Raw genomic sequence first — 55,800 nt, forward strand, 5'->3', positions numbered from 1 at the left:
AGGGCCTGATGCGGGAGTGGGTGCAGGATCCGGCCAGTGACTTTCATTTCGTCGAGTGCGTCGATGCCGAAGATGGCGTCGCCAAGATCCTGCAGATCGTCCGCGACCGCATCCCGGCCCGCCATGGCCTCGATCCGATCCGCGACGTCCAGGTGCTGTGCCCGATGAACCGCGGCGGCCTCGGTGCTCGCTCGTTGAACATCGATCTGCAACAGGCGCTCAATCCGCCGGGCGAATTGCACGTCGAGCGCTTCGGCTCGACCTACGGCATCGGCGACAAGGTGATGCAGGTCGAGAACGACTACGACAAGGAGGTCTACAACGGCGACCTCGGCGTCGTCCGCGCCATCGATGCCGAGGCGTCTGAGATGGTGCTGGAGTTCGAGAGCCGGGGCCTGACCTATGGCTTCGGCGAACTGGACGAGATCGCCCTCGCCTACGCCACCACCATCCACAAGTCGCAGGGTTCGGAATATCCCGCCGTGGTCATCCCGCTGACCACGCAGCATTACCCGATGCTGCAGCGGAACCTGCTGTACACCGCCGTCACTCGCGGCAAGCGGCTGGTCGTCGTGGTCGGCCAGAAGAAGGCCCTGGCGATCGCGGTGAAGAGAAAACAGACCGGGCGAAGGTGGTCGAAGCTGCGGGAGTGGCTGGCCGGATGCGTGGGCTGATCTGCCACCCTCGTCGAAAAGCACGATCCACGGGCGCGGAGCGGAAGCCCCCTCGCCTGCCGGCTCGGCGCGCGTAGCGCCGCAGCGCCGGCGATGCGGTCCGCGTCCGGAACGACGCGCACACGCACGCCCGATCATAGCCTTGGCGCATTGCCGAACGGAGGACGGTCTTTGATGTGCCACACCACCGCTGCCACGCCGTGGTGGCACGGCGAGCGCCGTCGTCCCGGGCGGGCGGCATATGCTATCTTCGGAGGCTTGGAGGATCGGCGAGCGACGGAGACGGCAGCGTGTTGCGAAGCGGATGTCGGGATCAGGAGGGCTGGGTATGAGTGACGTGACGAAGGGATTTCGTGACCGGCGGTTTCTCTCGCTTTCCGAACGCGACAAGCAGGACATGCTCAAGCTGATGGCTCGTGTCGCCGAGCAGGCCTACCGTCGCGGCGCGCAGCAGGGTGCCGGCCTCGCACAGAGACCCTGGTTTCGCGCGGACCTCGGGCAGTGGCGCTACGAGCCGTCGCTCGATCTCTCACCGTGGCTCGACAGTCCGCGGATGACGACGAGCCTGGAGCGGCTCGATGGCGAATGCGGTGAGGAACTGCGCAGGATCGGCTTGCCGCTCGAGGACACGTCGTCTCGGGCGTCGAGCGATCGACCGTGGCCGATGGCCTGGAGACGCTCCAGGTGGGCCGGCTACACGCGAGAGCAGCGCTGTTCCATTGCCGCGTCGGAGTGAAAGGCGGCCTGGTAGAGGTGGCCAAGACGAGCGGAGCGAAAGGCCAACACTGTCAGGAAACATAGCCGTGTTCCGACGGGCTGGACGTGATCTCCAGTCGTTCGCCTCCTGCATTGGAGCAGAGTCTGGCCGAGGCGCGTGCGCTCGGGTTTGCCCTATCCGCGGAGATGCAAACAGGGGCGCTCATGCGCATGCTGGCCGCGAGCAAGCCAAGTGGCCGCATTCTGGAGATCGGCACCGAGACCGGTGTTGGCACCGCTCGGTTGCTCGACGGTATGGATGCGACGAGCCGGATCATCAGTGTGGATATCGATCCGCAGCTCCAGGGGGTTGCTCGCGAGTTCTTGGGCGCTGATCCGCGTTTAGAACTCATTTGCGCCGCCGCCGCGATCTTTGTCACCCGTCAGAAAGTATGGGCACCTGTGGAGCCGTCGTGGCGGCCTCTAGGTCGTCGACTATATGCTTCGGCAACCCACCTGGCCGAAAGATCATGCTCCTCGGGTGATCCGGCCGGCTTTCGCCATTCGCGAAACGCTCCGATCTTATCGGGGTCGGTCTCGCGTGGGTGAGCGGCGTTCTCGTGCTGACACGCCGGTGATCGCCTTCGAATCGCACCTCAAGCTGGCTTTCGGGGCGCGCCTGCCGGAGCCGCCAAAGTCATTACCGGTAATGACTTTGCTTTATTCATTAGGTGGCCCGCCTCAAGGATCGTAAGGAGCGTCTCTGCCTCCTGTGGGACGTCGATATGCCAGCAAGTGCCAAGCGGCTTCTCGTTAGCAGCCCTAAAGGAGGGGTTGGAAAAACGACGCTTGTCCGTAACCTCGCCGTAGCAGCGGCACATAGGGGCGTGCGAGTTATGATGGCGGACCTCGACAAACAACGCTCGCTCAGCGAGTGGTGGTCACGCCGCCCCGATCAGCTTATTCAGATCAGCTGCCTCGCAGCTGATATAGCCGATGCTGAGAGCGTAATCGACGCAGCCGACGGTCATGACGTCCTGATGATCGATACACCTACCGCAGTAGAGGAACATCCCTCCGCCGTTAAACTTTTGCTCCTCGCAGCGGACTTCGTGCTGATTCCGACGGGTGTAAGCCGGGACGACACAAACTCGGTATCTCGGTGGATGGAGCTTGTAAACGGATTGCAGCGACCATCTGGATTCGTTCTGACGCGCGTCAACCGACGCGCTCGAAGCCTCCTTGAAGCCAAGCGCAGGCTCGCTGCGGCATCCGGGCGAACGTTGCCAATTGAAGTTCCGTTGTTTGAAGACTTCAATCTCTCTGCAGATACCGGAACAGGCATCATGGAGATACGTGGCGCCAGCGGTGCTGACGACATTGATGCGCTATGGTTGTACATTGCAAGGGAGATGGGACTCTGACATGGCCGTAGAAATCCTATCCAAGAATGCCGTTCGGCAGCGCCAGGCCGCCGGCGATGAACGAGTCAGCGCTGTTACTGTCGCAGACGTGGATCTTCGCATCAAAGAGGATTTCATTCGTGAAATCTCCAATCTGTGGCGCGATGTGCAGCGGCGTGTATTGATGATCGGCCGCTATCTCAATCGCGCCAAGACAATGCTTCCGCACGGCGAATTCCAGCAGATGATCAAAGCGGAATTGCCGTTTTCCGAGCAGGTCGCATATCAGATGCGCCAAGTCGCTGCCGCTGTCGATGCCGGGCGATTTTTGGAAGAAGAACTGCCGCAAAATTATTCGGTCGCTTACCAAGTCGTAACTCTATCGGAACGAGAGGTCCAGATCGCTCGTCAGAGACGGCTGTTCCGCCCAAATGTTCGCCGCTCAGAACTGCTGGCCTTTAAACGTGAGCTTAGACCTATTCAGCCGGCGAGCTCCTCTCGAGATCGAGAAGACCTTGTGGCCGAACGCAATCGTTTATTGCAGCGATTGGCCGAGCTGGACACTTTGCTCGGCCCTCTCATTGAGCACGACAATGATGTCCTTATCGAGTCAGCCCTGCCCGCTCTTGTTGGCGATGCGGCGCCGACCGAGGAAGTCGGCTGACATCGCGGATCACTTCTGGTTTCTCGATAAAGCCCTGAGCGAGCTGTTGCCGCTCCCCCGACTTGAACGAGGCCTGCAGCTGGACGTGCGCTCGTTCCCTGCCCTGTGACTGCGCCAGGTTGTTCCAGTCCGTGCCCTTATCGCCTTTAAGCACCGGAAAGATCGCCTGCCCCCCGATCGCGGCTGCGGCCTCCTCCGCCTTCTCGCGGCCGACGTTGCGCCTTGGCCGCCCGCCCCGTCGCACCCCATCATGGGAGGGCCGATCGGCCGATCCCCAGGACCGTCGCGCGTGCTGACCGAGCCGACCGCCCACGACGAGCCGGGTTCAGCCGGGCTGCCGATGGCTCCACGACGCATCGGGCGCCGCGAACCGCCGGCGGGAGCGTCACAGCACGCCGTTCAGCGCGTTGTCCTCGAACAGGTCGCCCTCTTCGATGTAGGCGGCGAGGGTGGCGTAGCTGGCGTGGCGGCCGAGCTGCTTGAGCTGGGCGGGGTGGACGCGGCGGTCCTTGGCGGTGTTCATGGCCCCGCGCTTGAGGCTGTGGCCGCCGAGGATGCGGTGATCGAAGCCGGCGGCGGCGCCGCGCGCCTTGACGATGCGGGCGACGGTGCCGGGATCGATGGCGGCCTCGCCGACCACGAAGGTCGGCGTCCCGCCGGCGGGAGCGGTGGGCGGCCGCGGCGTCGTCCAGATGCGCCGGAACAGCGGCCCGTCGCTGATCTGCGCCGCCGCGCACCAGCGCCGGAGCGCCCGCACCGGACAGAGCGCGCTGGTGCCGTAGGGGATGCCGACGACGACGCCCCGGGCGCGCCGGTCGCCCTTGGAGACCGGCAGGGTGATGCGCAGTCCGTGCTCGCTCTCTTCGAGGTCGGCGATGGTGATCCGCGCCAGCTCGGCGCGGCGCAACGCGCCGGCGAAGCCGAGGAGCAGCAGGGCGCGGTCGCGCAGGCCGGGCAGGTCGTCCTTGATCGGGGCGAGGATCTCGCGCAGCAGGCCGATCTTCGCCGCCAGCTTCGGCCGCGGCCCGTCGCCGTCGCGGCGGGCGGTGCGCTCGAGGCCGGCGATGGTTTCGCCGACGATGGCGGTGGTGGTCGGCGACGGCAGGCCGGCGAGATAGTGCAGGTAGCCGATCGCCGCCAGCCGCAGCCGCAGGGTGTTGGCGGCGAGCGGCTTCGCCGGCGGCAGCGGGTAGCGTTCGGCGGCGAGGAACGCCGCGACCGCGGCCGGGCCGGCGGGCAGGGGCGTGAGCCCGTGGCCCTCGCACCACGTGCACCAGGCGCGCACCCCGGCGCGGTAGGCGCGGCGGGTGTTCTCGGCCTTGGCGCGGCGGGCGAGGGCCTCGGCGGTACGCTGGGCGGTGGCCAGGGTGCCGTCGGCGACCGGCAGCGCCTGGTCGAACAGGTCGTCGAACCAGGCGCGCACCGCCGCCGGGCGCTCGCCGAGCGGCGCGGCGGCACCGCCGTCCGCGATGGTCCCGCCGCCGGTGACGGGAGCGTCGATGACCGGGACAGGATCGCCGACCGCGGCCGCCGCTGCCGACGACGACGACGAAACAGAGTCGGAAATCGGGTTCGATGTCGACTGAGCGCGGCCATCCCCGAGGCGTCGCCGCAACCGGGTCAGGACGGTCGCAGGGTCGACGGCGCCCTCGCACACGCCCGACAAGGCCGGTAAGCAAGCGATTGGCATTGTCCGACCGGAATGTCGCGCGTCAACTCTGAGCGCCGTTCGCACCGCACGTCATGCGGCGTTAACAGGGCCGTCCTACGGCGTTCACACCACGAGCGCATCCTCGGCAGAATGGCGCGGACGCGATCCGCTCCGCGCCGCGGAGAAGGAACCGGACGATGGCTCGTGTTCACTTGCCGCTCCTCAGCGGCCGCGATGTTCCCCTCGCCAGACTCGCGTGCACGAATGGTACGCGCGTCGTCGACGTGATCCACCCCGCCAATGCCACCGCGCCGCGGCCCGCAGCTCACCCTGAGCGAGCCGAGCTGGGCTCGGTGATGCCGACCCGCGAGCACCTGTTGAAAGCCGTCGGCTTGCACGACTTCGCCGATGCCAAGGACTGGGCCGACGCGCTGAACGAACTCGCCGAACTCTCCGATGCGGAGATCAGCAATCTTGCCGACCTGGTCCGTAACCATCCGCCGGGGCTTTCAATTACCCACAAGTTGTGAATCGGCTCCGCCGTGGGACCCCTAGGACATGCTGCCTCAACGGATTGATAAATCACATAAACGTCGATCTCCGCTGGGGTCCCCATCGGCGCCGATCGGGACCCCCACGTCGCGCCGAGTGCCCGTTTTAGATCAAAGGAGTAGGCTGCATTTTCGCGGGGTCCTAACGTAGTGCCTATTCACAGTGGTGGTCGCGGTTATGGCGCAAGAACGGCAGAGGCGGTAAGGGCGCGTCCGCTGGCTGACGAGGATCTCGGGTTCTCGCTTGCCCGTCCTAAATCGATCGTTTTCGGACACCATCCGCAGCCCTGTGCAGAAATTAGGCTTGCGGGTTTCTGAACAGGGTGTATATTACGGACATCGATTCCGTACGGAAATCGTCGATGCCGCGCACCTTCGCCTACCTCCGCGTGTCGACCACCGGCCAGACGACCGAGAACCAGCTGCAGGAGATCATCGCCGCCGGCTTCCAGGTCGAGCCGCGGCGCGTGGTCGCCGAGACCGTCTCCGGCGGAGTGGCCGCAACACAACGTCGCGGCTTCGCCCGGCTGCTCGATCGACTGGAGGCGCGCGACGTGCTGGTGGTCACCAAGCTCGACCGGCTCGGCCGCAACGCCATCGACGTCGGCGCCACGGTGAAGAAGCTGGCGGAGATGGGCGTGCGGGTGCACTGCCTGGCGCTCGGCGGCGTCGACCTCACCAGCTCAGCCGGCAAGCTGACGATGGGCGTGATCAACGCCGTCGCCGAGTTCGAGCGGGACCTCCTGGTCGAGCGCACCCAGGCCGGCCTCGGCCGGGCCCGGGCCGAAGGCAGGAAGCTCGGCCGGCCGGCCACGCTGACTGCCGCGCAGCGCGAGACTGTCGCGCTGCGCTTGCGGGAGGGAGCGAGCGTGTCGGCGCTGGCGCGCGAGTTCGCCACCAGCCGGCAGACGATCATGCGGGCACGAGACACCGGGCCCGGCTGGGCGGCGGAGTAGGGGATGCCGATCCGCCGCGAGCTGCGCCGTCTCTATCCCCGGCACTGGCCCGAGCTCAGCCGGCGCGTCCGCTTCGAGCGGGCCGGCGGGCGGTGTCAGGGCTGCGGCCGGCCGCACGCCACCATCGTCCGCTGTCTGCCGGACGGCCGCTGGTTCGATCCGGCCGAGGGTACGTGGCGCGACGGCAAGGGTCGGCTCGCCCGCTGGCCGGACCTCGAGCAGATGACGCGGCAGCGGACGACGCGGGTCGTTCTCGCCGCCGCGCATCTCGATCACGACCCGCGCAACAATCGGCTGCGCAACCTGCGCAGCTTCTGCCAGCGCTGCCACATGCTGCACGACCGGCCGCATCACCTGGCGCAGCGGCGGATCACCTATCTTCTGCGCCGCGCCCTGGGCGACCTGTTCCTGGGACCTTATCGCGCCGGCTGAAAGCCGGCCTACCGTGAATCCGTGCCCCGATAACTCACTCGCGCCTTGGTGCGTAGGTTGCGGAAAGGCCAATGAGTGCAAGCCGTGACACCTACCCCGATGGCGTAAACTACTAACGCTCCCGATTGTCAGGCGATCGGCGCGTCGGGGTTATTCTCAAGCCTGCTGGATTGACCGCACCCCCCATAGGTGTACAAACGAGCTAGCATTGCGTTCGGGGGGCGTCCCATGTCGAGCGGAAAGGAAGGTGCGATCGCGATTCAGTGGGAGATCGCGGCGAAGCTGAATTTCGCCTGTCACCAATGCGCCTTTTCCGTGCTGCGCGATCTGCGCATCGAAAATCGAGACGAGGCAGACCGGCTAGACGACGTGGTGGTGACCCTCGTTTCGAACCCGGGGTTTATCAAGCCGAAGAGTTGGCGGCTCGATCGCATCGCGGCGGGAGGGACGGTCGCCGTCAAACATCGCGATGTCGAACTCGACGGCGGCTTCCTGCTCGGTCTTACCGAAGCGGTGATGGGCCACGTTTCGATCCGCGTCGAGAAGGACGGTGAGATCATTGCCGAGGACTCGCGACGGGTCGAACTCCTCGCCTACAACGAATGGGGCGGCGCGGGCTACATGCCGGAGCTGCTCGCCGCCTTTTCTATGCCCAACGACCCGGCCGTCGACCGCCTCCTGCACGGGGCTTCGTCGCTGCTGCGTCGGGCGGGCAGACCGGACGCGCTCGACGGCTATCGATCGGGGAGCCGACAACGTGTGTGGGAGATGGTGTCGGCGATCTACTCCGCCGTCGCCAATCTCGGGATCACGTATGCCGTTCCGCCGGCGAGCTTCGAGCGGGATGGGCAGAAGATCCGCATTCCGTGCCTCGTCGAGGAGGGCAAGGTCGCCACTTGCCTCGACACGGCATTGCTCTTCGCCTCGGCCTTCGAGCAGGCAGGGCTCAACCCCGTCGTAGCCCTCCCACGCGGTCATGCCGTCGTGGGCGTGTGGCTGCAGCCGGAAGAGCTCTCGACGATCGTGATCGAAGATGCCGAGACACTGCGCAAACGGTGCCGCCTGAAGGAACTGGTGCTGATCGAAACCACCTTTGCCACCGCGCATCCGGCACCTCCGTTCTCTCGGGCGGTGAACGCGGCAATGGACACGATCACCGACGAACACGACGCCACGTTCGGCGTCGCGGTGGATATCCGCCGGGCGCGGGCCCTGCGTATATCGCCGCTCGCGCTGAAGGGGAGAGACAAGCCGGGGCAGGAGCTTCCGGTCGAGGCCTCGGCCGTCGAGCTTCCGATGGAGGCGGCGCCGGCGCTGCCGGATTTCGATCAAGAGGCAGAACCAGAAGCGGGCCCGCCCGAGACGCCCGCCGGTCGGCTCGAGCGTTGGCAACGCAAGCTGCTCGACCTCTCGGCCCGCAACCAATTGCTGAACCACAGGTCCGACAAGACGAGCCTACGAATCCTCTGCCCCGATCCGGGTCTGCTCGAGGACAAACTAGCCGCAGGTGCCCGAATATCGATCGAGTCGACGTCCCGACTTTCCGGCTCAACCCGTGACGCCGAGACCCACAAGCAACGCACTGGCGAGGTGATCATCGAGGAATATGCCCGCGAAGCACTCCGTAAGGGCCAGGTGCTAGTCGACCTGTCGCCGGACGAGTTGTCGAAGCGTGCCGTGGAGATCTACCGGAAAGCGCAGACAGCCTTGCAGGAGGGAGGCACCAACACGCTTTTTCTCGCGCTCGGCTTTCTATGCTGGAAACGGGACCTAAAGGACGAGCGCCGATTCCGTGCGCCCCTGATTCTCCTACCCGTCACCTTGCAGCGCCAGTCCGTGCGCAGCGGGGTCCAGATACTGGCTCACGACGATGAGCCGCGCTTCAATCCAACGTTGCTGGAGATGCTGCGGAAGGATTTCGAGATCGACATCAGGGGGCTGAACGGCGCCCTGCCGCAGGACGAGAGCGGTGTGGACGTGCGCGGTATTTGGGAAAAGGTGGGCCGCGCGGTGAAGGACGCCCCCGGTTTCGAGATGGTCGAGGACGTCGTGCTCGGGCATTTCTCGTTCGCTAAGTTTCTAATGTGGAAGGATCTGGTCGACCGCACCGATGTGCTTCGGGACAACAAGGTCGTTCGCCACCTGCTAGAGACCCCGCGGCACCGCTACAAGACCGACGTCGAATTCATTGACAAGGATACTCTGGATCGCGACTTCAAGCCGTCCGACCTGCTCGCGCCCCTGCCGACCGATGCCTCGCAATTGGCGGCGATCGCGACCGCGGACAAAGGAAAGGATTTTATCCTCATCGGTCCGCCGGGAACGGGCAAGAGCCAGACGATCGCAAACATGATCTGCCACCTGATGGGCAAGGGTAAGACGGTTCTCTTCGTTTCCGAGAAGACGGCTGCGCTGGAGGTGGTTTATCGCCGGCTGAGCGAGATCGGGCTCGGCCGGTATTGCCTGCAGTTACACTCCAACAAAGCAAAAAAGAGTGATGTATTGAGTCAGCTTCGAGAATCGTGGGCGGCTGGCAGAGCAAGAGTGGCTCCCGATTGGGAACAAGAGGCTGAGCGACTGCGCGTCTTACGCGACAAGCTCAATCGGTTCGTCGATCACCTTCATCGCCGGCAGCGCAACGGGCTCACGGCGCACTACGCCATAGGCGTCAAAGTCCGTGACCAAGGATCCCTGTCGAGGGTCGAACTGTCCTGGCCCGATGCCGAGCAGCACGACGAGCGGCAACTGACGGGCCTGCGCGAAGCGGTCGAATTGCTGGCCGTACAGGCCAAGGCCGTAGGAACCTTCGGCGCCAACCCCCTACAAATGGTTTCGGCCCCCGACTGGAGTTCCCGGTGGGAGACGGCTCTGATCGACGCCGCGCTCGCTCTCGCCGATGCCGCCAGAGCCGTCGAGCAGGCCGTCGACGTGGCTTGCAAGGCGACCGGTGTCGGCTTAGCTGACCAGACTCTGACGCGGCTCGACGCCTTCGCGGATTTCGGCCGAATGCTCGTCGATTCCTACGGCCAGCAGACGGCTTTCGCCCTGGAGCCCGACGGTCGTGAGCGGCTGGCGGCCCTGGAGGCGGTGGTCGGGCATCTGAAGGTCTATGCGGAATCGCAGGCCCGACTGAGCTGCAGCTACGATCCGATGGCTTGGCGTTCTCTCGACGGCGGAGACGTCGGGCGACGTTGGGCCCAGGCGCAAGCGGCTTGGTGGCCGAAGAGCTTCTTCGCCAAGCGGGCCGTGCTGAAAACGATGCGAGCCGGTGGTGCCCAGGGTAAACCCGACCCGGCAACCGACGGCCCCGTGCTGGCGCGGTTGCGTGAGGAGGGGGAAGCGATCGACCGGCTCGATGCGCTGCTCTCCTCGTTTCATGCCTGGAGGAAGCAGTCGACGAACCCAGAGGCGGTGCAGGCGTTGCGCGATCTGGGGGATCGTGCGCGTACGGCGGTCGTTCGCCTGGTGGATGATCCTCCGGCAATCGCCGAGGCGCGAGCGAAGGTCAGGAACCTCCTCCACGACGGCAACGATCTTCTGGCTCCCGACGGCCCGGTCGGGCGGGCGATTGCCGACTATTTTCAGAAGTGGAATCGGTTTCGGGCCGCCACCTCGGCGTTCGAAGCCCTCGCAGCCTGCGATGTCGGCAAAGAGCTCGCCGAGGGAGATCACGCCCTAGAGCTCGTTCGGAGATCGGCCGACGCCATCGTCGCCCGACGGACCGAGCTGAACAGGTGGTGTGCTTGGCGCAGGCGGCGGTCGGAAGCCATGGACCTGAACTTGGCGCCGTTGGTGTCGGCGATCGAGCGCGGGCTGGTGCGTCCCGAGGAAATCCCGGCGACGTTCGAGGCCGCTTACTGCGCTTGGTGGTCAGCCCGCGTAATAGACAACGACGACGTCTTGAGGACGTTCTCCAGCGCCGAGCAGGCGGAAGCAATCCAAAATTTCCGCCAAGTCGATTCGGCGTTTCAGAAGATCACGGCCGACTACGTCGCCGCTCGGTTGAGTGGTGATGTACCGCCACTGAACGAAGGTGGGGATGGCCCGCACTGGGGTATTCTCCGGCACGAAATAGAAAAGAAGAAAAGACATATGCCAGTGCGCCTGCTGATGCAGGAGGCAGCTAAAAGTGTGATGACGCTGGCACCTTGCGTAATGATGTCGCCGCTGTCGGTAGCGCAGTACCTACCGGCGGATCAGCCGTTGTTCGATGTGGTCATATTCGACGAAGCTTCACAGATCGCCGTATGGGATGCGGTAGGCTCGATCGCGCGCGGTCGGCAGGTCATCGTCGCGGGTGATCCCAAGCAGATGCCGCCAACCAACTTCTTCAACCGATCCGACGACGATCCGGGCGGCGAAGTGGATTACGAAGGCGATCTGGACAGTATCCTGGATGAATTGCGCAGCGCTGGTATTCCCGAGCACACCTTAAATCTGCATTACCGGTCGCGGCGAGAGAGCTTGATCGCCTTTTCCAATAGCCGCTACTACGAAAACAGGCTGATCACGTTCCCCGCACCCGTCCATCCGGATCGTGGTGTTCGGCTCGTGCGGCCAGGGGGGTTCTACGCCCGCGGCAAGGCGCGGCGCAACGAAGGCGAGGCGCGCGCGGTCGTCGCTGAAGTTGTCCGCCGCCTTACATCTGATGACGAAGGCGAGCGCACGCGATCGATCGGCGTGGTCACGTTCAACGTCGAGCAGCAATCCTTGATCGAGGATCTGCTGGATAAGGAACGTGCAAACAACCCGAGGATCGAGTGGGCCTTCGCCGAGACTCGGCAGGAGCCGGTCTTCGTGAAGAACCTGGAGACGGTCCAAGGCGACGAACGCGACGTGATTTTGTTCAGCGTGACTTATGGCCCCGATCAATCCGGCCATGTGACGATGAATTTCGGGCCGCTCAACCGCGACGGCGGTGAACGCCGCCTCAACGTGGCCATGACACGGGCGAGGGAGGAGATGATCGTCTTCTCCACGCTGCACCCCGACAGTATCGATCTCTCTCGTACCAATTCGGAGGCGGTCAAAGATCTCAAGCATTTCCTCGAGTACGCCGAGCGAGGGCCAGCGGCGATCGCTGAAAGGGTCCACGGCCCTCGGGAAGATTGCGAATCCCCCTTCGAGGCGGCGGTCGCACGCGCCCTGTGCGACAGGGGCTGGAACGTACACCCGCAGGTCGGTGTGTCGGCGTATCGGATCGACCTCGGCGTCGTCCACCCGGATGCCCCTGGCGTCTATCTCGCAGGGGTAGAATGCGATGGCGCCATGTACCACAGTGCCGCCGTCGCACGCGAACGCGACCGAATTCGGCAGCTCGTGCTGGAAGGACTGGGCTGGACGCTGTTCCGAGTGTGGTCGACCGATTGGTGGATCGACAGTGCCGGCGCCGTAGACACGCTCGACCGGCAACTGCGCGACCATCTGGAAAGCGAGCGCCGCCGCCGGCAGGAGGTCGAGGTAGCGACTGCTGCCTCTCCGACCGTTCCGCACGCAACGGAAGCCGAGCTGGTGAACGAGGATGCGCTCGGAGGAGACGGATCGACGACGGCAGCCACGGCTGCGAACAAAGACTTTCCGACTCCGACCCCGCTCGAGCTGCCGGACGGAGCTCTCGTCGCCTCCGGGCCCGGCGCTGCCGCACGGCGTGCGCCCCCCGAACGTCCTCTCCCGCCCGGCAACGACTTGTTCGCGTTCAACAAGAGCGGGGAACCCGAAGATCAACATCGATACGCCAAGGCGCGTCTCGACAAACGAACATTCCGTCCTGAGGCGGCACGCTTTTATGCGGAGGACTACGAATCCCGCCTGAGCGCCATGATCGATCACGTTATCGACACCGAAGGCCCCGTGCACGAAGACATCCTGGTCCACCGCATCGCGCGTCATCACGGGCTTCAGCGGGCCGGTCGCCAAATCCGGGAGGTCGTGTCGCGGGTGGCCAAGAAGCGACGCGGCCATACCCGCGAGGACGTGGGGCTGTTCTTCTGGCGCAAGCGCACCGTCAAAGACCGACTGGCACCGGCCCGGTATGCGGACCGGGACGACGAGACGCGTGATGTCAATCATATCTGCGCCGAGGAACTGCGAGCGATCGCCTCAGCGCTCGAACTCGGCACCGACGTCACCGCCCTGGCGCGGGCGCTCGGCATCGGCCGGCTCGGTCAGCAGGCCCGCCAGCGGCTGGAGACGGCTCTCCGCGAGTGAAGCCTAAATGCCTAGGTGTAGCAGCTCACAGTTCGGGAAATTGGACCGTGCGTGCGGAAACCGATGGCCCTCTCCCCGGTCGCGTATCCGGGCGTTATGGAAATTACGGCGGGAGGCAGGATCAAGGCCAGCTCTCGCATGTTGGCCGTCAGCCGCTGCACGTCGCCGCTTACATCGAGGGCCTGCAGCAGTCGATGGCGAAGCCGACGGTCAAGCAGCACCTGGCCGCCATCCGCATGCTGTTCGACTCGCTGGTCACCGGCCAGGTCGTGGCCGTCATGGCTCTTGCTCCCAAAATGGGATCGGCTATCATTGACGTTCCGGCTGTTTTCGGGTATCTTGATGCGCGTGATCACGGGAAGGCGCCTCCAGGCTCATTGGGAGCAGCGAGGCCGTGCTGATTCCGAGGGTCCGCTCAGGGCCTGGTATGCGGAAGCCAAGAAGGCTGGGTGGCGAACGTCGGCCGACATCAAGGCCAAGTTCGCATCCGCCAGCTTCATCGCGGACAATCGGGTGGTGTTCAACATCGGCGGCAACAAGTACCGGCTCGTGGTTCACGTGAACTACGAGATCGGCGTGGTGCTGGTGAAATTCGTCGGGACGCACGCGGAGTATGACGCGATCGACCCGGTAACGATCGGTGGAGGAGGTGCGCCGCGATGACGAGACCGATCCGCACCGAAGCGGATTACGAAGCCGGACTGGCACGCATCGCGGAGCTCATGGATGCGCGCGCCGGCACGCCGGAAGGCGACGAACTCGACGTCCTCTCCGCCCTGGTCGAGCGGTTTGAGGAAGAGCACTTCCCGGTCGGAGTGACGACGCCGCTGGCGGCGATCCGTTTTCGGATGGAACAGGAATACCTGAGCCCACGTGACCTGGAGCCCTACATCGGTTCGCGCGCCCGCGTCTCGGAGGTGCTGTCTGGAGGGCGCCCGCTTTCGATCGACATGATCCGCGCGCTCAATCAGCATCTGGCGATTCCGGCGGAGTCACTGATCTGTGCGGAGCCGTCTCCGTCCGATCGCCCGGCGGATCCGCCGGCAAAGCCCGTTCTGAAGCGGTTGTGCGCCTGGGGGGTCATGCGTCGGGGTGAGACATACGAGGCCTTCATCACGCGCGCGTTTCAAGGCCAGGCGATTCCGGCGCTGTTACGCCGAACCCGGACGAAGCGCACCAACGCGAAGACCGATCCGCACGCGCTGACCGCCTGGTGCGCAGGCGTTCAAGTACGCGCTCGCGAGATGCGCCTCTCCGCCCGATTCAGCGCGGAGGCGATTTCCCTCGATGTGGCTCGTCATCTGGCGATGCTAAGCGCGCGTTCGGATGGGGTTGTCGCCGCCCGCGGCGAACTGGAAAATCTTGGCGTGAGGCTGGTCGTCCTGCCGCACCTACCGGGAACCTACCTCGATGGTGCAGCAATGACGTGTCGAGACGGAGCGCCGGTGATCGCCATGACACTCCGGCACGACAGGGTCGACAATTTCTGGTTCGTCCTGCTGCACGAGCTGGCGCACGTCGCGAAGCACGTCTCGCGCGAGACCCCGTTGATCTATGATGATCTTGAGCTGCGGAGCAGTGAGTCGATCGAATTGGAGGCGGACAGTTTCGCGTCGAGCGCGACGATACCGGGCGAGTTGTGGGATCGCGCTGGTCTGACTGCCTTTGCCAGCAGTGCGGAGGTGCGAGAGTTGGCGCGACGGGCAGGTGTGCATCCCGCCGTGGTTGCGGGTCGCTGGCAAAATACGTTCAAGAACTACCGCAAGTTCTCGACTCTGCTCGGACGCGCAACGGTGCGGCCGCAGTTCGAGGCCGAATGGCATCACCGGGAAACCTGAACGTCCGCGCTCGATTTGATCTCAGCACTACGTTGTTGCACGGACCTGGGAGTGCACGCGCTGAGGCCACGCCCGATCGTTGCTTACGCGATGCGGACGGACTTCGGGCGTCCGCACTCGAGCATGCGGTTCAGGACATTGACGGCGATGGCCACCTCGGTTGCCTGCCGCGACACGGTGCGGAACCGTAGGGCGTCGCCGATCACCCGTTTGTAACGGCTGATCGCCGCCTCCACCAACGCGCGACGATTGTATCCGGCGGCCTTCTGCCAGCCCATGCGCCCGCGCTCGGCGATCATCCGGAGATGCCGGTCGCGTTGCGTCGGCGCGGTCTCGGCCGTCGCGCTCGGCACCGCGGTCGAACGCGGTGGTGCGACGACCGCAGCCCCGGGATGGCGCCCGGCGACGACACCGTAGACGTCGTCGCGATCGTACGCCCCATCGCCGGTGAACGAAGCGACCGGGTCCGCCACCTGGTCGAGCAGCGGGCCGACCCGCGAGCCGTCGTCGACGTCGTTGGTCGTCACCTCCGCCGCGACGATCTGGCCGGTGTCGACATCCACGCCGATGTGCAGCTTCCGCCAGGACCGGCGCTTCTTCGTGCCGTGCTTCTCGATCAGCCACTCGCCGGCCCCGCACAGCTTCAGACCCGTGCTGTCCACCAGCAAATGCAGCGGCCCGGTTGCCGACCGCGGCCGCGGCGGCACCGCCAGTGCCCCGGCCCGCCGGCTCATGGTCGAATGGTCCGGAACGGCGAGATCGAGACCGAGCAAACGAAGGATCGAGCCGATCAGCCCTTCGGTCTGACGCAACGCCAGCCGGAACACGGCACGCAGCGTCAGCCCCGTCGTGATCGCCAGCGGCGAGTAGTGCGGCTGCCCGCCGGGCGTGACGCGCGGCGCGGCGCGCCATGCCGCGATCGCCGCATCGGTGAACCAGACCGTGAGGCTCCCGCGCCGGCGCAGGGCGGCATCGTATTCCGCCCCATTCGTCACTCGGCGCCGCTGCTTCGCAATGTGGTGACGGCGATCGGCATTGGCTTTGAACGGCACGGCCACGCGTCCATCGGTCAGAAAAGGGACCGTTCCCCTACGCCAGCCAGCCCCCGACGGCAACCCGCCGATCCGTGCAACAACGTATTGCCGCGGTGTAACCGCGTATAGCGGAGGGCAATCACGTGGCGATCGCAAAGAGGCCGAAGCGCAGCCCAAGCGCTGCCGACCCCGGCACGGCGGCCAACAGCTGGCCGGTCGTCCTCGGCAAGTGGCGTGGTATCCGCAGCTCGCGAGCCGCTTGCCCCGGTGGGCAAACAGGCCCCTCCCGCACACGCCGCTCCTTCGCTGGTGGGGGCGGCTCGCGGCGTGCGCCGGTCGGCAGCTTGGAGACGAACCGCGCGATCGCGTTCTTCTTCTCCATGCCGATCACCGAGTCGTAGTCGCCGCACATGCCGAAACGCCAGGGTCAAGTGCAGGCGGGTTCCCTGTTACCTTGGTATTGGGCGCGCAAAGATGGTATAAGTGTGTCGAATACGCGTGGGATGGGGGTTCAAAAAATGAGCGCGGACAAACTCAAGGCGCAGCTGACTGGCGCCCTGCTCGACATTTCTGAGAAATGTGCCGCTGCTGCCCTCGTGGCGGCGGGGGTTGTTGTCGTTGCGGGACAGAACGCTTCAGCGGCCATCGTAGCCGACGTACCCGAGGGCGCCGCTATGGTACAGTCGGCCGCGATCGAGGCTTCGCCGCAGCCCTCCGAAGGCGCGATCAACCTCTGGAGCGTCACCACCGATCCCACCAGCGGTGAGCAGATCACCCAGCACTACTCGCATGCCTCCCACAGCTCGCATAGCTCGCACACCTCGCACTACTCTTCCCGCTAGCAATGTCGCCGTTTCCCGAATCGGCCGGCGTGATCGTGGATCAGCGCGGGACCACCGTGCTGATCACGATCGATCCGACCCTCTATAGCGAGGACGTCGCTCTGCGGGCGGCTTATTGGCTGGCCGACCGCTGCCACGTCCATATCGGCAAGACAAACGGCGGCACGATCACCGCCGAAATCCGCACCAAGGACGGCTGCGATGGCCCAGAACTCACCGCAGCGTGCGGTGAGTTCTGCAATAGCCTGGTCGACTTCACCCTTCGGGCACGGGTCGCCCACGAGACGCAGGACATCCAGCGCGCGCTGGTGCAGCGCGCGTTCAATGAGCTGCTGCCCCAGCCGATGCGCCGAGCCTGAGGAGTAGAGGCATGGGCAGCACGTCGTTCCGTGGACCGGAGGCATTCGCGGAAGCGATGCCCTACCGGCTGATGCCGTTTCATTTTACACGGTTCGGCAGCGGAAAGGTATTGCTGACGACGCCTTGCGGCGAGTTTAGCGTCCTTAACCGTTCCGCCTTTGACGACTTCGTCGCCAGGCGACTCGCCCCAGAGTCTCCGCAATACGCGGAGCTGAAGTCTAAGTACTTCCTGACCCACGGCCCGGATCCTGCCACCCTGCGCGTCGCCGCGTCCCAGTGGCGCACGAAGAAGAGCTTTTTAGAAGGTGGTCCCAAGCTCCACATTTTCGTGCCGACGCTGCGCTGCAACCAAAGTTGCGGGTACTGCCAAGTCTCCCGTGCAAACGCCGACGCGTTCGGGGTCGACATGACGCGCGAGACCGCGACGCAGGCGATCGAGCTGATGCTCTCCGCCCCCGCGCCCGCGATCACCATGGAGTTTCAGGGCGGCGAGCCGCTGCTCGCGTTCGATCTCGTCCGCTTCATGGTTGAAACCTCCACGCGACGCGCTGCGTGCGCTCGTAAGGACCTGCGGTTCGTGATCTGCACCAACCTAACGCTGCTGAGCGAAGAGCATCTCGCGTTTCTTAGGGACTACGACGTTGCCGTTTCAACTTCGCTCGACGGGCCCGGCGACCTGCACGACCGGAACCGGCCGATGACGGGTGCTGCGGCCCATGCGGTGGTGGTCCGCAACATGCAGCGTTGCCAGGACGTGCTCGGGCGGGGCAGCGTGTCCGCCCTGATGACGACCACCGTGCACAGCCTCGGGAGAGCGCACGAGATCATCGACGAGTACGCCGCCCGCGGGCAGCGCTCGATCTTCATCCGTGAGCTCAACCCGTACGGCTACGCTGCCAAGTCGGCCCGGTCGATCGGCTATACCGTCGATGAGTTCGCCTCTTTCTACGCGGAGGCGCTCGAGTACCTGTTCGCCCTCAACCGGCAAGGCCTGACGATTGCCGAGGGCTACGCCACCATGCTCCTGCGCAAGATCCTGACGCCCTTCGGGGTCGGATTCGTCGACCTGCAGTCGCCAACAGGCGAGGGCTTCGGCGTCGTCGTCTACAACTATGACGGCGGTGTCTATGCCTCGGACGAGGCGCGCATGCTCGCTGCGATGGGCGACCAGAGCTTTCGGCTCGGCAGCGTCGACGACAGCTACCTTAATCTCTTCTTCGGCGAGACGATGCAGTGCATCGCCGCTGCGGGGTGCGCCGAAGCGCTGCCGGGCTGCTCTGAGTGCGTGTACTTGCCCTACTGCGGCGCCGACCCCATACGGCACTACCGGACACAAGGCGACCTCATCGGCAATCGCCCGACGAGTTCCTTCTGCAAGAAGCAGCAGGCGATCTTCAAAATCTTGTTCGGTCTGCTGATCGATGGCCCAGCGGAGACGCGCAACACGCTCCTGAGTTGGGTTCACCCCGGTCGATGCGCACTGCCGAGGCCCGCATGGCTGTCGTGATGGCCGTAAGCGGTCGGTTCGCGTTCGCACACCCGGCCATCGTCGGGCGCGTGTCGGAGAGCGTCGAGGTGCTCTCGCCTGCCGACACGGTGCTCGTCTGTCGCAGCGGCCGAATTCCCAAGGCTGACCTCGAGCCTTTCGCAGCGGCCCTGGTAGAGGGCGGCCGCGAGGTGTGCCTGGCTACGCCGCGAATGGGCGTTTACGAGCGTCTCGACCATCTCGAGGACGGCGACCTAGTGCTCATCGACGGACGAAGTGGGCGGATCCGCACGCTGTTTCGCAAGGCGTCGACGCACAACGCCCTGTTCGTCACCGAGCGGTGCAACAGCTCGTGCCTCATGTGCTCACAGCCGCCCAAGGACCGTGACGACCATCAGCTCGCGGTGTGTCTGCGTATGATCGAGCTACTGCAGGCCGATCCGCCAGAACGCCTGGGCATTACCGGCGGCGAACCGACCCTCCTTCGCGCAGGCTTTCTCGAGCTTCTGGCCGCGCTCAAAGAGCGGTTGCCCGCAACTTCCATCACCTGCCTCAGCAACGGGCGCACGTTTTCCGATGTCAGCTTTGCCGAGGCTGTCGGGCGGATCGGCCTGCCGCGGCTGCGATTCAGCATTCCCCTGCACGGCAGCATTTCCGACCGGCACGACTACATCGCCCAAGCCGCCGGCTCATTCCTCGAGACCGTGGCCGGCATGTACAACTTAGCGAGCAATGGCGTCGAGACCGAGATCCGCGTCGTGCTGCATGCCCTCAGTGTACCTCACCTCATCGATCTCGCTGAATACATCAGCCGAAAGCTGCCCTTTGCGCATCAGGTGGCGTTCATGGGGCTAGAGCAGATGGGCTACGTTAAGAAGAACCGGGACCTTCTGCGGATTGACCCGGCCGACTATGCGAAGCAGCTCACTGGCGCGGTCGAGCACCTCTATCGGCGCGGTATGAATGTCTCGATCTACAACCTGGCACTCTGTCAAATCCCGCGTAGCCTGTGGGGCCTTGCGCGGCAAAGCATCTCGGATCACAAGCGCGTCATGTACGAAGAGTGTGGTCGATGCGATGCGGCAGCGCACTGCGCGGGTTTTTTCACTTCGAGCAAGGAGCAGCACCGCGCGCCAATCCAGCCTTTGGCTCTGCAGTGACGTAATGCCGATCGCCAGGGCGTCGGACCGATCATGACGCGTGCGCAAAGGTGCGGGTCCGTTAAGATAACCTACTGATATCGCCAAAGAGTCAGCTTTTCAGCTCAATGCTCGGTCCTGAGTGGCTTGTGGCGCTCGGTGAAGCAGGCTCGATCCGTAGCGGGTGAGATCGAACGTCAGGGCTCTGTTGCAAAGCTCGCGGCTATCTGGCGGGATGTGGTCGTAACCAGGGGATGCTGGGCCGTGTCGGACTTCAAGGGGCGCCACTTCGAGGGCGAGATCGTGCTGTGGGCGGTACGGTGGTACTGCCGCTACGGAGTGAGCTACCGTGATCTCGAGCAGATGATGGGCGAGCATCGACTTCTATCTGTCGCCGACGCGGAACACGAAGGCGGCGAAGCGCTTTCTCGGCAAGGCGCTTAAGGGCCTGAAAGACTGGGAGAAGCCGCGGGTGGTCAACACGGACAAGGCGCCGACCTACGTGGCGGCACTCGCCGAACTGAAGGCCGAAGGCAAGTGCCCGAAGGACACGCGGCACCGGCAGGTGAAGTACCTCAACAACGTCATCGAAGCCGATCACGGCAAGCTGAAGCAGCTGATCCGCCCGGTGCGCGGCTTCAAGACGCTGAAGACCGCCTACGCGACGATCAAGGGCTTCGAGGTGATGCGGGCTCTACGCAAGGGCCAGGCGGCGATCTTCAACATCACGCGCGACATCCGCGGCGAGGCGCGTCTGGTGGAGCGCGCCTTCGGTCTCGGCGTCTGCGCGTTGGCAGAGGCCATGCAGGTCGTCAGCGAACGGCTCGAGCTCCAGGCAGCCTGAGCACGGAACGGTCATCCGCCGGGATCGTCACGCGTCCGGAGCCAAAGTTTGCAACAGAGCCTTTACGTGCACGGCGCGGCGGAGTTCGGCATCGATCAGGCCGAGCGCTATCACGAGGGCATGGCATCGGTTTTCGATCTGCTGGCTAAAAACCCGCACCTGGCCCGCGAGCGCACGGAATTCGACCCGCCGGTGCGGCTGCACCCTTACCAGGCACACATGATCGCCTACATCATCCGAGATGACGGAATCCTGATTATCCGTGTTCTCCACGGGCGGCAGGCGTGGGAACGGTATCTGCCATGAAAATCGGAGCAGAACCTCGACCTTCAGCACCAGGCGCTGGAGGCTGCCGGGTGCGAGGTCATTCACGAGGACCGGGGCCTTTCCGGAGCAGCGAAGCAAGACTCGGAGATTGCTTATGGTTGGCGGAAACGAAGCAACAGCACAGGCTGGGGTCGAATCTTTTAAACAGAAGGAAAGAATTGAAATTATTCTGAGAGAGTACGAATCGCTTAGGCTGGAAATATTAGAGCGTACTGGCCATATGTACCAGCTATTAGTAGCCTGCGCTGCTGTATTTTTGTGGGTTCTAACGAACTCCTTTAGTTTGTCTACCCTGTTGGTAATACTCTCTGTCATTATGCTCGGCGGGGCTTTTTCGTGGCTGATTGATCGCGACATAAGGAAGGCGGCGGAGCGGCTTCGTCAAATCGAACACGACATCAATCGCAGAGTGGGCGAGGATCTGCTTGTTTGGGAATCACGCTGGGGCGGCGCGATTAGCGGCTTTTTCGGCCCCGCGCGCCCATTATCAAAGGCAGAGGCCCACGCTTGGTTGCTCAAGGGAGCGGATCCTCCTTGGGTTGGCCAACTCCTGATGTTCATTTGGCGGGTCATCCGACCCGCTATTCAGCCGCTGTGGCAGGGCTTGAAGCTTGTCGTCACCAGCATCTCGAACATGTGCGGCAATTGGCGGCAGAAGATTAAGGGGCTGTCCGGAAAAATCTTGAATCGCTGAAATACAGCCTCTTCATCATCCCCACATCAGGAGGAGGAGATTGGCGGAGCGTCCGAGAGATCGAGCCGGGTCTTGATCCGGTCAAGATCAACCTCGACAGCGGCAAGCGCTCTTTCCTGCCGGAAAATATCGCCACGCAGCGCATGCACATCTTGGCGTAAGCTGGTAATGGAAAGCTTGACATCCCCAAGCGTCTCCTCGTTCGCGTCAACACGACCGCGAATGTAGCGCAAGTGCTCAAGAACAATTTCTTTCGGATCATCTGCCATTGTACATGAATTATACTATGCCTTGCCTCAAATCCACAAAAAACACATAACGTTTCTGTAAAATATGAAAATCGATTACGCCCGCGTCTCCACGGATGAGCAGAACCTCGCCCTTCAGCAGCAGGCGCTGGAGGCTGCCGGGTGCGAGGTCGTCTATGCCGACAAGGTATCGGGGGCCGTGACGGAGCGTCCCCAGCTCGCGGCGGCGCTTGCCCGCCTCGGTCCCGGCGACGTGCTGGTGGTGTGGAAGCTGGACCGTCTGGGCCACTCCCTCGTCCACCTGATCGGCATGATTGACGGGATCGGCAAGGCCGGGGCGGGGTTTCAGTCGCTTTCGGAATCCATCGACGCGACAACCGCCGGGGGCCGGTTGATCTTCCACGTCATGGGCGCCCTGGCGGAGTTCGAGCGCTCCCTGATCGGCGAACGGACCTCGGCGGGCATGAAGGCCGCGAAGCGCCGGGGGAAGCACGTCGGACGGCCCGCGAAGCTCACGGCGCACCAGCTCGCCCACGCGCGGACGCTCATCGAGGAAGAAACGGAAACTCGCGCCGGGATTGCCGCGCTGTTCGGCGTGGACGTAGCGACACTGCGGCGGGCGCTGCGGTTAGGCGGTCCGCGAAATCAATCGTGAGGGTTGATGATTCGCCACCACCCCAACTATATCTGGAAAGCTCTACCTCGTGATGTTTCCATATGGTGTGTAGCATCAGTATATAGTTTACATATCAACAGAACACCATATTGGTTGACAAACTGTCCATATCTTGTAAAATTTCGCACCGCTGTATCCGGCCGTGGGGTGGTAGTTGCGCCGGTCCGGCTTCCATGTTATAGCTCCGAACGTGCAAAAGGCGGGACCGCGCCAACGGCCCCGCCTTTCTGAAACGGTTTCGGTCCTCTGCGGCGGGCCATGATCGAATCAGGCCATGGCGCGGCGCTTCGGTCCCCCTTCTCCCGAACGCTACTCCCTGACGCACAAACTTTCAACCCGTCGCAGGGAGTAGTTTGAATTGGCATCAGTACGTGATTTGTCACCGGAAACCGTGGCCATCATCAAGGCCCGCCTTAGAAGAGGTGATCTTCAACATCGAATCGGAGCCGACTACGATATCAACTCTGGTCGGATCTCCGAAATCAACACCGGCAAGCGGTTTGCCGATATCGAACCGGCGGAGACGATCGGTCATGAGTAAAGACGATCTCCTCAAGCCGGGCAAACGGTGCCCCCAGTCAGGCCAGTACGAAATTACCGGTCCACGCGGCGGGGGAACTGGCGAAGAGCGAACCGTTGTAGAGCGTGAGCCAATGCCGCCGACTCCGGACCGGGGTCAACAGTATCGGCTGGTTGATCCAACCAAGCATCGAAAAAAGTAGAGTCCCAAGGCCCTTCAGGAAGACCGGCCATTCTCACGAGTGGCCGGTCTCATGCGCCTCCCGCCGTGCTATCCTGCCCGCTCTATGGCGTGACCCCTCACGGCTCTTCGAAGCCAAAACCTTCCTGAGAGCGGCGTATCCGTTAAGCCCTCGCTTTCTTTGAAATGGGGTGCAGGCAATTGCCTGCACCCCTGCCACGTGACGAACGCGGAGGGTGTGGGGTGGTGCGCAATCGAGGGTGACCGGGTTGCGAGTGAGCGGGGCTAACAGCCCTGCGAAGCGAGCGACCCTGTTGCCCGGCAGATGGCTCTGTTGCAAACTTTGGCTCCGGACGCGTGACGATCCCGGCTGCAGGCTGTGAAGATAATCGGCGGCGCGCTGTGCATGGGCGGCGGCGCTGAAGATGGCGCGCTTGTCGGCCTTCAGGACGGAAAGCCAGTGCGCCAGATAGGCGGCGTGTTCTTCCCTCGGCTCCGGCGACAGGCCCAAATCGGCGCAGATGAAAGCGGCGCCCATCTCGGCGACAAGTTCCTCCATGGCGTAACCGGAATCCCCAAAACGCTTGCGGCCAAAGTCGCGGTCGAGACGTGCGGTCGTCTTCGTCCAGTGGGTCGTTTCATGCGCCAAGGTCGCGTAATAGGCCTCCGGCTCCTTGAAGGCCCCGAAGGGCGGCATTTGAATCCTGTCCTCGGACGGGCTGAAAAATGCACGGTTGCCGCCGTTGCTGACCTTCGCGCCGGTGCTGGCGAAAAAGGCCTCGGCCGCCTCGATGCGCTCCACCTTCTCGGTGACAGGCTCGGCCAAGGCGGAAAAATGCGCGGGCAGCTTCTCCACCTGCTCGACGTTGAAAACGGTGTAGCCCTTCATGAAGGGAATATCTCGCTCCTGCTCCTCGCCGGTCTTGGGGTCGGCTTCGGTGCGGGTGATGGTGTTGGCATAGACAACGAGATTCCCCGTCTCGCCCTTGCGGACGTTGCCGCCCAATTCCAAAGCCTGGTTGAAGGTCATCCATATCGGCGCGGAATAACCACGCTTGGCGGCCGCTCCCCACAACATCAAAACATTGATGCCGCGATAGGTGTAGCAACGCGCAATGATGCGCGGCTCGACGCGCACTTATCGGCCATATCCGACGCACGTTATCTGAGACTGTAGAGTGCAACGGACGCACGCTCTTTGAGACTCAACGCACGCTCCGTGAGACGGACGCGCAATCATCCGGTTCTCACGCACGCTCGCTGAGACTGACTATGTCGGTAGCCCAGCGGCGCGCATTTCCCTGATGAGCTGCTCTCGTCTTCGACCGGGATTGATCTCGCCTTGGGGCAACTGACGGGGTTGAATGTGTGATGTCGGTGGCAACCCTCCGGAGGCCGCCATGCAACCGTCGTTGTTGTCAAGTTGGAGCATACCCCAACAAGACAAGCAGACGAGACACTTTCTGCGTCTCATTAGGGTTGATCAGCAGGATTCCGGTACGCTAGGGTGAGTCGGTCTGGACTCCAACGAGACACCCGCCTCCGCTCATGGTTGTTTACGGCTACGCACGCGTCTCCAGCATCGACCAGGACCTGAGCATTCAGCAGGCTGCCCTGCGGGCCGCCGGTTGCGACGTCGTTCGTGCCGAGAAGGTGACCGGCACCCGGCGTGACAGCCGCAGGGAGCTGCAGATGCTGCTCGACTTCCTGCGCACAGGCGACACCCTGATGGTCACGCGCATCGATCGCTTGGCGCGCTCGCTGAAGGACCTGCAGGACATCGTCCATGAGCTGAAGGCGAAGGGCGTGGCGCTGAAGGCGACCGAGCAGCCGATCGACACCGGCTCGGCCGCCGGCAAGGCGTTCCTCGACATGCTGGGCGTGTTCGCCGAGTTCGAGACCAACCTGCGCCGCGAGCGGCAGATGGAGGGGATCAAGGCCGCCAAGGAGCGTGGCGTCTACCGGGGCCGCAAGCCGTCGATCGACCCGGCCGAGGTGCGCCGGTTGCGCGTCGAGGAAAAGCTCGGGCCGGCGGCGATCGCGCAGCGGCTCGGCATCGGCCGCGCCTCGGTTTATCGCGTTCTCCACGCCGGGCAGCCGGCCCTAATCGGCACCGAGCCCGCCGGCGCCGAGTGATGGCGAGGGAGTAGACCCGTGCCGATCCGCCGCGAACTCCGCTCCCTCTACCCCGATTACTGGTCCGAGCTCAGCCGGCGCGTCCGCTTCGAGCGCGCCCGCGGGATGTGCCAGAAGTGCGGGCGGCCGCATGGCACCATCGTTCGCTGCCTGCCGGACGGCCGCTGGTTCGATCCCACCGAGGCCATCTGGCGCGACGGCCGTGGTCGGCCCGCCCGCTGGCCCGACCTGGAGCAGATGACGCGGCAGCGGACGACGAAGGTGATCCTCGCCGCCGCGCATCTCGACCACGACCCGCGCAACAACAGGCTGCGCAACCTGCGCAGCCTTTGCCAGCGCTGCCACATGCTCCACGATCGGCCGCACCATTTGGCGCAGCGCCGGGTCACCTACCTCCTGCGCCGCGCCCTCGGCGACCTGTTCCTGGGACCTTATGATTATCGGGCAGGCTGAACCCCGCCTCCCCAACTCGCCCAGCTTCCAGAGCGCGCCGCCGAGCGCTCTTGATATTCCTTCGAGGGGATGTTATTTATTCCTTGAAAAGAATAATCATGTGGGATGTGGAGGCGACGGGCGCCTTTGAGGAATGGTGGCGCGCGTTGACCGAGCAGGAGCAGGACGACGTGACCGCCATGGTCGAGCTGCTGCAGGAGCGAGGGCCGAAGCTTCCTTTTCCGTATTCGTCGGGAATCGAGGGCTCGAAATTTTCCCACATGCGCGAGCTGCGCGTGCAGTCGCACGGCGACCCAATCCGCGTCTTCTACGCCTTCGATCCGCGCCGCGTCGCCGTTCTGCTGATCGGCGGCATCAAGACCGGGAAGGAGAAGCGCTTCTACAAGGAGTACGTCCCGAAGGCGGACAAGCTCTACGAGCAACACATGAAGAGTTTGGAGGGCTGACCGTGGCCAGGAATTTTTCAGAGCTGACGAAGGACCTCACGCCCGAGCGCCGGGAGCGCATCGAGGCGGCCAAGGCCGCGCTACGTCAGGAAATGGACCTGGCCGAGCTGCGTCAAGCGCTCTCGCTCACCCAGTCCACCCTCGCCGAGGCCCTTGGGGTCAAGCAGGGCGAAGTTTCCAAGATCGAGAACCGCGCCGACATTTTCGTCAGCACCTTGCGCCGGTTCATTCAGGCGATGGGCGGCGATCTCGAAATCCGAGCCGTGTTTCCCGACCGCGCCGTCACGATCAAGAACTTTTCCTCGCTATCGCAGGACCCGATGGCAGGACATCAACTGCCTGCCTCGTAGCTGTAGCGGCGCGCAAACGAAATGTGGCGGACGCGAGATTCAGGACCATTTCCGACGCACATTGTTTGAGACGGACGCAGGCCTCGGGCGCACGCTCGTTGCGACGCAGCGCACATTGCTTGAGACGAACGCGAGATCTTGCGAGCCGGACGCACGCTGACCGAAACGGATCGCATCCTGCCAATCGGCATTGCCGAGTGTGAGAAAAACGGCCGGTTTCCTGGCGGTCTCCCGGACGGCACGGCAACCGGGTCACTGCCGCCAGAAAACTCATTGCTGAAATCTGCACAAGAATACTGTCTGCGCACCAGCTTTCCTTGCGTTCCATTTCTGCTGGTTGCTGCAGGATCGCCGCTTTGGCACGTGCCACCGAGGATGATTTCGGTGCTCACGATCTTACGTCGGTCTCAGCTAATTTGCGTTCAGTCTCAGCCAATTTGCGTTCCGGACACGCCCAGTCTCAAAGAGCGTGCACCGAAACCGCCCTGAATCTCGCGTCCGCCACATTTCGTTTGCGCGCCGCTACAATTACTTGCCCGACGCGGCTGGTCGGGCGCTGCGGCGGGCCTCCCGGCGGCGTCCAGTTGTGCCGCCGGCGGGGGCTCGGGTACCGAGCCGCAGCCTCCGATCATCCACCCGTCGCAGCCATGACCAGCAGCCACAGCGTCTCGCGCGATCGCTGCCGATCAGCCGATCGGCAGCCAGCCGGATGCACCCGCGGCGGTCGATGCGGCCGTGGCGATGGCGACCGGAAGCGAGACGGTTGGAAGCGTGGCAACGAAGCCTTCGCCTTCCAGCATTGTGTCCGGCATGATCGGCCCCACGTCGGCGGCAGTGCTGGATGAGTGAACGATGGCGGTGGCGATGGCCGAGCCGAAATTGTTGGCGGCGCTGATGTCGTGGGCGGCGGTGAAGAAAATCATCCCGATCAATGCGACTGCCGTAAGCACTTTTGGATTATCCATGCCTCTGTCCTATGTCCTATGTCCTATGTCCTATGTCCTAACTGAGCCAGGAATATGGTCCATCGAGCGCTGCCCGCAAGGGTTTGCGCGTCGCTACACTAGCGCGCCGCTACGGCCGCTTCTCAGGCGAGCCCACGCCCGACCAACTCGCCCGCCATTTCCACCTCGACGACGCCGACCGCGCCTTCGTCGCCGAGCACCGCGGCGACCACAACCGCCTCGGTGTTGCGGTTCAACTCGGCTCGGTCAGGCTGCTCTGTACCTTCCTCGACGATCCCACCGAGGCGCCGGCGGCCGCTGTGCGCTACGCCGCCGATCAGCTCGCCATCGAGGGCTGCGCGGAAGCCATGGCCGCTTATGCCGCCAGCGAGGGCCGCTGGCGGCACGGCCCGCGTATCCGCGAGCGGTACGGCTACCGCCAGTTCACCGATACCGGCATCGCCTTCCGGCTCAACCGGTTCCTCTACGCGCTCTGCTGGACCGGCGCCGATGTCGCCCGTATCTTCCGGGTCCATCGCGCAACCATCAGCCGCATCGCCGCCGAAGCGAGGGCCACGCTCCTGGCCCAAAGTCTGTCCCCTACGCGATGGAGTGACCGCACGGCTGTCGATCCAACTTGCTTCACCGAGCGCCACAAGCCGCCGCTCAGGACGAGCATCGAGCTGAAAAGCTGACTCTTTCGCGATATCAGCAGGTTACCGCAATAGGCCAGATCTAACCCATTGAAATCAACCGCTTTACAGAACGGCACTTTCGGCGCGTAGGTTACGGAAAGGCCGCCTTGTGTCGGTTTTCTGTTCCGTTGCTACTCAGAGCCCGGCTACCAGTCGTCACGGCCGGAGAACGGGTTCTTCTGACGCCCGTCGGCGCCCGCGGAACTGGCGTTACGAAAAGCCCGACACCGGCCGGCGCAGCCTGACGCTCACTGCGCCGCGAGGTGTTCGTCGATTTCGTGCAGACGATCCTCGAAATAGCGCCGATAATGCTCCTGCCCGGCCTGCATGAAACCTTCGAACGCGGCGTTGAATGCTTGTCGAGCCTCGCCAACTTTCGCTCGATCACGGGTCCGGTCGCCGAGCGTCCACAGCGCGTTGCCGAGGTTGTTCTGGGTCATCGCCCAGTCGAGCGGCACCCGCTCGCGGGTCCACTCCTGCAGCGCCGCGCGATAGGCGTCGACCGCGTCCTGCAACGGGGCATTTTGCCCCGACTGATCGCCGTGCGTTCGCAGCGCGTCGGCGAGGATGACGAGTGTCGATCCGCGGGCGTCGGCATCCCAGCCGGCCCGGTCGCGGCTCTCGTTCAGCAGACGGCGCACGCCGGCGATAAAAGGGGGCAGCCGGTCGGCGACATAGGTCCCTCCGCAACCACCACTGGCACCCGTAACCGGGCGTTATGGAAAGACCGTTTTACACTCCGATCCGCTCGACCTCATCGAGGCTCATCTCCTCGTGCCGGCGGTCGTAGAGCTGAGTGGTGCGGGTGCTGGCGTGGTTCGCCATCGCTGCGGCCTTCTCCAGCGTGCCGCCGTTCTTCAGGTAAGCGGTGATGCCGGTCGCGCGGAAGCTGTGGTTGCCGATCTTCGTCTTGATCCCGGCCGCGGCCGCGCGCCGGCGGATCATCGCATAGGCGTTCGCCTGGGGCAGGGCGGTACGGGTGAGCTGCCCGGTGCCGCGCCCGATGGTGCGGAACAGAGGCCCCTTGCCGTCGTCCATGATGCCGGTCTGCTCCAGATAGGCGGTGAGGTAGGCTTCGAGGTTGTGATGGCACGGCATGGCGTGCGCCTTGCCGCCTTTCTCGCGCAGCCGCACCCAAAGCCGCCGGTTCTGGGTGTAGACATCCTCGACCTTCATGGCGAGCGCCGCGCCGATCCGCGCGAAGCTGTAGACCATGAGGCCAATCAGCGCCCGGTCGCGAAGCCCCGCCGGCGTTGTCGCGTCGATGCTGTCGAGCAGCCCGCGCGCCTCGGCCGGTTCGAGTACCGGCGTCTTCCCGGATTTCACGACGTGCGAGGAGCCGCGCACCGAAGCGGCGGGATTGACCGGCACCACCTGGCCCGTCACCAGCCAGTCGAACAGATGCCGGATCGCGGCGAGCTGCTGCTTGACCGTCGGCGCGGCCAGCTCCCGCGCCTGGCTCTCGATCCAGGTGGCAACGTGCAGTGGCTGCACGGCCCTGAGCGACGGCACCCCCGCATCCGCGCACCAGGCGAGGAAGTCAGCGACGGCCCGGCTGTAGGCTCGCCGTGTGTGGGTTGCGGATCGCGGCCGCGAAAAATTCGAGGAAGCGCATACCGGCGTGCTCGCCAGCGGCGGCCACCAGGGCAGGGAGGCTGCTCGGCGCGCTGATCGGGACGAGCAGCCAGTTCACAGCCGCACGCCCTTTGCCGCAGCCGCAGCCGCCAGATCAGGACATTTCGACATATGTTCAGCGGGATTCCAGGGATTAAAATATTTGCACTTCATCCCAACGGGAAACTCCGTCACCCATTTACCCGGCTCACCACGCATCATAAGCCCACAGGTCGGACAGACGATAGTTGGCGGAAGGGAATTGCTTGCTGTCATGGCACACCTCTAACATCTGATAAGCGACATTATCATATATAGATCGCCGCACAAGCCGGGGGACTTGTTGCCGCTTGGGAGAGGCGGCCCTAACGTTAATCGCTCTCTTCGGCTTCTTCTTTCTTGTCGTCGCGAGCGCCGCTCGCGACGACGTGTGCGGCGCGGGCCGCCTCGGCCATTGCTTCCACCTGAGCGGCAAGCTCGGGTGGAAGCCATACGTCGACTCGCCGCCAAGCCGTAGGCACTGCCTGCGCTGCAGCGCGGAAGCGCTGCACGATCCCGTGCACGCGTTGCCGTGTCATGCCGAAGTGCCGCGCAGCGGCGCTGGGCGTCATCCCGTCTACCAGGACGGCTCGCGCTACGTCGATCGTATCGATCGCAAGGCGCCCGAGTCGCGGACGCAAGAGCTCGAATTCGCTGTGTGTCAGTTTGGGCATCTTGGGATGTGCGGCCGGTCGTCGGTCAATGGCTGTCGCCCAAGGTAAGCTCGGAGTCGCGGCGTACATAGCGCGGTCCTCCTGCGGCGTCGGCAACGGGGGGCGGTGCTGCCGCCCCCCTGGGCGAGGCGTTATCCGCGCAGTTTCCGCATTTCTTGAGCGAGCACCCACAGGGCGCGATTGATCTTGATACTCTGATCAATGCCGGTGATCGCACGGGTCGTGGTGGCGCGGCCGTTGCGATTGCGACCCGGCACGCGGCCCTTGGTCATGTTCTCTTGCACCCGGTTGAATGCGCTCCAGAGGTCGCTTCCGTGATCCTCAGAGCGGCGCGGAGTGAGGAGCTGCTCGGGCTCGATGGGCGCGGGGTGTTCGTCGTCGTAGCGCAGCGCCAGCGCTGCCCGTGCGAAGGCGGTGTCCTCGCCGCTGCGGAGCGTAAGCGCCTGCATCGCGTCGCGCTGGTCGATCGCCTCTCCGAACCCGTCGAGAACGGTATAGGCACCCTCGATCACTTGGCCCACGACGTCGCCCTTGTGAGGTACGCGAAAGTCCGCGAACGTGTCGCCACAGACCAAGCCGTTCTGACAGACGAAACGGAACATGCCGGCGAGCATCTGGTAGCTGCTGGTCCCGTCGTGGCTGTTGAGAAGGATGATTTCGTTGGCTTCCGCGCCGAGGATCTGGTCGGCGTGCCGCAGCCGGATCATGTGCTTGGTGTGCTCGCGCTTGTTGTCGTTCCGCACGCGGGTCTGACAGACCATGAAGGGCTGAAATCCCTCTTTGCGCAGGCCGCATAGAACCTCGATGGTGGGGATGTAAGTGTAACGGGCGGAGCGGCTGTCATGCGCTTCGCTCGCGAAAACCGACGGCGCAACACGCGCGATTTGGTCATCGGTGAGCGGCGCCGACGAACGGAGTGCGGGAGACCTCGACGCGAAACGGCTCGAAAGCTGCATGATGATAACTCCTGCATGAGTTCCCGGAGCCTTGCGGTTGCCGCCGCTTGGAACCGGATCGGTTCTACCGAACCGATGGTTGGATATTAGCTGGCGAAGCCCGGGATGTCAATAGATGTAAAGGAAATGTTTACAACAATTTACGCATGGCGACGCGTCATTGGCGCTGTTGCTCCGTTTTGCGTTAGACTGTCGCGACAGAAGGTCCGGCTACTGCATTAGCCGGCACCGCGGCCCGAGGGGTTGCCGCCCCTTGGGCCGTCTTATTTCGTCCTTTTCCTCATGCCCTTTGTTCGACCCGCCGGAGGCGGGGTCGGAAAGTCGGGACGCCCTTCGTCCCGACGCTTTCAGCGGATCGCCGCCCGCAGAAGCCGTCAAAGGCGCGCGGAGCGCGGCACTGGAGCCACGCACAGCGTAGCGAGCATGGCGAAGCGCCACCCTTTGACGGTTTCGAGGACGGTGATAGTCGCAAATGCCAAATGACTTCGCGCGGAGCGCGTCAATGTTTTGTTTGTGTGGTGTTTCTCATAGGTAATAATGGTGATGGAGGTTTCTTGGTCAGGCTGAACATCCGGGAAAACCCGGCCGACCGGTGCCGGGCGCCTCGCGTTCTTTCAATGCGCGCCAGAGGCCCAGCAGTGTGCCCACGAGCGGATCGCTGCCGTCGTCGTTGCGGGCCAGCTCGGCCGCGATAGCCTCGACGCTGCTGCCGTCGCACCGCACCTGGATTGCCGCGTCGAGCGCGGAGGGAAGAGGCGGCTGGTCACCCCATGTGCCGGCTTCGGGCTGCGGCGGCGCGGCGGTCTGGTCCCAGCACTCGGCGGGCAGGACGGCGTAGGCGTTCGTGTCCTGGCGCAGCGTATAGCGCCCGTTCTCGATCTCCCCGGTGCAGTGTGGGGTCGTTTGCGGGAGAGGGCGAAATCCTACCCTAAGTGTTGCCGCTCGCAAACATCGGCGGCCGTGCTCGCAAACATCGGCGATTCCCGCTCACGCTCGCTGCCAATGACGACGCGCCGATGCTCACATTATCTGCCAGCGTGCTCGCCATCGTCGGCGCGTACTCGCCAACGGAGCGTTCTGCTCACGCTCGTTGCCAATGAGAAAATGCCTTGCGCTTGTAGGTGGATAGCCGTCGGCGCGTCGACGGCACGCCCACGGACCAGCATGTCACACCAGCACCCCGACGGCGCGGAGTTGGTCGGTGAATTCCCGGGTGCGGGCGGCGGCGCGCGTTCCGGCGAGGAAGTCGCATATCTCGGCAGGCCTGGCGTGCAGCTGATTAGCGAGCCTGGCGGCGGTGAGCACCGGCGCATCCTTCTCGAAAGTCGTCGGTCGCTGAGCGTTTCGGAACATGGCATTCAAGAACGGTTTTGAGAACGCTTCGGCGGCTGCGAGAGGCAGATGGCCACGTCACTGCTCGGCGTTCTCAGATACCTTGGTTTGCGAGAACAACCGGCTGGTCACCTCCCACCCCGGCGCGATCGCTCCGCGGAGCCCGCGCGCGACATTTTCTGACGCTCATCGCCAGGGGACGAAACCGCTGTCGCGGTAAGGGAGCGTTTGCGGGTGACGGGGGGATGACGTCGGGGTAGCGGGAGTTCGGGGCGTGTCCTGAGGATTGAGGCTCAGACCTCACTCAGGACAGGAGCTCCCGATGACTGACGAGCCTATCAGCCCACTGCGCCGGCGGATGATCGAGGACATGAAGATCCGCGGCTTCTCGGAGAAGACGCGGTCCGACTATGTCCGCCACGTCAAGTCCTTCGCCCTTTTCCTCGGCCGTTCGCCGCACCGGGCGGAGCCGGAGGACCTGCGTCGGTATCATCTGCACCTGGCGGCGAGCGGCGTCGGTTCGCCCAGCATCAACTCGGCGGTTTCGGCGCTGCGGTTCTTCTTCAAGGTGACGCTCGGCCGCCCGGAGGTGACCGAGCCCATGCCGTTCATCCGTGAACCACAGCGGCTGCCGGTGGTGCTGAGCGGGTCCGAGGTGGCGCGGCTGCTGCGGGCGACGGCAGGGGCGAAGGCGCGCGCCGCGCTGAGTGTCGCCTACGGTGCCGGGCTGCGCGCGTCCGAGGTGACGGCGCTGAAGATCGGCGATATCGACAGCGCCCGGATGACGATCCGCGTCGAGCAGGGCAAGGGGAGAAAGGACCGGTTCGCCCTGCTGTCGCCCGTTCTGCTCACCATCCTGCGCGCCTGGTGGCAGGAGGCGCGCCCGCGCGGCTGGCTGTTTCCCGGCCGCGATCCCGGCCAGCCGCTGACCACCCGGCAGCTCAATCGCGCCTGCCACCAGGCGGCGGAAGCGGCCGGCTTGGCCAAGCGGGTCTCGATGCACACGCTCCGCCACAGCTTCGCCACGCATCTGCTCGAGCAGAAGACCGACGTTCGCGTCATCCAGGTGCTGCTCGGCCACAAGAAACTGGAGACGACGGCGCGCTACACGCAGGTGGCGCTGAAGACCATCGGCGAGGTCAGGAGCCCGCTCGAATACCTGGTCCGCGATCTCGCGGAGGAGCGGTCGCCGCTGCCGGGCTGAGCGGCGGTCGTGGCCCGTGCTGCGCTCGAGGTCGCGGACATCTTCCGCGACCACGGGGCGGCGTGGCGCAAAGCGAACGCCGGCCACGTCAGCCTCGGCCAGCTGAAGGTGATGACGGCGATCGAGCAGTGCCGCACCGCGGCGCTCGGCGGTCACGTCGCCGCCTGCGAACGCTGCGGGCACGTGCAGATCGCCTACAACTCCTGCCGCAACCGCCACTGCCCGAAGTGCCAGGCATCGGCGGCCGAGGCGTGGCTCGAGGCGCGGCGGTGCGACCTGCTGCCGGTGCCCTACTTCCACGTCGTCTTCACCCTGCCGGCGGCGATCGCCGACATCGCCTGGCAGAACAAGGCCGTCGTCTACGACCTGTTGTTCCGGACGGCGGCGGAGACGCTCGTCACCATCGCCGCCGACCCGAAGCATCTCGGCGCCCGGATCGGCCTGACCGCGGTGCTGCACACCTGGGGCTCGGCGCTGACCCACCATCCGCACGTCCACGTCATCGTCCCGGGCGGCGGCCTGGCGCCGGACGGCGACCGATGGATCGGCTGCCGGCCGGGGTTCTTCCTGCCGGTGCGGGTGCTGTCGACACTGTTCCGGCGGCTGATGCTGGCGGCGCTGGCCGAGGCGCACCGCGCCGGCCGCCTCGCCTTCTTCGGCCGCCTCACGGCGCTCGCCGACGCCAGCGCCTTCGCGGCCGTCCTCGCCCCGCTGAAGAAGACGAAGTGGTTCGTCTATGCGAAGCGGCCGTTCGCCGGGCCGGACGCGGTGCTCACCTATCTGTCCCGCTACACCCACCGCGTCGCCATCTCGAACCGACGGCTGGTCGCCTGCGACGACGAAGCCGTCCGCTTCCGCTGGAAGGATTACCGCGCCGACGGGCTCGCCCGCTGGAAGACGATGACGCTGCCGGTGCCCGAGTTCATCCGCCGCTTCCTCCTCCACGTCCTGCCGACCGGCTTCCACCGCATCCGCCACTACGGCTTCCTCGCCAACGCCCAGCGTAGCACCGCCGTCGCCCACGCCCGGGCGCTGCTGGCGGCGAAGCCGAAAGCGCCGGATGATCGGACGGAGCCCGCCGACGGCACCGGCGATGCCGCGGCCGCCGACGCCGCAGCGCCGAACGCGTACCGCTGTCCCTGCTGCGGCGGCGCGATGATCGTCGTCGAGACCTTCCGGCGCGGCGGAGCGCCCGCATCCCGGCCAGCAGCCGCGGCGCCGGTCATCGGGATCGACAGCTCATGAGACCGCCGCAACGGCCACCCGCGCGCAGCGAAGACCGAACCCGCCGGCCATCCGTGCCCGGCGACGCGGCGACACGCCCGAACCAGCCGCCGCCGCCGCGAAAAACACCCGATCAGCCGCCCGCCCATCGCCGCAGCCCGCCCAGACCCGTGGCAGCTGTGCCCGGCCGGGCCGCGCACAGCTGCCGGCGGCCGCGCCACCGCCTTCCACGCAGCCACCCCGCGACGGCCAATTCCCCATAGATCCGGCCCCACCGACCAGCACCGGTGCGGCCCCCGCGGTTTCCTCCCCTGAGGCCTATCGGACGCCTGCCGCTCGCCCGTCCCACCATCGGTGTACGGCAGGCATCCGATAACCCTTAACATTTGCGGACTTGCCGGGCACGTCCTTGGAAGGCTGCTTTACCTCGGATAGCGTCGCCACATCGGCGCTTCTCGAAGGTTGTCGTCTGGACCTTTCTACCCCACATAGCCGGTGGCATGCGCCTCCCCAATATGGGAAAAGTCGGTCTAACGTTCTGATGACAGACATTTTTGAAAATGCGGTTCACTCGCTTCAGCTTGGGATCGAAGATTTCAAGTCGAACGACACTCGGCGTCCTATTAGCGCTGCGCGGAACTATTATGCGGGACTTTTGTTGCTTGCTAAGCAATGTCTAATAGAGTCCGCTCCACATGCCGATCCAATGGACGTGATTGGCGCAAAATACAAACCGGTTCCAGACGGCCAGGGCAGCGTGGCGCACAAAGCGGATGGATACAAAACCGTTGATCTTTTTCAATTGAAGAGCCGTTTTAAGGATTTCGATCTTGCATGGCCGAAAGTAAATATTGATCGGCTCCAGGCTTTGCGCAATGATCTGGAACACTTCCATCCGAAGGAACCTCTGCAGTCGGTCAAGGAAGCGATTGCCCAGTCCTTTCCGATGGTAGAGGCTTTGTTTAAACTCCTGCGTCGCAATCCAGCTACAGAACTCGGAGATGCGTGGCAGTCTATGCTAGAGGAGCACGCGTTCTTCGAGGCACAGAAGGAAGCTTGCGATGCCTCTTTCGAAAAGGTCGATTGGCTTGCAGAAATTACGGCCTATGAGGATTTCGCGTGCCCGTCCTGCCATTCTAGCTTGATTGAACAAGTCGATCCGTCGAACACGGTGCCTCAGGACATAAAGGGCAAATGCCGCGCTTGCGGTATTGAGATCGATGCTGAGCAGGTTATCCAGATTGCGTTAGTCGCTGAATACGGATCTGATGGTTATATTGCTGCGAAGGACGGTGGTGACGAAGTCATCTGTGATTGTCCAGAATGCGGTCTGCACACCTATATAATGACTTACGACGTCAACGGGTGCTTCTGGTGTGAATATGTGTTGGAGGGAAATTGCGCACGTTGTCACATCGCTCTAACGCCTAGCTCCGTAGCCTACGACAACAACGGACTTTGTAGCTACTGCGACGATCTCTTCAAAAAGGATGATTGAGAAAGGCGCGGCTGCGTGCCAATCGCGGGGGTCCGATTTGCGTGGGCAAAGGCCGCACCTTTCTGTCTCAAATAATAATCGCGGTCCAAAGCGCCGATCCCGGATTACAGCCCATCATCAAAGTCGTCCAGGCAAATAACATCGGGTCACCCTCCTTCAAGCGGGCGCGTGAGGCGATGCCCATCAGTGGAAGTCAAGAAGTCCGCCACCGGAGGCGCTAGAAACGATATGAGCTTTCTTGAACCCCTTCGCGGCTTCCGACTGTGCGTGGCTGAATACAGCTGCTTCAGGTCAGGACGCTCTTTCGCGAATGTTCCTTGCGGTCAGTCTGCCTCCGAGAGCGGGCGCGCCGCATCACGGCAGGCATGACTGTTCATGGGATGACGCGCGTGTTGGTGTGAGTCCGCTTTCCTGTCCACCTCAGGCCGAAGGCCGCCCATGAAAGGAGCGGTCTTCTCATTGGCAACGAGCGTGAGCAGAACGCTCCGTTGGCGAGTACGCGCCGACGATGGCGAGCAGGCTGGCAGATAATGTGAGCATCATCGCGCCGTCATTGGCAGCGAGCGTGAGCCAGAAATCGGCGATGTTTGCGAGCACGACCGCCGATGATGGCGAGCGGCTACACCTAAGGAAGGCCAACGGTACTCGACGGCAACGTTGAACTGCTCCCGCCGCGCGCCGCGACATCGGCGAGGAGATCGCTGGAGCTTGCCACTGTCGCCTGTTTGCTGTGCTCAAGAGTCCTAAAGAATAACGGAGTCGGCGACAGCTGGGAATATAGTCATACTCCTGCTCTTATACAGTAGCATTTCGCCCTCTCCCGCAAACGACCCCAACAACGTGACGGTGTTTGTCAAAGTAGTTGTCGGGGTGTGAGTTGGAGACGCCACTCGCATGACGTGTTAGCCTTGAACCCACTTCGCTTGGTGCGCACTTGCATTAACCATACAAATTTTGCTAGAATTGCATTGGCGGTCGGGACGACGCTTAGAGCGTCAAGGAAGTCGCCGCGCAAAAGAGAAGCAGCCCGTCTCGTGAACCAACTTGCCGAGTGAAGAAGTTCAGATAAGGGACAGTTCCAATGGAAAGCCAGATCTCCCAATCGATCGCGCCCCAGAATAAGACGATAGTAACACAAACGCAAGTCTACGAGCCCCCCAGGGCAACTTTTGTCCCCGTCAAGCTGGCCGATAGATCAGTGGCAAAGTGTCAAGCTCCGGGCCCAGCGGGCTTATTGTGCGCTAAAAAAATGTCAATGTAAGGGGAGAGTTTGAGTTACCGCCTGGAAAAAATCATGAAACGCAGTGATAACTGTGTGATGCAAAATATCGGCGGCGAACACGTATTGGTGCCACTCGGTGCGCAAGTGGTGGGTACAAACGGCTTGGTAATCCTAAACAAGTCGGCGCGCTGCATATGGGAAGTCCTCGCCGAGGATCGCTCAGTGGATGAACTGGCGACTGCCGTGGCGGAACAGTTCGACGCTGACCCCGAACGTGTTCTCGCGGATGTGCATGTCTTCCTGAACGGGATCGCACAGATGGCGCTGATCGAAGAATGATCACTCTCCCCTCAGAGTATGGTCCTCTGGTGCGCGAATTGCACCGGCGCGGCGCCGCCAGCCGCCAACCCGTTAATGGCACGTTCGAACTTACCGAGCGCTGCAACCTAACCTGCCGCATGTGCTATGTCAGCCACTCGGCCGGCGATCGCGAGCTTCGCTCAAAGGAACTGTCGGCCTCGCAGTGGCTGACACTGACGCGCGAGGCCGTTGAAAATGGCATGGTGTTCTTGCTCCTCACCGGCGGCGAAATTTTTCTGCGTCCCGACTTTTTCGAGCTTTACACGCCCCTCACGCGGATGGGCCTCATACTCACACTCTATACCAACGGCACGATGATCACGGAGGCGATCGCGGAGCGTCTGGCGGAAGCTCCGCCCAGTCGAACCGAAATCACGCTCTACGGCGCCACCGCTTCGACCTACGAAGCGGTCACGGGCGTTCCTGGCAGTTACGCCCGCTGCTGCGCCGGGATCGAAGCACTCGTGCGGCATCGCGTCCCGCTCGGACTCAAGACAACCGCCACGCGGCAGAATGCGGACGAGTTGGAAGCAATGCGACAGATGGCGCGCAACTGGGGCGTGTCGTTTTCGGCCGGTTGGCTCCTTTCGAAGCGGCGCGATGGCGCTCGGTCCGATGTGGACAACTGCCGCCTGTCCGCCTCCGAATGTGTCGCTCTCGAAGCGACCGACCGCGCCTCCGCCGACGAATGGACCGAAGCCGCGTTGCGCGATTCGTCCCTCGCCCTCACCAATGATGACAATTTTTGCTGCTTAGCTGGTCAAGTCGCGTTCGTCGTCAATCCGGCTGGAGAAATGAACGTCTGCCTGGACCTCCCGCTGCCCGCCGTGCGCCCGCTTGAGGTCGGCTTTCAGGCGGCGTGGGAACGGGTGCAGCGATTTATCGGTGACGCGCCACCGCTCGCCGCCGCATGTCTCGCCTGCGATGCGCGTTCCTATTGCCCACGCTGCCCGGCATGGTCGTTGCTGGAGACCAACACCTTGAGCGAACCCGTGCCCTATCTGTGCGAAATCGCCCGGGCGCGTAAGGAGCGTTACCTCCTGCCCATATAATCGATGATTGTGCTTCTGCGTTACGTTGTTGCACGGATCGGCGGGTTGCCGTCGGGGGCTGGCTGGCGTAGGGGAACGGTCCCTTTTCTGACCGATGGACGCGTGGCCGTGCCGTTCAAAGCCAATGCCGATCGCCGTCACCACATTGCGAAGCAGCGGCGCCGAGTGACGAATGGGGCGGAATACGATGCCGCCCTGCGCCGGCGCGGGAGCCTCACGGTCTGGTTCACCGATGCGGCGATCGCGGCATGGCGCGCCGCGCCGCGCGTCACGCCCGGCGGGCAGCCGCACTACTCGCCGCTGGCGATCACGACGGGGCTGACGCTGCGTGCCGTGTTCCGGCTGGCGTTGCGTCAGACCGAAGGGCTGATCGGCTCGATCCTTCGTTTGCTCGGTCTCGATCTCGCCGTTCCGGACCATTCGACCATGAGCCGGCGGGCCGGGGCACTGGCGGTGCCGCCGCGGCCGCGGTCGGCAACCGGGCCGCTGCATTTGCTGGTGGACAGCACGGGTCTGAAGCTGTGCGGGGCCGGCGAGTGGCTGATCGAGAAGCACGGCACGAAGAAGCGCCGGTCCTGGCGGAAGCTGCACATCGGCGTGGATGTCGACACCGGCCAGATCGTCGCGGCGGAGGTGACGACCAACGACGTCGACGACGGCTCGCGGGTCGGCCCGCTGCTCGACCAGGTGGCGGACCCGGTCGCTTCGTTCACCGGCGATGGGGCGTACGATCGCGACGACGTCTACGGTGTCGTCGCCGGGCGCCATCCCGGGGCTGCGGTCGTCGCACCACCGCGTTCGACCGCGGTGCCGAGCGCGACGGCCGAGACCGCGCCGACGCAACGCGACCGGCATCTCCGGATGATCGCCGAGCGCGGGCGCATGGGCTGGCAGAAGGCCGCCGGATACAATCGTCGCGCGTTGGTGGAGGCGGCGATCAGCCGTTACAAACGGGTGATCGGCGACGCCCTACGGTTCCGCACCGTGTCGCGGCAGGCAACCGAGGTGGCCATCGCCGTCAATGTCCTGAACCGCATGCTCGAGTGCGGACGCCCGAAGTCCGTCCGCATCGCGTAAGCAACGATCGGGCGTGGCCTCAGCGCGTGCACTCCCAGGTCCGTGCAACAACGTACCGCGGCAATCAGATCGGCGACGTCTTGCCGGACCAGGCACAGCCTGGGGATTCGGTGGCGCTGCGCGCCCGGTCAGTTTCCGAAAAATCTCATGGGCTCCGCCCCTCGCGCGCACCAGGGTCCGCGGCCTGCGGCCGCCGGCGCCGGCGGTCTCCCCAGGCTTCGTCGCTGCGCTCCTGCAGCCCGCGGCCGTCAACGGCCGCGCCCTCCGGGTGGGCGATTCCCCACCCCCCGCGCCGCCCTGGCACTTGCTACCCCCGGTCTCGCCGACGGGCAGGGGTGCAGCTGCTGCTGCACCCTGCCAGCAAGTGAAGGAAAGTAAAGGCCATGACACCGACGCCGAAGACCATCTGGGCCGCGACCGTGCTACCGAAGGCCGATCAGCCGAAATGCGCAGTGCCGCGCTACTGCCGCGAGACGGGCGCCGTCTACTGCTGCGATCGCGGCCTCACCCGGTGTTTTTTCACCCGGCGGCCGGACGACGTCGCCGAGAACGCGCTGGGCCGGGTCATCGACTTCGCCACCCTGCCGCGGCCCGGCCGGATACATCAGTAAATTTGTATCGTACGGTACAAAATTGGGGGTGCCCGATGACCGACCCGACCCGCAGTACCTACGACGGCCTCCGAGAAGCGTACGATTTCTTCAACCGCCGCCTCTTCGGCGGCAGGCTGCCGCAGTGCCTGATCACCATGCAGCGGCACAGGACGGCGTATGGCTACTTCGCCGGCGGCCGCTTCGGCACCGTGGACGGCAACGAGACCACCGACGAGATCGCGCTGAACCCGTCGCACTTCCGCAGCCGGACGACCGAGGAGAGCCTCTCGACGCTGGTGCACGAGATGACCCACCTCGAGCAGCATCACTTCGGCGCTCCGAGCCGCCAGGGCTACCACAACAAGGAATGGGCCGGGCTGATGCGGGCGGTCGGCCTGATCCCGTCGGCGACGGCCGCCGAGGGCGGCAAGGAGACCGGCCAGAAGGTCAGCCACTACATCGCCCGCGGCGGCCCCTTCGACCTGGCGTGTCGCGAGCTGCTGCAGCAAGGCTACTCGGTGCGGTATGTCGAGCTGTGGCGCGACCCGGAGGCGGCGAAGCGAAAGGCCGCCAGCAAGACGAAATACACCTGTCCGGCGTGCGGGCTGAACGCATGGGGCAAGCCGGAAATCAGCCTTACGTGCGGCGAGTGCGACGAGCGGATGCAGGCCGATCCCGCCGAGCCTTGACGTTTGGGCCGCGGCTGCTGATGACGCGTCACAGACCGAGTTCGAGATCGTCGTCGACGCCGCGGTCTCGTGTGGTTTTTGCCTTCTGGACGGCGCCACGTCCTTCATCCTGGTTACGCGCGAGAAGGGCACGTTCTGCCCGCGCAATGCCTTCGCGCTCCATCATCTCGCTGCCAGCCTCTAGGGCCCAGCGCTCCGCAAGCATCTCGGCCCGCGCCTGGGCGCGGTAATAGCTGGCATTATATCGGTCCTCCTCTCGCTGCTCGTTCTCCCAAGCCTGGATCCCGGCTGCATGGTCGATCCGCTTCTTCCTGCCGACATGCTCGGCGATAACGGCCACGGCGCGCGCTACACGCTGCTTTAGCCCGTCTGCGTTCATCGGATTACTCCATCGAGACGCGCTCTGATCACCGGCCCGTGGGCGGGCTGCCGTCCGTTTGCGCGGGACGGCGGGCCTCGGTGCGGCGGCTCATCCCGGAGATGCTGGCTTGGCTGGCGTTGGCGGCCGCAGACATGGCCCGGAACGTCTCGCCGCCGGCGGCCTTGAGTGCGCTGGTGGCGGGCGCGTCGAGGTGCCCGGCGGCGCTCCGTGCTGCCGCGGCGCCCATCGCCGGCGCCGCCAGGTAGGTGCCCAGGGAGGCGATCGCGCCGGATGTCAGGGCGTGTGCCAGGCCCATGGACCCGAGCGTCGCCCCAGCCAGGACGAGCGCGCCCCCGAGGAACGGGGTCGCCGTCGTCAGACCGGCCCCTCCATGAATCGTTATCGAGCCAAACACCATGTTCGCGATCGAGACGATCATCGCCAGCACCATGAGCTGCACGGCGCTGTGAACGGCGTAGCGCACGACGCCCGAGGCGAAGCCGGCGGCAGGTACAAAGATGGCTGCCGGCAGGATCACCAGCGATGCGAGGATGCAGAGCTTGAACAGCGCGAAGGTGAGCAGGACGCTCCCGGCGATGAAGAGAAAAGTCAGAAGCACCGTCCATGACGCCACGACCAGCGGGAGGTAGCTGCCGATGTGCGCCAGGCACCCTCCGAGCGGCACCGTTCCGCACGACTGATCGGCGAGTTCATTCAGGTCTATCGCGCGGGCGTAGCCGATCGCAAAGATCGTGTCCGGCGAGTTCAGGAAGACGTCCGGGCTCAATGAGCTGCCTCCGGCGAGCAGGCCGAACTGCACGGCACCAGAGAGGACGTCCTCACCGATCACCTGTGCCGTCTGGACGACGACGAGATAGAAGCCGCCGGTGATGACCAGCCTGGTGGCGAGGGCCGGCGGTCCACCGCTGCCGAAAGCGATGGTAAGGCCGAGCCAGGCGACCCCGAGAACCATAAAACCCCAGGCCATGAACTCGGCGTAGGGCATGATATTGGCTGTGCCGCCCGCGAGGGCCGTGGCGAAGGCGTGGCCGAGCGGTGCGAGAGCGTCCATGTCAGCGACCTCACTTTTCTGGCGACTGCGTGATGAAGGCCGGGTGCTTGACCGCTTCTCGCCCTGCCTTGATGTCGGCCTTTCGCTGCGCCTGGTAGCGTGCGTCGTCGTCGATCTTCGCCCGCTCCAACGCGTCGTCGGCTTGCATCTTCATGACAAAATAGCCAGCCGCACCCGCCAGGGTGAGCATGAGCGCGACAGCGATCGCGATGAACTTTCCAGTAAACATGTCAGCGTCCCCACGTGACTGGTGATTGCTTCATGACGACCGGATTGGCCGCGGCGGCCCGTCCGGCGGCGATGTCCGCGGCTCGATCGGCCTGGTACTGTTCGTCGTCGGCCTGAGCGGCCGAGTCCTTGACGATCTGCTCAGCCTGCTGCTGCGCCAGAATGGCGTTGGTTTGCTGCAGCTGGGCCGCAGCCGCGGCCGTGACGTGGCTCTGCGCTTGAATCGCCGCCATGCGGCCGACGGCCTCGGCGGAGTTGTCCTGTGCCGAGCGGAGCATCGCGTCGTTCTCGACTTTGCGCGCCGCCTCGATGCCGAGGAGTCGCTGGTCCTCATCGATCTGTTTGGACATCTGCGTCCGCAGCATCGAGGCCGTCCGTCCGGCGTCTCCGGGCAGGTGACCGCCGTTGCGCGACAGCCCGCGCAGCATGCTGGCGCGCTGCATCATTGTCCCGTCCGACCCGGCGATCGCCGCCGCCTGCAGCGCCATGCCTTCGGCCCGGTAGTAGTATCCCTGCACCCGAGCGATCGCCGCCATCGGGATGCCGACGGTGTTCTCGACGGCGTTGACGTAGGTGTTGACCAGCTCGGCGTAGGTGGCGATCTGCTGGGCGTAATCCGCGGCCCGATCGGCGACCGCCTGGAGATCGGCGCCGAGCGACGAAGCGGTGTTCGCCTCCGTGACCGGGTCGGTGACCACCACCTGGGCGTGCGCGACCGGCGTGCCGACCAGCAACATCGCCCCGGCCGTCGCTGCTGCTGTTCTGTTCATTCCGCTGCCTCCTGCCAGATCCGTGGCCCGGCGATGCCGCGATGCCGGAGCCAGCGCTCGGCGAACTCCTCGCGCGGCCCGGCCGCCAGGATCTTGTCGATCAGCTTCGACTCCGCGCCGCTGCCGCCACAGACGATCGCCCGCTCGTAGTCACTGAGCGCGAGCTCGAAGACGCGCCAGTGTTCGCCGACCTTGATCGCGTACTCCCGCTTCGGCCGCAGGCCGGCGATAATGCCGATCTGTGTCGGCGTCAGACCGCTGCGCTCCAGCGCCGCCGCCGTTCTCGGCTCGATTGCCCCGGCCGTCGCGGTGAACAACTTAGTCTTGATCGATGAGTCGATTATGTGGCCGATCGACGAGTGCTCGATGTCGATCATGCTGTGCGTCGCGAGCACGACCTGCATGTTCTCCCGTCGGGCACGGCGGATCAGCTCGTCGACCTGATCGGCGATCAGCGAATGGCTGATGAACGTCTTGCATTCGTCGATCACCACCAGTGTCGGCCGGGCGTCCTCGTAGCTGCGGGCGATCTCGTGAAAGACGCACGCCAGCACCGGCGCGAGCGCCGTCGGGTTCTGCAGCAGCCTGTCGGTCTCGAAGCACCTGACGTCGGCGGTGCCGCCGACCCGATACTCGGCGTTGTCCAGCAGGTCGCCACACGCGCCGCCGACGCAGAAGACGGCGAGCGCGTCCTTGATGTCATCGTCCTGGGTCGCGTGCCGCAACGACGTGAGCGTGCGCATCTCAGCGGGTTGGCTGGCCAGGGCGCGCAGCGCGATCGTCAGCTCCCGCTTCTGCGCCGCCGACGTTTCCAGCCCCTGCTGCTGCAAGCAGCCGAGAACGAACTCGAACGCCCATGACAGCTCACCCGGCTGGTCGATGAACGCCAGCGGCTGCAGCGAGACCGCGTCGTCGCCGGCAGCGAGCGCATGGAACTCGCCGCCGAGCGCCAACGTCACCAGCTTCGCGACGGAGCCTCGGTCGATATAGAACACCCGTGATCCGGGATACTTCCGATGCGCGGCGACCATGCTCTTCAGCAGTGTCGATTTGCCGCCGCCGCTCTCGCCGAGGACGACCGCGTGCCCGAGGTCCGAGCCGTCCTGGTGCAGGCACAGGCGGAACGCCTTGCCGCCGTCCGACATGCACTGCAACAGCGGCGGGCCGTCCAGATGCTCGTCACGGGCCGGGCCGCACCACGTGGCCGACGACGGCACGATTTCCGCGAAGGAAATCGACGGTCCGAGGAAGCGGTCGAGGCCACCCCGCGGATGTCCCGGCAGCGAGCCGATCCAGGTGCTCATGGCATCGTCCTCGGCGACCGAGGTGACGAAGCCGGCGAAGATCTGCTGGATGATCCGGCACCGCTCCTTGACCGTCTCGGCGTCCGGATGGGTCACGGTGACGGTGTGCGTCCAGCGGCCGAAGGTGCAGTCGCCCTGCGCCAGCAGCGCCAGCGCGGCCGCCGATCCTTCCATGTTGGCGATGGCGGCGAGGTTGTCCTTCGTGCCGTCGTCGTGAAAACGAAAGACGTTGGCGAACACCTTGATGAGGAAGCCCTTGCGGGCCGCCGCCCAGGAGTCGCGCCGCGCCTCGAGTTCCTGTTCGGCGTCCTCGCGCGACAGCGGCAGCCAGCGGGCGACGTGATTGTAGGGAAAGCCGACGCCGCCGAGCGCCAACAGCATGCCCGGCGTGAAGCTCGACGGCTGGTCCTTGACCCGGACCGTGCGCAGGTGGTGGCCGCCCAGCTTCGGATAGACCCCCGGCACGAAGGCATCGTCCGTCAGGAACTCGGCGAGGAAGATCGGCAGATCCGGCATCGCCAGCGGCCGGTGATCGGTCGACACCCGGCTGTGCAGGTAGGTGATCAGCCGGGCGCCGGTCAGCGGCTCGCACACCGGCATGACGTCCGAAAGGTGCAGCCGGAACGCTTCGACGCCGGCGCGGAACCGCTCGACTTCCGACCGGTATCGTTTGTCGTCGATCGCCGCCGCGGGGCCGGCCTGCTCGAACGAGGCCGCCAGCCGGCCGATGGCATCGGGCAGCGGCGCATAGAGCAGGGTGACGACGTAGGTGCTGGCGAGTTGAACACCCGGGGTGGTGAACAGGCGGCGCCGCTGTTCGTCGATCGCCGCAGAAACCGGATCGGGAAAGGAAAGTGGCGATTCGTAGGCGAGCGTCTCGTCGCAGACATCTTCGAACCAAAGCGCCCAGCGCGATCCGAATCGCCGAAGCGCTGAATTCAGCGCCGATCTTGAAGCTACGTTTTGTGTTGGGCTGCTGCTTGCCCGATCCCTGGGGACGTACCGTAGGCAGGTCATCAGTTCGCCTGCTTTGGTGACGATCGTCCCGGGGTCGATCATCAAGCCCCACGTCAGTGCGTCTGAGAGTGGCCGATGCGTCATCAGTCAGTCCCCCGTGTAGCGGACCAGTGGCCAGTGATGATGTGTCGCATGCGCCCACCAGTGCGGATCCCGGGCGTATTGCCACCGGGCGACCGCCAGCAGCAGGCCGACGGTGATCATCGTCGTCGGCACGGCGACGATGATCCCGACGGTCTTGCTGACAAGCATGAAGACGAAGAAGCCGGCGACCGCCACGACCGCCGCTTGCTTGCGGGGAATCCCGAACATCAGCGGCTCTTCCTTGAGGAAAGCGAGTGTCGGGAGCTGCCAGTCGTCCGGAGAGTCGCCGGTCACGACACGATGCCAGCGAGGATGTGCAGCCAGTCCATCGCCGAGATGGCTGCGGGCACGCCGAGCGAGCCGCCGGCGCCGCCGCCGGGAAGCACCAGGCCGACGAGCTGGGCGGACGACGCGATCAGCGTGCCGCCACCCGCCCCCTTGAGGCAGGGGCCGACAATCCCGTGATTGCCGGTCGCCATCCCACCCCCGGCGCCACACGCCGCGAGCGCAGCGATGGCACCGCCGCACATGGTCGCGTTGTCGACGACGGAGTTGAGCATTTGCGCGATGGCGTTGCCGCCGGCGGCAAACGCATCGGCGCCGACGAGCACGACGGCGAGGCCGGTCAGAGCGGCAGGGGCGTTTCGGCTTACGGACGCAAGGAAGCGACCGTCTCTGGTGGCAGTTGTCGGATGACCGCCAGCAACGCCAGCGCGCAGGGGTACGGCGGACTCTTTCCCGTCGCCCATCGGCTGATTGTCGTCAGTGTCACCGCATTGCCGCTGAGACGGAGAACCAGCTCGCGAAACTCGACCTGGCTCAGACCTGCTTTTTTCAGCGCGTCGCGAAACGTCGTACCGGTTTCTGTGCCCATGGCAATCCCGGAAAATCGAGCTAACGCACTCAGATACAACATTCATTTGCGTCTCGTCCTTCTATTTCGACGCACGGATCGTGCATCCGCCTCGACCGAGGCTGGAGTAATATCGTCTTTATGTAAATAAATAATGACGTAAATATGATTTATATTGACGCATACGATATTCGAGCGGCACCATGGCGAGGCAATATGGAGGGCCGTCCGTGCCACAAATTCCCATCCCCGACCCGCCGGTAAGGACGACGATCGACGACCCGCTGCCGCAGCCACTCATCGTGGAGATTCGCCTCTACACCAGCCCCGTCGCCAAAGCGGTGCTGGTCGCCGGGCTTGCCTTCCTCGGCTACTGGTGGGTCAAGCTCACCTGGCTGATGAAGATCCAGCCGCAGCTGAGCGCGTGGTGGGATTCGGTCCGATGACGGCGCTGCGCGTCGGCTGGGATCTCCTGGCGAAAAAACTCAAGAGCCTGGATCGCGGTGCGCCGACCGAGTGGCTCGACGGCCAGATGGTCGTGAGCGACCGCTGGCAGGCGGCTGCCAGAGACGGCGACCGTCGCTACGACGCGGCGATGCGGCTCGCCGCCTACTGGCGGATGACGACGGTCGCCGCCGCTGCCATCGGTGTCGGCCTGGCCGGCGGCTGGTGGTGGGAGGCGCAGAAGCCGCAGGTCGAGACCGTCTTCGTGCCGTTCGACCGCATCGGCGATCCGGGCGAGGTGTTCGTCGCCCGGGCGGGCGAGCCGCCCGACCTGATGCGGATTTCGGCGGCGGACTCGATCGTCAAGGCGATGTTCGCTCTGTCGTCCGACGACAACGTCAACGCCGACAACCAGGCGACGCAGGAGCGGGTGATCCGCGGCGATGCGCGCAAGCGGTTCGACGCCTGGCGAGAAGACAGCAAAGAGGCCGCCAGCGAGCGGCAGGTACTGATCGTCAGCACCAAGCTGAAGAGCCGCGACGTCGTCAATGTCATTTGGGACGAGCTCGATTGGAAGGACGGCCGACAGGTCGCGAGCCGGCGCGTCAATGGTGACTTCACTTTGGCGTTCACGGCCCCGCGCACGACCGGCGATGTCGTGCGCAACAAGTCCGGGCTGTTCCTGACGCACATGATTTTTGCCGAGGAGCGCTGATCATGCGTCGCCTGCTGCTGACACCGCTCGTCCTCGCCGCCGTCGGTTGCGCGGCGGTCGACGAGAATACCGGCGATCCCACGGTCATGCCGCCCGACCTGGTCGCGGCGATCACACCGCCGGTACCCGAGCCGCAACCTCCGTCGCCGCCGCCGGTGGTGCAGCGGCCGGGCCGGACTGGCGTCGCCAAGACGATGAATGCGACCACGGTCTACGCGTTCGAGCCGGACCGGGTCTACCCGGTCACCGTCTCGCCGGGCCGGATCACCGTGCTGCAGCTCGGGGACGGCGAAGAAATCTCGCGGCAGCCGGTGATCGGCGATCCGGACCCGTCGCGATGGATGGTCGACCTCACCCGCGGTGCCAACGACTCCGTGGTCGTCCGCAGCGGCAAGCCCGGCATCGCGACCAACATGCTGATCACGACGACGGCCGGCGACTATCAGGTCGACATCACCAGCCGGGCGAATGGCGGCATGGATCGGGTGCGCTGGACCTATCCCACCGCCGCCCTGCCTGCGGCCAAGGGACGACCGCAGCCGGAGTTCGATCCGAATACGTTTTCGCGCAACTTCGAGATCGACGTGCCGTCCGGCGCCGCGCCGAGGTGGAAGCCCGAGTACGTGATCGAGGCGGCCGGCAAGACCTACATTGCCTTCCCGCCGCGGCTCGGCCCGATGGCCGCGAGTCCCGCGCTGTTCGCCGTCGGCGACGCCGGCAAGACGGCAATCCCGTTCCGTATCCGCAACCGCTTCTACGAAGTCGATACGCCGCTCACCACCGCCGAGCTGCAGTTGGACGGCGCCACCGTCCGCATCCGGAGGACGTCGTGATGGCGTTCGGGGACGAGCATCCGGAGCAGCCGATCGGCCGCAACAATAAGCGGATCACGACGGTGTTGCTCGCGGCGATGGTCGCCGTCGGCGGCGGTCTCGGCGCCAAGGCGTTCGTCGAGCGGTACGTTGACCAGCCGGCGCCGGAGCAAACGCCGAAGATCAATCTCTACACGCCGCCGGACACCGCGCGCCGGACATTCAAGACCGGCTACGCCGCCGCGCCCCAGCCCGAGCCGGTCAAACCGGAGCCGGCACCGGCGCCGATCCAGCCGCTGACGCTGGTCCAGGCGATCGCGCCCAAGCCCGCGGCGCCGGCGGCCACCGCTGCCGCCGCGCCACCGAAACCGCTGCTGCCCGGCTTCGTGGGTCAGATGGCGCCGGAGGTGCCCAATCGCACATCGCCGGCGGCCGCTCCCATACCGAGCGGAGGACAGAGCGTCGATTATCGCCCGGGGACCAGCGATGGCCGCGATCGGCTCGATGAGGACGCGGTGCAGGGATTGTCGGCGACCAAGAACCGATGGCTGGTCGGTGCCGGGACGCAGGGCCAGGACTTCGTGACGGCGCCGTTCAGCCCGCCGATCAGCAGCACCATGATCCAGGCCGGCACGATCATTCCGGCGATCACGCAGACGGCGATCAACTCCGACCTGCCGGGCGACGTCGTGGCGATGATCCAGGTGCCGGTGTGCGACACCCCGACCGGCGAGCGGATGCTGATTCCACCCTCGACCAGGCTCTACGGTCGCTACGCCGACCAGCTCGCCTTCGCCCAGGGCCGGGCGCAGGTCGCCTGGATCCGCATCCTGTTCCCGGACGGCAGCTCGCAGAACATCGGCGCGATGCCGGGCACCGACGCGAGCGGCGCTTCCGGCATCGAGGGCGAGGTCGATACCCATCCGTGGGGGATGGCCGGGGCGATCGGCGGGGCCGCCTTGTTTTCGATCGTCGGCCAGACCGGCCAGCTGGTGTCGGCGACCGAAGGCGGCGGTGGCACGACCAACGTCGGCATCCTCGGCGCCGGCGCCTCGGGGCGGGCGACACCACCAAGAGCATCGGCTCGGAAATGATCCGCAAGCAGCTCGACCGGCCGCGCACGCTGACGGTCGAGCCCGGCAGCACGATCAACCTCATGCTCAACAAGGACCTGGCGTTGCCCGCCTATCACGGCTGGAAGTGCCGGGCATGAGGTGGCTCGGATCGGCGGTGCTCGGTGCCGGGGTCGCCCTCTTCTCCTGCGCTGCCCTCACCGCCGCGGTGTCGGAGACAGTCGGCTGGAACCTCAAGTTCAACTCCTCGCCGTCCTTGCCCCGCGGCTGGTATGTCCGGTCGAACCAGCCGATCGCGCGCGGCGGCCTCGTCTGGTTTCGGCTGCCGCCGGTTATGGCGGACTACGTCGCGTCCGTGCCCGGCATGGCGGCATGGTACGCCGACCCGGAAAACGGCCTGCTCAAGCCGGTCGCGGCGGTCGCCGGCGACACCATCTGTCGCGACGGCCTCGCCTTCAGCATCAACGGTCACGTCGTCGGCACGGCCCTGCCATTCGGTCCGAGCGGCCGGCCACTGCCAGTGTGGTCCGGTTGCCGGCGACTGGCTGTCGGCGAAATCGCCGTGTTCTCGGATCGCATCCCCGATTCCGACGACAGCCGGTACTACGGCGCGATCGCCGCCACTGCGGCCGTTGCCTATCGACCGTGGCTGGTGGAGGCGAGCCGATGACGGAAGGTCCCAGCTTCGCCGTGCGGCTGCATTCCGCCCTGATCGGCTGCTTCCTGCTGGCGGCGACACCGGCCGTCGCCGCCGCGCTCAGCGCCGACGACACCGAGGCGCTCGGGCGGATCGTCTACGCCGAGGCCGGCACGCAGCCGATCGCCGGCAAGGCGGCGGTCCTCGCGGTGGTTCTCAACCGCGCGGGGTCGGGCGGCAGCGTCCAGGCGGTGATCGACGCGCCGGGCCAGTTCGAGCCGGTGCTCCGCGCACCCGGCCGGACATGGCGCGCTCTTCCGCTGCTGTCGGCCGCTCAACGGGCCGAGTTCCGGGCGATCCTCGACCTGGCGCTCGGCGGCTGGCTGCCGGATCCGACCGGCGGCGCCCGCTCGTTCCAGAACCCCGAGATCGTCGCCCGGCGCGCCGCCGCCGGCACGGTGCGGCCATCTCTGGTCGACTTCGGCGGCCAGCCGAGGACGGCAACGATCGGCCGGCATGCGTTCTACGGCGGGAGCGTCCCGGTAGCCGTCACTCGCGCCAAGGATGCAGGCGAGACGATCTTTGGCGGCGGCATCGAAAGCGACCCGGGCGAGACGGTGTTTCTCGTTGCGGCGCCGCGAAGAGCCTGCCTTTCGGACTTTGGCGTGGTCACAACGGCCCGGTCCACCCCTATTGCGACCCTGTCCATGGCTGACCAGGGGGAAAAATGCCAATGAAAACAAGGATACAGACTGCGCACTTAGTACCCGTCTCCGGGCGGGTGGTCAGGAAGCGGAGAGCGCCGGCAAGACCGACTAAGGCGGAGTTAGGCAGAGTTGGGCCGTCTTCTGCCGTCTTCGGCTGACTTAGGCGGACTTAGGCAGAGCCGATGGAAAAGACGAAATGGGGCTCGGCGAAGGTCGCCTTTCTCGCTGCGACGGGGGGTGAGAACAACGCTATTCGCCAAATGATTGCAGCAGGCCACTCCCTGAGTGCGGTCTACGACCGCTTCAAAGTCGAACTCGCGGGGTGCGGATACGACGCCTTTCGAAGGCACGCCCATGCCCTCCTCGGCGTCGCCAAGGGGCCAAAACGGACTACCAGAACAGAGGACGCATCGCATGTCAGAGCAGCAGCAGAACCACGAGTTCACCGAGCCGCTCACGTCGGAAGCTCCGGCCGGGCTCGCGCCTACCGGGAAGACTACGACCCCTCGTGCACGAAGCCGGACGTCCTCGCCCGCCCTGCGCCGCAAGCCGGCGGACGGTTAGCTTCGTGCTGCAGGGCAAGGGCGGCTGCGGCAAGACGCTGGTCGCCTCGCTGATCGCGCAGTCGCTGAAGGAGCGGGGCGAGCCGGTGGTGTGCATCGACACCGACCCGGTGAACAAGTCGTTCACGGCCATCGCGGCGCTCGGGGCACAGCCGGTGCGGCTGGTGAACGGCAACAAGGTCGATATCGGCGAGATGAACGCGTGGTCGGAACGGGCGGTCGCCGAGGATGCGTCGTTCGTCGTCGACAACGGCGCATCGTCGTACCTGCCGATGCTCGAATACCTGCTCGAAGCCGAAATCTTCGAGTGCCTCGCCGAAAGCGGCAAGCGGGTGATCGTCCACATGCCGGTGATCGGCGGGCGCAGCCTGGCGCACACCGTCGACGCCCTGGAACTCGCCTCGAAATCGTTGCCGCCGTGTGTCGACATCGTCCCCTGGTTCAATCCGTACTTCGGGCCGCTGGTGGCGGACGACGGCGCCGAGCTGGACGAGACGGAACTCTACGCCGGCATGGCCGATCGTCTCTCCGGGCCGGTGAAGCTGCCGACGCTGCATCCCGACTACGCCGGGGCGTACTTCGACAAGATGCTCGACGCCAACCGGACCTTCGCCGACGAGCGCGCCGACACCGGCGGCGGGATGATCTCGCGGATGTGGCTGGAGCGGACCTGGAAGCGGATCGACGAGCAGATCGTCCAGGTGCTGTAGCCATGGACCGGCAGACGGTGAGAGCGGCGCTCGGCGCCCGGCCGGGAGGAGGACGCGGTGTTCGCCGTCTGCGCCGTACTGGAGACGATCGTCAAAGCCGAGTTCGCCAAGCTGGAGGCCGCGCGGGCTCGCGACGCGGCGACGATGCACGAGGTGCGCAAGATCCTCGCTCGGCTGCGGCCGGTGGGCAGCACTACGCCGTCCTGGATCGAGCCTGCCTTCTGGGTGGTCTCGACCGCGCTGGTGATCGCCCTCGCGGCGCTGGCGTTCCTGCTGAAGCTCGTCTGACGATGGCGATCTTCAGCCTGCGCATCACCCCCTGTCCGCAAGGCCGGCAGTCCGCTCGGCAACGCCACCGGGCGGGCGGCGCACCATGGCGGGCACAGCCTGGCGCACGCCGCCGCGGCGGCGCCCAGGGTCTCCCACGGCGCCACCGGCAAGGCCGCCTACCTGTCGGGCAGCCGCATGGTCGTCGGTGAGCTGGTCACGGATTACCGCGGCAAGCACGGCGTCGAGCACGCGCAGCTGATCCTGCCGGGCGGCGGCACCTGCGATCGCGAAACCCTGTGGAACGCCGTCGACGCGCACAGGACGCAGACGCCGACGGCGACCATCGCCCGTGACATCATCGTCGCCTTGCCGCACGAGCTGACGTTGGCGCAGCGTCGCGAGGCGGCTGTTGCGCTCGCCACCTGGATCGCCGAGCGCTACCGGGTCGCCGTCGACCTGGGAATGCATCAGCCGGAGATGCACAACGGCTCCGACAGCCGGAATTACCATGCGCACCTGCTGGCCTCCGAGCGCCAGGTCTCGCCGACCGGCGAACTCGGCAAGGTCCAGCGCGAGTTCAATCAGCTGGTGCAGCGATTGGGCGACAAGAGCCGCGGTCGCGACGGCGGCAAGGCGACGGCCGCAGCGGAAATCCGCGCCGCCTGGGAGCGCATCGCCAACGAGGCGTTGCAGCGGGCGGGCCACGACGCGCGCGTGGACGCCCGCACCCTCGCGGACCAGGGCATCGAGCGCGTGGCGGGCCAGCACCTCGGCCCGGCCGAGACGCGCAGACTGCGCGCCGGCAAGCAGCGTAGCCGCGCCGAGACGCGCACCCCGCGCGCCGGTCAGCAGCGCAGCCCGGCCGAGACCCGGACAGCGCGCGGTTGGTGCCGATGTCCGCGCCGAGCTCGCCCGCAAGGCGCGCGAGCTGGCCCTCGCCGAGATGACTGCGCTGCAGGAAATCGCCGCGATCCAGGAGGCGCGCAAGACTACGCCGGCGCCGGCGCAGGTGTTCGCCGATGTCGGCTCGATCACCGCCTGGCAGCACGATGCGCTCGGCATGCTGGCCCGCTACTGGCAAGCTGAAGACCGGGCGATGCAGCTGCGGCGAAAGATGCGGGCGGCGGCGCGCCGGCACGCTGAGCTGCGAACAGCGACGGCCGAAGAGCAGCGGGCGCTGCGATCGGCCGGACGTCGGCTATCGCGCTCTCGAGCGCTGCTGCAGGGGTGTCCGAGACCCTGCTGGCGATGCCGCCGACGCTCGCCGTCGAGATCGAGCCGAGCGATCGGCCACTCACCAAACAGCGCCTGAAAACGATCAAAGCGGCAGTGCGAGACCGCGAGCGCGAACACGAAATCGGGGTCGACCGATGGTGATCGGCAAGACGATCGCGAGCTTCGGTGTCATGGCCGCCGTCGGCGGTTTCGTCGCCAGCAACCTCACCGCATGGCGGCTCGGACACCAGGCGGCACTCGGGCCACCCCTGGCGCACTATCACGACTGGCCTCTCTACGCCCCCTGGGACATCCTCGCCTGGGCGCCGTGGCAGGGGACGGTGCCGGCAATTCACGCCGGGCTGATCGTCGCCGCCGGAATCACCGCGCTGCCGCTGCTGCCGCTCGCGAAACGGTTCACCCGGCCATCGTTCGGGCAGAAGGAGTGGGGATCCCGGCGGGACGCCAGACGCGCCGGGCTGCTGTCGCGCGACCCGCGGGGCGGCATCGTCCTCGGCATGCTCGGCCGGGAGATCATGACGTTTTCCGGAGACCAGCACACCCTGGTCGCCGGTGCCTCGGGCAGCGGCAAAACCGCAGGCCCGGTATTGACGACGCTGCTGTCGTGCCGGGACCGCTCGATGCTGGTGTTCGATCCGAAGGGCGAGCTCTACCGGATGAGCGCGCCGTTTCGCTCGAGCGTCGGCGCCGCGTTCTTCTTCGATCCGACCGAGCCCGACTCCGCCTGCTTCAACCCGCTCGCCGAAATCCCGGTCGGCACCTCGCGCGAAATCGCCGCCGTACAGAACATCGCCAGCATCCTGGTCGACAGCTCGGGACAGAAAAACTCGGAGCCGATCTGGCCGATCACCGCGACCGACCTGCTGACGGCAATCATCCTCTACGCCGTCACCGGTATCCCCGCGCCGCAGCGGCACCTGGGCACGCTGCGCGAGCTGATGTTCGAGATGCCGACAACGCTGGA

Annotated in this window: 60 protein-coding genes and 4 pseudogenes (1 of these 64 only partly in view); 43 read left to right on the top strand and 21 right to left on the bottom strand. The window is 65.1% G+C overall.

The window, feature by feature from the left end; all coding sequences use genetic code 11:
* The 5 genes from IPK66_18680 to IPK66_18700 form a co-directional block, all read left to right on the top strand.
* The coding region (locus IPK66_18680) for an ATP-binding domain-containing protein (GenBank protein ID MBK8177204.1) at positions 1-674 on the top strand (674 nt) is incomplete at its 5' end.
* A 328-nt stretch (positions 675-1,002) separates the two neighbouring features.
* Positions 1,003-1,410 (top strand): hypothetical protein, encoded by a 408-nt coding sequence (locus IPK66_18685; protein ID MBK8177205.1) that lies wholly within the window; start codon positions 1,003-1,005, stop codon positions 1,408-1,410.
* 185 nt (positions 1,411-1,595) lie between these two features.
* Complete coding sequence (locus IPK66_18690; protein MBK8177206.1) at positions 1,596-1,979, top strand: hypothetical protein; 384 nt, start codon at positions 1,596-1,598, stop codon at positions 1,977-1,979.
* A gap of 176 nt (positions 1,980-2,155) precedes the next feature.
* A complete protein-coding gene (locus IPK66_18695) occupies positions 2,156-2,794 on the top strand; it encodes a ParA family protein (protein ID MBK8177207.1) in 639 nt (212 codons plus the stop codon).
* A gap of 1 nt (position 2,795) precedes the next feature.
* On the top strand, positions 2,796-3,437 hold the full coding sequence (locus IPK66_18700; protein MBK8177208.1) for a DUF3102 domain-containing protein: 642 nt from the start codon (positions 2,796-2,798) through the stop codon (positions 3,435-3,437).
* A gap of 385 nt (positions 3,438-3,822) precedes the next feature.
* Here IPK66_18700 and IPK66_18705 read toward each other — a convergent pair whose 3' ends face one another.
* A complete protein-coding gene (locus tag IPK66_18705) occupies positions 3,823-5,172 on the bottom strand; it encodes a site-specific integrase (GenBank protein ID MBK8177209.1) in 1,350 nt (449 codons plus the stop codon).
* Between the two features lie 113 nt (positions 5,173-5,285).
* Between IPK66_18705 and IPK66_18710 the strand changes: the two genes are divergently transcribed.
* The 4 genes from IPK66_18710 (at position 5,286) to IPK66_18725 (ending at position 13,234) form a co-directional block, all read left to right on the top strand.
* A complete protein-coding gene (locus IPK66_18710; protein MBK8177210.1) occupies positions 5,286-5,618 on the top strand; it encodes a hypothetical protein in 333 nt (110 codons plus the stop codon).
* A 383-nt stretch (positions 5,619-6,001) separates the two neighbouring features.
* On the top strand, positions 6,002-6,595 hold the full coding sequence (locus IPK66_18715; protein MBK8177211.1) for a recombinase family protein: 594 nt from the start codon (positions 6,002-6,004) through the stop codon (positions 6,593-6,595).
* Between the two features lie 3 nt (positions 6,596-6,598).
* Positions 6,599-7,027 carry a hypothetical protein gene (locus IPK66_18720; GenBank protein ID MBK8177212.1) on the top strand — a complete coding sequence of 143 codons (429 nt, stop codon included), beginning with the start codon at positions 6,599-6,601 and terminating at the stop codon, positions 7,025-7,027.
* A gap of 228 nt (positions 7,028-7,255) precedes the next feature.
* Positions 7,256-13,234 (top strand): DUF3320 domain-containing protein, encoded by a 5,979-nt coding sequence (locus tag IPK66_18725; protein ID MBK8177213.1) that lies wholly within the window; start codon positions 7,256-7,258, stop codon positions 13,232-13,234.
* Positions 13,235-13,245: 11 nt separating this feature from the next.
* On the opposite strand, the gene IPK66_18730 is transcribed toward IPK66_18725, so the two are convergent.
* Entirely contained in the window at positions 13,246-13,590 is a 345-nt protein-coding gene (locus tag IPK66_18730; GenBank protein MBK8177214.1) for a hypothetical protein, read from the bottom strand.
* On the opposite strand from IPK66_18730, the gene IPK66_18735 reads away from it, so the two are divergent.
* The gene (locus IPK66_18735; protein MBK8177215.1) at positions 13,577-13,897 is read left to right on the top strand and encodes a type II toxin-antitoxin system HigB family toxin; all 321 of its coding nucleotides are present in this window, start codon (positions 13,577-13,579) and stop codon (positions 13,895-13,897) included. The genes IPK66_18730 and IPK66_18735 overlap by 14 nt on opposite strands.
* Complete coding sequence (locus IPK66_18740) at positions 13,894-15,072, top strand: ImmA/IrrE family metallo-endopeptidase (GenBank protein MBK8177216.1); 1,179 nt, start codon at positions 13,894-13,896, stop codon at positions 15,070-15,072. The genes IPK66_18735 and IPK66_18740 overlap by 4 nt, the downstream gene beginning before the upstream one ends.
* 83 nt (positions 15,073-15,155) lie before the next feature.
* On the opposite strand, the gene IPK66_18745 is transcribed toward IPK66_18740, so the two are convergent.
* Both IPK66_18745 and IPK66_18750 read right to left on the bottom strand, forming a co-directional pair.
* Positions 15,156-16,124: an IS5 family transposase gene (locus IPK66_18745; protein MBK8177217.1), complete on the bottom strand. Its 969-nt coding sequence runs from the start codon at positions 16,122-16,124 to the stop codon at positions 15,156-15,158.
* A gap of 275 nt (positions 16,125-16,399) precedes the next feature.
* Positions 16,400-16,521, bottom strand: a pseudogene (locus tag IPK66_18750) (YmdB family metallophosphoesterase).
* 103 nt (positions 16,522-16,624) lie between these two features.
* On the opposite strand from IPK66_18750, the gene IPK66_18755 reads away from it, so the two are divergent.
* From IPK66_18755 to IPK66_18785, 7 genes and pseudogenes are all read left to right on the top strand, one after another.
* Entirely contained in the window at positions 16,625-16,948 is a 324-nt protein-coding gene (locus tag IPK66_18755) for a hypothetical protein (protein MBK8177218.1), read from the top strand.
* Between the two features lie 29 nt (positions 16,949-16,977).
* The gene (hxsD, locus tag IPK66_18760) at positions 16,978-17,307 is read left to right on the top strand and encodes a His-Xaa-Ser system protein HxsD (protein MBK8177219.1); all 330 of its coding nucleotides are present in this window, start codon (positions 16,978-16,980) and stop codon (positions 17,305-17,307) included.
* An 11-nt stretch (positions 17,308-17,318) separates the two neighbouring features.
* A complete protein-coding gene (gene hxsB, locus IPK66_18765; protein MBK8177220.1) occupies positions 17,319-18,815 on the top strand; it encodes a His-Xaa-Ser system radical SAM maturase HxsB in 1,497 nt (498 codons plus the stop codon).
* Entirely contained in the window at positions 18,782-19,954 is a 1,173-nt protein-coding gene (gene hxsC, locus IPK66_18770; GenBank protein ID MBK8177221.1) for a His-Xaa-Ser system radical SAM maturase HxsC, read from the top strand. The genes hxsB and hxsC overlap by 34 nt, the downstream gene beginning before the upstream one ends.
* A 243-nt stretch (positions 19,955-20,197) precedes the next feature.
* Positions 20,198-20,777 (top strand): annotated as a pseudogene (locus IPK66_18775) (DDE-type integrase/transposase/recombinase).
* A 66-nt stretch (positions 20,778-20,843) separates the two neighbouring features.
* The gene (locus tag IPK66_18780) at positions 20,844-21,083 is read left to right on the top strand and encodes a type II toxin-antitoxin system RelE/ParE family toxin (GenBank protein MBK8177222.1); all 240 of its coding nucleotides are present in this window, start codon (positions 20,844-20,846) and stop codon (positions 21,081-21,083) included.
* A gap of 115 nt (positions 21,084-21,198) precedes the next feature.
* Complete coding sequence (locus IPK66_18785) at positions 21,199-21,798, top strand: hypothetical protein (protein ID MBK8177223.1); 600 nt, start codon at positions 21,199-21,201, stop codon at positions 21,796-21,798.
* 26 nt (positions 21,799-21,824) lie between these two features.
* Here the strand turns inward: IPK66_18785 and IPK66_18790 are convergent, their stop codons facing one another.
* Complete coding sequence (locus tag IPK66_18790; GenBank protein MBK8177224.1) at positions 21,825-22,067, bottom strand: hypothetical protein; 243 nt, start codon at positions 22,065-22,067, stop codon at positions 21,825-21,827.
* A 64-nt stretch (positions 22,068-22,131) separates the two neighbouring features.
* Between IPK66_18790 and IPK66_18795 the strand changes: the two genes are divergently transcribed.
* The gene (locus IPK66_18795; GenBank protein ID MBK8177225.1) at positions 22,132-22,701 is read left to right on the top strand and encodes a recombinase family protein; all 570 of its coding nucleotides are present in this window, start codon (positions 22,132-22,134) and stop codon (positions 22,699-22,701) included.
* 400 nt (positions 22,702-23,101) lie between these two features.
* On the opposite strand, the gene IPK66_18800 is transcribed toward IPK66_18795, so the two are convergent.
* Together IPK66_18800 and IPK66_18805 are read right to left on the bottom strand one after the other, a co-directional pair.
* Positions 23,102-23,257 carry a hypothetical protein gene (locus IPK66_18800; GenBank protein MBK8177226.1) on the bottom strand — a complete coding sequence of 52 codons (156 nt, stop codon included), beginning with the start codon at positions 23,255-23,257 and terminating at the stop codon, positions 23,102-23,104.
* A 532-nt stretch (positions 23,258-23,789) separates the two neighbouring features.
* Positions 23,790-24,500 (bottom strand): annotated as a pseudogene (locus IPK66_18805) (DUF1738 domain-containing protein).
* Between the two features lie 470 nt (positions 24,501-24,970).
* Here IPK66_18805 and IPK66_18810 point away from each other — a divergent pair.
* The 4 genes from IPK66_18810 to IPK66_18825 all read left to right on the top strand — a co-directional run bounded on the left by IPK66_18810 (position 24,971) and on the right by IPK66_18825 (position 26,807).
* Positions 24,971-25,558 carry a recombinase family protein gene (locus IPK66_18810; GenBank protein MBK8177227.1) on the top strand — a complete coding sequence of 196 codons (588 nt, stop codon included), beginning with the start codon at positions 24,971-24,973 and terminating at the stop codon, positions 25,556-25,558.
* 18 nt (positions 25,559-25,576) lie between these two features.
* Positions 25,577-26,011 (top strand): hypothetical protein, encoded by a 435-nt coding sequence (locus IPK66_18815; protein MBK8177228.1) that lies wholly within the window; start codon positions 25,577-25,579, stop codon positions 26,009-26,011.
* A 95-nt stretch (positions 26,012-26,106) separates the two neighbouring features.
* A complete protein-coding gene (locus IPK66_18820; protein ID MBK8177229.1) occupies positions 26,107-26,457 on the top strand; it encodes a type II toxin-antitoxin system RelE/ParE family toxin in 351 nt (116 codons plus the stop codon).
* Positions 26,454-26,807, top strand: coding sequence for an XRE family transcriptional regulator (locus IPK66_18825; protein ID MBK8177230.1), 354 nt, complete (start codon positions 26,454-26,456; stop codon positions 26,805-26,807). The genes IPK66_18820 and IPK66_18825 overlap by 4 nt, the downstream gene beginning before the upstream one ends.
* 686 nt (positions 26,808-27,493) lie before the next feature.
* On the opposite strand, the gene IPK66_18830 is transcribed toward IPK66_18825, so the two are convergent.
* Positions 27,494-27,772 (bottom strand): hypothetical protein, encoded by a 279-nt coding sequence (locus tag IPK66_18830; protein MBK8177231.1) that lies wholly within the window; start codon positions 27,770-27,772, stop codon positions 27,494-27,496.
* Positions 27,773-27,855: 83 nt separating this feature from the next.
* Between IPK66_18830 and IPK66_18835 the strand changes: the two genes are divergently transcribed.
* Positions 27,856-28,446: a DUF4158 domain-containing protein gene (locus IPK66_18835; protein MBK8177232.1), complete on the top strand. Its 591-nt coding sequence runs from the start codon at positions 27,856-27,858 to the stop codon at positions 28,444-28,446.
* Positions 28,447-28,694: 248 nt separating this feature from the next.
* Here the strand turns inward: IPK66_18835 and IPK66_18840 are convergent, their stop codons facing one another.
* From IPK66_18840 to IPK66_18865, 6 genes and pseudogenes are all read right to left on the bottom strand, one after another.
* The gene (locus IPK66_18840; protein ID MBK8177233.1) at positions 28,695-29,087 is read right to left on the bottom strand and encodes a hypothetical protein; all 393 of its coding nucleotides are present in this window, start codon (positions 29,085-29,087) and stop codon (positions 28,695-28,697) included.
* A 91-nt stretch (positions 29,088-29,178) separates the two neighbouring features.
* Positions 29,179-30,061: pseudogene (locus IPK66_18845) on the bottom strand (tyrosine-type recombinase/integrase).
* A gap of 370 nt (positions 30,062-30,431) precedes the next feature.
* Entirely contained in the window at positions 30,432-30,773 is a 342-nt protein-coding gene (locus IPK66_18850; GenBank protein MBK8177234.1) for a helix-turn-helix domain-containing protein, read from the bottom strand.
* A gap of 131 nt (positions 30,774-30,904) precedes the next feature.
* A complete protein-coding gene (locus IPK66_18855; protein ID MBK8177235.1) occupies positions 30,905-31,729 on the bottom strand; it encodes a DUF945 domain-containing protein in 825 nt (274 codons plus the stop codon).
* Positions 31,730-32,287: 558 nt separating this feature from the next.
* On the bottom strand, positions 32,288-32,677 hold the full coding sequence (locus IPK66_18860; GenBank protein ID MBK8177236.1) for a hypothetical protein: 390 nt from the start codon (positions 32,675-32,677) through the stop codon (positions 32,288-32,290).
* 219 nt (positions 32,678-32,896) lie between these two features.
* The gene (locus tag IPK66_18865) at positions 32,897-33,082 is read right to left on the bottom strand and encodes a hypothetical protein (protein ID MBK8177237.1); all 186 of its coding nucleotides are present in this window, start codon (positions 33,080-33,082) and stop codon (positions 32,897-32,899) included.
* Between the two features lie 301 nt (positions 33,083-33,383).
* On the opposite strand from IPK66_18865, the gene IPK66_18870 reads away from it, so the two are divergent.
* The 8 genes from IPK66_18870 (at position 33,384) to IPK66_18905 (ending at position 41,980) form a co-directional block, all read left to right on the top strand.
* Positions 33,384-34,265, top strand: a complete 882-nt coding sequence (locus IPK66_18870; GenBank protein ID MBK8177238.1) for a site-specific integrase — start codon at positions 33,384-33,386, stop codon at positions 34,263-34,265.
* Between the two features lie 9 nt (positions 34,266-34,274).
* Positions 34,275-35,510 carry an IS91 family transposase gene (locus IPK66_18875; protein ID MBK8177239.1) on the top strand — a complete coding sequence of 412 codons (1,236 nt, stop codon included), beginning with the start codon at positions 34,275-34,277 and terminating at the stop codon, positions 35,508-35,510.
* A gap of 520 nt (positions 35,511-36,030) precedes the next feature.
* A complete protein-coding gene (locus IPK66_18880; protein ID MBK8177240.1) occupies positions 36,031-36,987 on the top strand; it encodes a hypothetical protein in 957 nt (318 codons plus the stop codon).
* Between the two features lie 1,294 nt (positions 36,988-38,281).
* Positions 38,282-38,548 carry a PqqD family protein gene (locus tag IPK66_18885; GenBank protein MBK8177241.1) on the top strand — a complete coding sequence of 89 codons (267 nt, stop codon included), beginning with the start codon at positions 38,282-38,284 and terminating at the stop codon, positions 38,546-38,548.
* The gene (locus IPK66_18890) at positions 38,545-39,621 is read left to right on the top strand and encodes a radical SAM protein (protein ID MBK8177242.1); all 1,077 of its coding nucleotides are present in this window, start codon (positions 38,545-38,547) and stop codon (positions 39,619-39,621) included. The genes IPK66_18885 and IPK66_18890 overlap by 4 nt, the downstream gene beginning before the upstream one ends.
* A gap of 108 nt (positions 39,622-39,729) precedes the next feature.
* Positions 39,730-40,698, top strand: coding sequence for an IS5 family transposase (locus IPK66_18895; protein MBK8177243.1), 969 nt, complete (start codon positions 39,730-39,732; stop codon positions 40,696-40,698).
* A 383-nt stretch (positions 40,699-41,081) separates the two neighbouring features.
* On the top strand, positions 41,082-41,309 hold the full coding sequence (locus IPK66_18900; GenBank protein MBK8177244.1) for a hypothetical protein: 228 nt from the start codon (positions 41,082-41,084) through the stop codon (positions 41,307-41,309).
* A 35-nt stretch (positions 41,310-41,344) separates the two neighbouring features.
* Positions 41,345-41,980 carry a SprT-like domain-containing protein gene (locus IPK66_18905; GenBank protein MBK8177245.1) on the top strand — a complete coding sequence of 212 codons (636 nt, stop codon included), beginning with the start codon at positions 41,345-41,347 and terminating at the stop codon, positions 41,978-41,980.
* 28 nt (positions 41,981-42,008) lie between these two features.
* On the opposite strand, the gene IPK66_18910 is transcribed toward IPK66_18905, so the two are convergent.
* Genes IPK66_18910 through IPK66_18940 form a run of 7 tightly spaced genes read right to left on the bottom strand, consistent with a single transcriptional unit; the run spans position 42,009 to position 47,565 of the window.
* Complete coding sequence (locus tag IPK66_18910) at positions 42,009-42,359, bottom strand: hypothetical protein (protein ID MBK8177246.1); 351 nt, start codon at positions 42,357-42,359, stop codon at positions 42,009-42,011.
* A gap of 28 nt (positions 42,360-42,387) precedes the next feature.
* Entirely contained in the window at positions 42,388-43,413 is a 1,026-nt protein-coding gene (locus IPK66_18915) for a type IV secretion system protein (GenBank protein MBK8177247.1), read from the bottom strand.
* 10 nt (positions 43,414-43,423) lie between these two features.
* Positions 43,424-43,642, bottom strand: coding sequence for a hypothetical protein (locus tag IPK66_18920; GenBank protein MBK8177248.1), 219 nt, complete (start codon positions 43,640-43,642; stop codon positions 43,424-43,426).
* 1 nt (position 43,643) lies between these two features.
* Positions 43,644-44,411 (bottom strand): hypothetical protein, encoded by a 768-nt coding sequence (locus tag IPK66_18925; protein MBK8177249.1) that lies wholly within the window; start codon positions 44,409-44,411, stop codon positions 43,644-43,646.
* Positions 44,408-46,816: a hypothetical protein gene (locus IPK66_18930; GenBank protein MBK8177250.1), complete on the bottom strand. Its 2,409-nt coding sequence runs from the start codon at positions 46,814-46,816 to the stop codon at positions 44,408-44,410. Before IPK66_18930 ends, IPK66_18925 begins: the two co-directional genes overlap by 4 nt.
* Positions 46,817-46,819: 3 nt before the next feature.
* A complete protein-coding gene (locus IPK66_18935; protein ID MBK8177251.1) occupies positions 46,820-47,110 on the bottom strand; it encodes a hypothetical protein in 291 nt (96 codons plus the stop codon).
* On the bottom strand, positions 47,107-47,565 hold the full coding sequence (locus tag IPK66_18940; GenBank protein MBK8177252.1) for a hypothetical protein: 459 nt from the start codon (positions 47,563-47,565) through the stop codon (positions 47,107-47,109). Before IPK66_18940 ends, IPK66_18935 begins: the two co-directional genes overlap by 4 nt.
* Before the next feature lie 334 nt (positions 47,566-47,899).
* Between IPK66_18940 and IPK66_18945 the strand changes: the two genes are divergently transcribed.
* From IPK66_18945 to IPK66_18995, 11 genes are all read left to right on the top strand, one after another.
* Positions 47,900-48,115: a hypothetical protein gene (locus IPK66_18945; protein MBK8177253.1), complete on the top strand. Its 216-nt coding sequence runs from the start codon at positions 47,900-47,902 to the stop codon at positions 48,113-48,115.
* The gene (locus IPK66_18950; GenBank protein ID MBK8177254.1) at positions 48,112-48,828 is read left to right on the top strand and encodes a hypothetical protein; all 717 of its coding nucleotides are present in this window, start codon (positions 48,112-48,114) and stop codon (positions 48,826-48,828) included. Before IPK66_18945 ends, IPK66_18950 begins: the two co-directional genes overlap by 4 nt.
* 2 nt (positions 48,829-48,830) lie before the next feature.
* Complete coding sequence (locus IPK66_18955; protein MBK8177255.1) at positions 48,831-49,661, top strand: TrbG/VirB9 family P-type conjugative transfer protein; 831 nt, start codon at positions 48,831-48,833, stop codon at positions 49,659-49,661.
* A complete protein-coding gene (locus IPK66_18960) occupies positions 49,661-50,734 on the top strand; it encodes a TrbI/VirB10 family protein (GenBank protein ID MBK8177256.1) in 1,074 nt (357 codons plus the stop codon). Before IPK66_18955 ends, IPK66_18960 begins: the two co-directional genes overlap by 1 nt.
* A gap of 115 nt (positions 50,735-50,849) precedes the next feature.
* Complete coding sequence (locus IPK66_18965; protein MBK8177257.1) at positions 50,850-51,383, top strand: S26 family signal peptidase; 534 nt, start codon at positions 50,850-50,852, stop codon at positions 51,381-51,383.
* Positions 51,380-52,087, top strand: coding sequence for a cell wall hydrolase (locus IPK66_18970; GenBank protein ID MBK8177258.1), 708 nt, complete (start codon positions 51,380-51,382; stop codon positions 52,085-52,087). The genes IPK66_18965 and IPK66_18970 overlap by 4 nt, the downstream gene beginning before the upstream one ends.
* Before the next feature lie 538 nt (positions 52,088-52,625).
* Positions 52,626-53,330, top strand: a complete 705-nt coding sequence (locus tag IPK66_18975) for a hypothetical protein (GenBank protein ID MBK8177259.1) — start codon at positions 52,626-52,628, stop codon at positions 53,328-53,330.
* A gap of 57 nt (positions 53,331-53,387) precedes the next feature.
* Positions 53,388-53,618, top strand: a complete 231-nt coding sequence (locus tag IPK66_18980) for a hypothetical protein (protein ID MBK8177260.1) — start codon at positions 53,388-53,390, stop codon at positions 53,616-53,618.
* 177 nt (positions 53,619-53,795) lie between these two features.
* Positions 53,796-54,686, top strand: coding sequence for a MobA/MobL family protein (locus IPK66_18985; protein MBK8177261.1), 891 nt, complete (start codon positions 53,796-53,798; stop codon positions 54,684-54,686).
* 141 nt (positions 54,687-54,827) lie between these two features.
* Positions 54,828-54,977, top strand: coding sequence for a hypothetical protein (locus IPK66_18990; GenBank protein MBK8177262.1), 150 nt, complete (start codon positions 54,828-54,830; stop codon positions 54,975-54,977).
* Positions 54,971-55,800: the 5' portion of a type IV secretory system conjugative DNA transfer family protein gene (locus IPK66_18995; protein MBK8177263.1), read on the top strand. It continues 667 nt past the right edge of the window; the window shows 830 of its 1,497 coding nt (coding positions 1-830); the start codon lies at positions 54,971-54,973; its stop codon lies beyond the right edge, outside the window. Before IPK66_18990 ends, IPK66_18995 begins: the two co-directional genes overlap by 7 nt.

The organism is Rhodospirillales bacterium (assembly GCA_016712595.1).
Taxonomy (GTDB): domain Bacteria; phylum Pseudomonadota; class Alphaproteobacteria; order Rhodospirillales; family Defluviicoccaceae; genus Defluviicoccus.

Bases quoted from the DNA above. Each gene is read 5' to 3' on its own strand.
- IPK66_18685 (MBK8177205.1), top strand. From the start codon at position 1,003: ATGAGTGACGTGACGAAGGGATTTCGTGACCGGCGGTTTCTCTCGCTT.
- IPK66_18690 (MBK8177206.1), top strand. From the start codon at position 1,596: ATGCGCATGCTGGCCGCGAGCAAGCCAAGTGGCCGCATTCTGGAGATC.
- IPK66_18695 (MBK8177207.1), top strand. From the start codon at position 2,156: ATGCCAGCAAGTGCCAAGCGGCTTCTCGTTAGCAGCCCTAAAGGAGGG.
- IPK66_18700 (MBK8177208.1), top strand. From the start codon at position 2,796: ATGGCCGTAGAAATCCTATCCAAGAATGCCGTTCGGCAGCGCCAGGCC.
- IPK66_18710 (MBK8177210.1), top strand. From the start codon at position 5,286: ATGGCTCGTGTTCACTTGCCGCTCCTCAGCGGCCGCGATGTTCCCCTC.
- IPK66_18715 (MBK8177211.1), top strand. From the start codon at position 6,002: ATGCCGCGCACCTTCGCCTACCTCCGCGTGTCGACCACCGGCCAGACG.
- IPK66_18720 (MBK8177212.1), top strand. From the start codon at position 6,599: ATGCCGATCCGCCGCGAGCTGCGCCGTCTCTATCCCCGGCACTGGCCC.
- IPK66_18725 (MBK8177213.1), top strand. From the start codon at position 7,256: ATGTCGAGCGGAAAGGAAGGTGCGATCGCGATTCAGTGGGAGATCGCG.
- IPK66_18735 (MBK8177215.1), top strand. From the start codon at position 13,577: ATGCGCGTGATCACGGGAAGGCGCCTCCAGGCTCATTGGGAGCAGCGA.
- IPK66_18740 (MBK8177216.1), top strand. From the start codon at position 13,894: ATGACGAGACCGATCCGCACCGAAGCGGATTACGAAGCCGGACTGGCA.
- IPK66_18755 (MBK8177218.1), top strand. From the start codon at position 16,625: ATGAGCGCGGACAAACTCAAGGCGCAGCTGACTGGCGCCCTGCTCGAC.
- hxsB (MBK8177220.1), top strand. From the start codon at position 17,319: ATGGGCAGCACGTCGTTCCGTGGACCGGAGGCATTCGCGGAAGCGATG.
- hxsC (MBK8177221.1), top strand. From the start codon at position 18,782: ATGCGCACTGCCGAGGCCCGCATGGCTGTCGTGATGGCCGTAAGCGGT.
- IPK66_18785 (MBK8177223.1), top strand. From the start codon at position 21,199: ATGGTTGGCGGAAACGAAGCAACAGCACAGGCTGGGGTCGAATCTTTT.
- IPK66_18790 (MBK8177224.1), bottom strand. From the start codon at position 22,067: ATGGCAGATGATCCGAAAGAAATTGTTCTTGAGCACTTGCGCTACATT.
- IPK66_18795 (MBK8177225.1), top strand. From the start codon at position 22,132: ATGAAAATCGATTACGCCCGCGTCTCCACGGATGAGCAGAACCTCGCC.
- IPK66_18800 (MBK8177226.1), bottom strand. From the start codon at position 23,257: ATGACCGATCGTCTCCGCCGGTTCGATATCGGCAAACCGCTTGCCGGT.
- IPK66_18810 (MBK8177227.1), top strand. From the start codon at position 24,971: ATGGTTGTTTACGGCTACGCACGCGTCTCCAGCATCGACCAGGACCTG.
- IPK66_18830 (MBK8177231.1), bottom strand. From the start codon at position 27,772: ATGGATAATCCAAAAGTGCTTACGGCAGTCGCATTGATCGGGATGATT.
- IPK66_18850 (MBK8177234.1), bottom strand. From the start codon at position 30,773: ATGCCCAAACTGACACACAGCGAATTCGAGCTCTTGCGTCCGCGACTC.
- IPK66_18855 (MBK8177235.1), bottom strand. From the start codon at position 31,729: ATGCAGCTTTCGAGCCGTTTCGCGTCGAGGTCTCCCGCACTCCGTTCG.
- IPK66_18865 (MBK8177237.1), bottom strand. From the start codon at position 33,082: ATGTTCCGAAACGCTCAGCGACCGACGACTTTCGAGAAGGATGCGCCG.
- IPK66_18870 (MBK8177238.1), top strand. From the start codon at position 33,384: ATGACTGACGAGCCTATCAGCCCACTGCGCCGGCGGATGATCGAGGAC.
- IPK66_18880 (MBK8177240.1), top strand. From the start codon at position 36,031: ATGACAGACATTTTTGAAAATGCGGTTCACTCGCTTCAGCTTGGGATC.
- IPK66_18885 (MBK8177241.1), top strand. From the start codon at position 38,282: ATGAAACGCAGTGATAACTGTGTGATGCAAAATATCGGCGGCGAACAC.
- IPK66_18890 (MBK8177242.1), top strand. From the start codon at position 38,545: ATGATCACTCTCCCCTCAGAGTATGGTCCTCTGGTGCGCGAATTGCAC.
- IPK66_18900 (MBK8177244.1), top strand. From the start codon at position 41,082: ATGACACCGACGCCGAAGACCATCTGGGCCGCGACCGTGCTACCGAAG.
- IPK66_18905 (MBK8177245.1), top strand. From the start codon at position 41,345: ATGACCGACCCGACCCGCAGTACCTACGACGGCCTCCGAGAAGCGTAC.
- IPK66_18910 (MBK8177246.1), bottom strand. From the start codon at position 42,359: ATGAACGCAGACGGGCTAAAGCAGCGTGTAGCGCGCGCCGTGGCCGTT.
- IPK66_18915 (MBK8177247.1), bottom strand. From the start codon at position 43,413: ATGGACGCTCTCGCACCGCTCGGCCACGCCTTCGCCACGGCCCTCGCG.
- IPK66_18920 (MBK8177248.1), bottom strand. From the start codon at position 43,642: ATGTTTACTGGAAAGTTCATCGCGATCGCTGTCGCGCTCATGCTCACC.
- IPK66_18925 (MBK8177249.1), bottom strand. From the start codon at position 44,411: ATGAACAGAACAGCAGCAGCGACGGCCGGGGCGATGTTGCTGGTCGGC.
- IPK66_18930 (MBK8177250.1), bottom strand. From the start codon at position 46,816: ATGACGCATCGGCCACTCTCAGACGCACTGACGTGGGGCTTGATGATC.
- IPK66_18940 (MBK8177252.1), bottom strand. From the start codon at position 47,565: ATGGGCGACGGGAAAGAGTCCGCCGTACCCCTGCGCGCTGGCGTTGCT.
- IPK66_18950 (MBK8177254.1), top strand. From the start codon at position 48,112: ATGACGGCGCTGCGCGTCGGCTGGGATCTCCTGGCGAAAAAACTCAAG.
- IPK66_18955 (MBK8177255.1), top strand. From the start codon at position 48,831: ATGCGTCGCCTGCTGCTGACACCGCTCGTCCTCGCCGCCGTCGGTTGC.
- IPK66_18960 (MBK8177256.1), top strand. From the start codon at position 49,661: ATGGCGTTCGGGGACGAGCATCCGGAGCAGCCGATCGGCCGCAACAAT.
- IPK66_18965 (MBK8177257.1), top strand. From the start codon at position 50,850: ATGAGGTGGCTCGGATCGGCGGTGCTCGGTGCCGGGGTCGCCCTCTTC.
- IPK66_18970 (MBK8177258.1), top strand. From the start codon at position 51,380: ATGACGGAAGGTCCCAGCTTCGCCGTGCGGCTGCATTCCGCCCTGATC.
- IPK66_18985 (MBK8177261.1), top strand. From the start codon at position 53,796: ATGGTCGTCGGTGAGCTGGTCACGGATTACCGCGGCAAGCACGGCGTC.